Annotated in this window: 48 protein-coding genes (2 of these 48 cut by a window edge); 34 read left to right on the top strand and 14 right to left on the bottom strand. The window is 55.7% G+C overall.

Annotation, left to right across the window (positions count from 1 at the left end; genetic code table 11):
* Nucleotides 1-2,354 carry the 5' portion of a zinc-dependent metalloprotease gene (locus tag EDB95_RS01430; protein WP_133989842.1) on the bottom strand. The gene continues 193 nt to the left of window position 1, outside the view, so the window shows 2,354 of its 2,547 coding nt (coding positions 1-2,354); the start codon lies at nt 2,352-2,354; the stop codon falls past the left edge of the window.
* 357 nt (nt 2,355-2,711) lie between these two features.
* Here EDB95_RS01430 and EDB95_RS01425 point away from each other — a divergent pair, with 357 nt between their 5' ends.
* From EDB95_RS01425 to EDB95_RS01370, 12 genes are all read left to right on the top strand, one after another.
* Nucleotides 2,712-3,560, top strand: a complete 849-nt coding sequence (locus EDB95_RS01425) for a MotA/TolQ/ExbB proton channel family protein (RefSeq protein WP_133989840.1) — start codon at nt 2,712-2,714, stop codon at nt 3,558-3,560.
* 142 nt (nt 3,561-3,702) lie between these two features.
* On the top strand, nt 3,703-4,359 hold the full coding sequence (locus EDB95_RS01420; RefSeq protein WP_133989838.1) for an ExbD/TolR family protein: 657 nt from the start codon (nt 3,703-3,705) through the stop codon (nt 4,357-4,359).
* Nucleotides 4,360-4,390: 31 nt separating this feature from the next.
* On the top strand, nt 4,391-4,921 hold the full coding sequence (locus EDB95_RS01415; RefSeq protein WP_133989836.1) for an ExbD/TolR family protein: 531 nt from the start codon (nt 4,391-4,393) through the stop codon (nt 4,919-4,921).
* 14 nt (nt 4,922-4,935) lie between these two features.
* Complete coding sequence (locus tag EDB95_RS01410) at nt 4,936-5,760, top strand: energy transducer TonB (protein ID WP_133989834.1); 825 nt, start codon at nt 4,936-4,938, stop codon at nt 5,758-5,760.
* A gap of 670 nt (nt 5,761-6,430) precedes the next feature.
* Complete coding sequence (locus EDB95_RS01405; protein ID WP_133989832.1) at nt 6,431-6,895, top strand: ExbD/TolR family protein; 465 nt, start codon at nt 6,431-6,433, stop codon at nt 6,893-6,895.
* A gap of 177 nt (nt 6,896-7,072) precedes the next feature.
* Entirely contained in the window at nt 7,073-8,440 is a 1,368-nt protein-coding gene (gene mnmE / locus EDB95_RS01400; RefSeq protein WP_133989830.1) for a tRNA uridine-5-carboxymethylaminomethyl(34) synthesis GTPase MnmE, read from the top strand.
* 235 nt (nt 8,441-8,675) lie between these two features.
* On the top strand, nt 8,676-8,903 hold the full coding sequence (locus EDB95_RS01395; RefSeq protein WP_133989828.1) for a DUF433 domain-containing protein: 228 nt from the start codon (nt 8,676-8,678) through the stop codon (nt 8,901-8,903).
* Complete coding sequence (locus EDB95_RS01390) at nt 8,900-9,244, top strand: DUF5615 family PIN-like protein (RefSeq protein ID WP_133989826.1); 345 nt, start codon at nt 8,900-8,902, stop codon at nt 9,242-9,244. The genes EDB95_RS01395 and EDB95_RS01390 overlap by 4 nt, the downstream gene beginning before the upstream one ends.
* Before the next feature lie 29 nt (nt 9,245-9,273).
* The gene (locus tag EDB95_RS01385; RefSeq protein ID WP_133989824.1) at nt 9,274-12,180 is read left to right on the top strand and encodes a glycoside hydrolase family 9 protein; all 2,907 of its coding nucleotides are present in this window, start codon (nt 9,274-9,276) and stop codon (nt 12,178-12,180) included.
* A 16-nt stretch (nt 12,181-12,196) separates the two neighbouring features.
* Nucleotides 12,197-13,240 carry a hypothetical protein gene (locus EDB95_RS01380; protein ID WP_133989822.1) on the top strand — a complete coding sequence of 348 codons (1,044 nt, stop codon included), beginning with the start codon at nt 12,197-12,199 and terminating at the stop codon, nt 13,238-13,240.
* Nucleotides 13,241-13,272: 32 nt separating this feature from the next.
* The gene (locus EDB95_RS01375) at nt 13,273-13,791 is read left to right on the top strand and encodes an STM3941 family protein (protein WP_317128949.1); all 519 of its coding nucleotides are present in this window, start codon (nt 13,273-13,275) and stop codon (nt 13,789-13,791) included.
* A 6-nt stretch (nt 13,792-13,797) separates the two neighbouring features.
* Nucleotides 13,798-14,298: a hypothetical protein gene (locus EDB95_RS01370; protein ID WP_133989819.1), complete on the top strand. Its 501-nt coding sequence runs from the start codon at nt 13,798-13,800 to the stop codon at nt 14,296-14,298.
* Here EDB95_RS01370 and EDB95_RS01365 read toward each other — a convergent pair.
* Genes EDB95_RS01365 through EDB95_RS01355 form a run of 3 tightly spaced genes read right to left on the bottom strand, consistent with a single transcriptional unit; the run spans nt 14,250 to nt 17,130 of the window.
* Complete coding sequence (locus EDB95_RS01365) at nt 14,250-14,993, bottom strand: tetratricopeptide repeat protein (protein WP_133989816.1); 744 nt, start codon at nt 14,991-14,993, stop codon at nt 14,250-14,252. The two genes, EDB95_RS01370 and EDB95_RS01365, sit on opposite strands and share 49 nt — an antisense overlap.
* Before the next feature lie 23 nt (nt 14,994-15,016).
* Nucleotides 15,017-15,850, bottom strand: coding sequence for a DUF6159 family protein (locus tag EDB95_RS01360; protein WP_133989814.1), 834 nt, complete (start codon nt 15,848-15,850; stop codon nt 15,017-15,019).
* Nucleotides 15,851-15,855: 5 nt separating this feature from the next.
* Nucleotides 15,856-17,130: a glycosyltransferase family 25 protein gene (locus EDB95_RS01355; protein ID WP_133989812.1), complete on the bottom strand. Its 1,275-nt coding sequence runs from the start codon at nt 17,128-17,130 to the stop codon at nt 15,856-15,858.
* Between the two features lie 384 nt (nt 17,131-17,514).
* Here EDB95_RS01355 and EDB95_RS01350 point away from each other — a divergent pair, with 384 nt between their 5' ends.
* The 3 genes from EDB95_RS01350 to EDB95_RS01340 all read left to right on the top strand — a co-directional run bounded on the left by EDB95_RS01350 (nt 17,515) and on the right by EDB95_RS01340 (nt 20,095).
* Entirely contained in the window at nt 17,515-18,585 is a 1,071-nt protein-coding gene (locus tag EDB95_RS01350; RefSeq protein WP_133989810.1) for an SGNH/GDSL hydrolase family protein, read from the top strand.
* Nucleotides 18,586-18,661: 76 nt separating this feature from the next.
* Nucleotides 18,662-19,648, top strand: coding sequence for a hypothetical protein (locus EDB95_RS01345; protein ID WP_133989808.1), 987 nt, complete (start codon nt 18,662-18,664; stop codon nt 19,646-19,648).
* A gap of 33 nt (nt 19,649-19,681) precedes the next feature.
* Entirely contained in the window at nt 19,682-20,095 is a 414-nt protein-coding gene (locus EDB95_RS01340) for a hypothetical protein (protein WP_211352036.1), read from the top strand.
* A gap of 4 nt (nt 20,096-20,099) precedes the next feature.
* On the opposite strand, the gene EDB95_RS01335 is transcribed toward EDB95_RS01340, so the two are convergent.
* The gene (locus EDB95_RS01335; RefSeq protein WP_133989806.1) at nt 20,100-20,657 is read right to left on the bottom strand and encodes a hypothetical protein; all 558 of its coding nucleotides are present in this window, start codon (nt 20,655-20,657) and stop codon (nt 20,100-20,102) included.
* Nucleotides 20,658-20,687: 30 nt separating this feature from the next.
* Here EDB95_RS01335 and EDB95_RS01330 point away from each other — a divergent pair, with 30 nt between their 5' ends.
* From EDB95_RS01330 to EDB95_RS01290, 10 genes are all read left to right on the top strand, one after another.
* On the top strand, nt 20,688-21,431 hold the full coding sequence (locus EDB95_RS01330) for a GDSL-type esterase/lipase family protein (protein WP_133989804.1): 744 nt from the start codon (nt 20,688-20,690) through the stop codon (nt 21,429-21,431).
* 34 nt (nt 21,432-21,465) lie between these two features.
* Nucleotides 21,466-22,233: a carboxylesterase family protein gene (locus EDB95_RS01325; RefSeq protein ID WP_162852448.1), complete on the top strand. Its 768-nt coding sequence runs from the start codon at nt 21,466-21,468 to the stop codon at nt 22,231-22,233.
* Between the two features lie 348 nt (nt 22,234-22,581).
* Complete coding sequence (locus EDB95_RS01320) at nt 22,582-29,085, top strand: type I polyketide synthase (RefSeq protein ID WP_133989800.1); 6,504 nt, start codon at nt 22,582-22,584, stop codon at nt 29,083-29,085.
* 16 nt (nt 29,086-29,101) lie between these two features.
* A complete protein-coding gene (locus EDB95_RS01315; RefSeq protein WP_133989798.1) occupies nt 29,102-33,361 on the top strand; it encodes a type I polyketide synthase in 4,260 nt (1,419 codons plus the stop codon).
* Nucleotides 33,349-33,651, top strand: a complete 303-nt coding sequence (locus tag EDB95_RS01310; protein WP_133989796.1) for an acyl carrier protein — start codon at nt 33,349-33,351, stop codon at nt 33,649-33,651. Before EDB95_RS01315 ends, EDB95_RS01310 begins: the two co-directional genes overlap by 13 nt.
* Nucleotides 33,639-34,427: an alpha/beta fold hydrolase gene (locus tag EDB95_RS01305; RefSeq protein ID WP_133989794.1), complete on the top strand. Its 789-nt coding sequence runs from the start codon at nt 33,639-33,641 to the stop codon at nt 34,425-34,427. Before EDB95_RS01310 ends, EDB95_RS01305 begins: the two co-directional genes overlap by 13 nt.
* A 27-nt stretch (nt 34,428-34,454) precedes the next feature.
* Nucleotides 34,455-35,618 carry a glycosyltransferase gene (locus EDB95_RS27490; protein ID WP_211352035.1) on the top strand — a complete coding sequence of 388 codons (1,164 nt, stop codon included), beginning with the start codon at nt 34,455-34,457 and terminating at the stop codon, nt 35,616-35,618.
* A gap of 9 nt (nt 35,619-35,627) precedes the next feature.
* Nucleotides 35,628-36,821, top strand: a complete 1,194-nt coding sequence (locus EDB95_RS27485; protein WP_211352034.1) for a glycosyltransferase — start codon at nt 35,628-35,630, stop codon at nt 36,819-36,821.
* Nucleotides 36,818-38,071 carry a hypothetical protein gene (locus EDB95_RS01295; protein ID WP_133989792.1) on the top strand — a complete coding sequence of 418 codons (1,254 nt, stop codon included), beginning with the start codon at nt 36,818-36,820 and terminating at the stop codon, nt 38,069-38,071. The genes EDB95_RS27485 and EDB95_RS01295 overlap by 4 nt, the downstream gene beginning before the upstream one ends.
* Nucleotides 38,068-39,351: a condensation domain-containing protein gene (locus tag EDB95_RS01290; RefSeq protein WP_133989790.1), complete on the top strand. Its 1,284-nt coding sequence runs from the start codon at nt 38,068-38,070 to the stop codon at nt 39,349-39,351. The genes EDB95_RS01295 and EDB95_RS01290 overlap by 4 nt, the downstream gene beginning before the upstream one ends.
* Here the strand turns inward: EDB95_RS01290 and EDB95_RS01285 are convergent.
* Nucleotides 39,326-40,117: a carbon-nitrogen hydrolase family protein gene (locus tag EDB95_RS01285; RefSeq protein ID WP_133989788.1), complete on the bottom strand. Its 792-nt coding sequence runs from the start codon at nt 40,115-40,117 to the stop codon at nt 39,326-39,328. The genes EDB95_RS01290 and EDB95_RS01285 overlap by 26 nt on opposite strands.
* Nucleotides 40,114-40,611: a DoxX family protein gene (locus tag EDB95_RS01280; RefSeq protein WP_133989786.1), complete on the bottom strand. Its 498-nt coding sequence runs from the start codon at nt 40,609-40,611 to the stop codon at nt 40,114-40,116. The genes EDB95_RS01285 and EDB95_RS01280 overlap by 4 nt, the downstream gene beginning before the upstream one ends.
* A gap of 127 nt (nt 40,612-40,738) precedes the next feature.
* Between EDB95_RS01280 and EDB95_RS01275 the strand changes: the two genes are divergently transcribed.
* A complete protein-coding gene (locus tag EDB95_RS01275; protein WP_133989784.1) occupies nt 40,739-41,731 on the top strand; it encodes a sensor histidine kinase in 993 nt (330 codons plus the stop codon).
* On the top strand, nt 41,728-42,426 hold the full coding sequence (locus tag EDB95_RS01270) for a LytR/AlgR family response regulator transcription factor (protein WP_133989782.1): 699 nt from the start codon (nt 41,728-41,730) through the stop codon (nt 42,424-42,426). The genes EDB95_RS01275 and EDB95_RS01270 overlap by 4 nt, the downstream gene beginning before the upstream one ends.
* Here EDB95_RS01270 and EDB95_RS01265 read toward each other — a convergent pair.
* The 4 genes from EDB95_RS01265 to EDB95_RS27200 form a co-directional block, all read right to left on the bottom strand.
* Nucleotides 42,423-43,580 (bottom strand): glycosyltransferase, encoded by a 1,158-nt coding sequence (locus EDB95_RS01265; RefSeq protein WP_162852447.1) that lies wholly within the window; start codon nt 43,578-43,580, stop codon nt 42,423-42,425. The two genes, EDB95_RS01270 and EDB95_RS01265, sit on opposite strands and share 4 nt — an antisense overlap.
* Nucleotides 43,577-44,143, bottom strand: coding sequence for a DedA family protein (locus EDB95_RS01260; protein WP_133989778.1), 567 nt, complete (start codon nt 44,141-44,143; stop codon nt 43,577-43,579). Before EDB95_RS01260 ends, EDB95_RS01265 begins: the two co-directional genes overlap by 4 nt.
* A gap of 3 nt (nt 44,144-44,146) precedes the next feature.
* Nucleotides 44,147-45,316 (bottom strand): BamA/TamA family outer membrane protein, encoded by a 1,170-nt coding sequence (locus EDB95_RS01255; protein WP_133989776.1) that lies wholly within the window; start codon nt 45,314-45,316, stop codon nt 44,147-44,149.
* A 61-nt stretch (nt 45,317-45,377) separates the two neighbouring features.
* Nucleotides 45,378-45,656 carry a hypothetical protein gene (locus EDB95_RS27200; protein ID WP_162852446.1) on the bottom strand — a complete coding sequence of 93 codons (279 nt, stop codon included), beginning with the start codon at nt 45,654-45,656 and terminating at the stop codon, nt 45,378-45,380.
* Nucleotides 45,657-45,710: 54 nt separating this feature from the next.
* Here EDB95_RS27200 and EDB95_RS01250 point away from each other — a divergent pair, with 54 nt between their 5' ends.
* The 3 genes from EDB95_RS01250 to EDB95_RS01240 all read left to right on the top strand — a co-directional run bounded on the left by EDB95_RS01250 (nt 45,711) and on the right by EDB95_RS01240 (nt 49,067).
* Nucleotides 45,711-46,244: a carboxymuconolactone decarboxylase family protein gene (locus tag EDB95_RS01250; RefSeq protein WP_162852445.1), complete on the top strand. Its 534-nt coding sequence runs from the start codon at nt 45,711-45,713 to the stop codon at nt 46,242-46,244.
* A gap of 42 nt (nt 46,245-46,286) precedes the next feature.
* The gene (locus EDB95_RS01245) at nt 46,287-48,581 is read left to right on the top strand and encodes a S9 family peptidase (protein WP_211352033.1); all 2,295 of its coding nucleotides are present in this window, start codon (nt 46,287-46,289) and stop codon (nt 48,579-48,581) included.
* Nucleotides 48,582-48,689: 108 nt separating this feature from the next.
* A complete protein-coding gene (locus tag EDB95_RS01240) occupies nt 48,690-49,067 on the top strand; it encodes a hypothetical protein (RefSeq protein WP_133989772.1) in 378 nt (125 codons plus the stop codon).
* On the opposite strand, the gene EDB95_RS01235 is transcribed toward EDB95_RS01240, so the two are convergent.
* Nucleotides 49,009-50,157: an alpha-hydroxy acid oxidase gene (locus tag EDB95_RS01235; protein ID WP_133989770.1), complete on the bottom strand. Its 1,149-nt coding sequence runs from the start codon at nt 50,155-50,157 to the stop codon at nt 49,009-49,011. The genes EDB95_RS01240 and EDB95_RS01235 overlap by 59 nt on opposite strands.
* A gap of 81 nt (nt 50,158-50,238) precedes the next feature.
* Here EDB95_RS01235 and EDB95_RS01230 point away from each other — a divergent pair, with 81 nt between their 5' ends.
* Nucleotides 50,239-50,496 (top strand): DUF4884 domain-containing protein, encoded by a 258-nt coding sequence (locus EDB95_RS01230; protein ID WP_133989768.1) that lies wholly within the window; start codon nt 50,239-50,241, stop codon nt 50,494-50,496.
* On the opposite strand, the gene EDB95_RS01225 is transcribed toward EDB95_RS01230, so the two are convergent.
* On the bottom strand, nt 50,497-52,419 hold the full coding sequence (locus EDB95_RS01225; RefSeq protein ID WP_211352032.1) for a gamma-glutamyltransferase family protein: 1,923 nt from the start codon (nt 52,417-52,419) through the stop codon (nt 50,497-50,499).
* A 78-nt stretch (nt 52,420-52,497) separates the two neighbouring features.
* Nucleotides 52,498-54,648, bottom strand: a complete 2,151-nt coding sequence (locus EDB95_RS01220) for a hypothetical protein (protein WP_133989766.1) — start codon at nt 54,646-54,648, stop codon at nt 52,498-52,500.
* A gap of 189 nt (nt 54,649-54,837) precedes the next feature.
* Between EDB95_RS01220 and EDB95_RS01215 the strand changes: the two genes are divergently transcribed.
* From EDB95_RS01215 to EDB95_RS01205, 3 genes are all read left to right on the top strand, one after another.
* Complete coding sequence (locus EDB95_RS01215) at nt 54,838-56,277, top strand: inorganic phosphate transporter (protein ID WP_133989765.1); 1,440 nt, start codon at nt 54,838-54,840, stop codon at nt 56,275-56,277.
* Between the two features lie 10 nt (nt 56,278-56,287).
* Nucleotides 56,288-57,157 (top strand): universal stress protein, encoded by an 870-nt coding sequence (locus tag EDB95_RS01210; RefSeq protein ID WP_133989763.1) that lies wholly within the window; start codon nt 56,288-56,290, stop codon nt 57,155-57,157.
* Nucleotides 57,158-57,450: 293 nt separating this feature from the next.
* Nucleotides 57,451-57,671: the 5' end (the start) of a SusC/RagA family TonB-linked outer membrane protein gene (locus EDB95_RS01205; protein ID WP_133989762.1), read on the top strand. The gene runs 2,878 nt beyond the window's last position; 221 of the gene's 3,099 nt are visible here — the first part of the coding sequence; the start codon lies at nt 57,451-57,453; the stop codon falls past the right edge of the window.

Raw genomic sequence — 57,671 nt, 5'->3', positions numbered from 1 at the left:
TTGAACGAGATGCTCATGCCGGGTTTGGCGTCCAGCAGGGCGATCAGGCGCTCGGTGTAGCTTTTTTGCAGGTTGCGGCGGTAGCTGTCGATGGCTTTGCCGGTGCTGAGCTCGCTCCATATACCCTTATTGAGGTCGGAAATGAGATCCTCGATGCTGTAGGGGTCGGCGGTCCGGTTACCGGCGATCTCCATCCTTTGCAGCCGGGCTGCGGAGAGGATGGAGCCCAGCGCGGCGTCCTGGATGTCGCTGATGGACTCCGTGATGGGTTGGGAGAACTTGTTGAGGATGTTTTTGTCCAGCAACCAGGTAGGCGTGGTGAACAATTGCTCGTTGAGGAATGCAACGGCTTCCTGCTGACGGGCCTTGGGGGTCACTTCGTATACGTCCCCGCTTTGCTCGATGCTCTTCGGGGTTTCGTAAATGCCGCCGATGTTTTTGATCACGTGGAACATGTAGCGCTGATACTGGATAAAGAGCTGCTGGTACATTTGCTGCAGGTTATTATAGGTATCCGCTTCCTCCTTGGTCCAATCGGGCAGCTTTACGATGATCCGCTTCAGGTTCTTGATGCCGTAGGCGCTTGCCTTCATGCTGTTGTCGCCCAGATCCTCGGTTTGCTCCCGGGGATCGAACGGATTGCTTTCGGTACCAAAAAACAGGCGGGGGTTGTGACCGACGCTGTCAATGATGAGCTTGGATAGGATTTTTTTGTCTTCCTCTTCGTCCTTTGTGCCGGGGATCACGTGATAGCCCCATTGGATGGCCCAGCGGTCGTAGTCGCCGATGCGGGGGAAAAGACCGGCCTCGGTGATGTTGTCCTCGGGCTGGGCTACGTAGTTGAAACGGGCGTAGTCCATGATGGAGGGCGTGTGGCCGTTGGCTTCTACAAAGGCTTTGTCGCGCAGCTTTTCTACGGGGACAGTGCTGCTGGAACCCATGTTGTGTCTCAGGCCGAGGGTGTGGCCGATTTCATGTGAAGACACAAAACGGATCAGGTTGCCCATGAGCTCATCGTCGAATTTCATTGACCTGGCCCTGGGATCGACGGCGGCGGTCTGGATAAAGTACCAGTCGTGCAGGAGCTTCATGACGTTGTGGTACCAGCCGACGTGGCTTTCCAGGATCTCCCCGCTACGCGGGTCGTGGATGTTCGGACCATAAGCGTTTTCGATGTCGGAGGCGAAATACCGGATGACGGAGAAGCGGGCATCTTCCAGGCTCATGGTGGTGTCGCCTTCGGGCCAATCCTTGGCGATGATGGCGTTTTTGAAACCCGCCTGTTCAAAGGCCTTGTTCCAGTCGTTCACGCCGGCAATGAGGTAGGGACGCCATTTTTTGGGTGTCGCGGGATCGATGTAGTAAACAATCTGCTTTTTGGGTTCGACCAGTTCACCCCGGTTAAACCTGTCCAGGTCTTCGTCCTTTGGTTCCAGGCGCCAGCGGGTGATAAAAGTCGATTCGTCCACCTTTTGCTGGTCGTCGGTGTAGACGGTATAGTCGTCCGCGAAGAAGCCGACCCGGGGGTCAAACAGGCGTTTCTTCATGGGAACCTTTGGCAACAGGAGCATGGAGGTGTTGATCTCAAAGGTCACGGCCCCGGCATCCGAAGCGGCCGGGAACGCACGTCCTGCACCGGGCATAGGCGGGAAGCTCGCAGGTGCGGGGCTGGAGGTCCAGGTCTTGATGGTCCGGATCTCGGTGTTGATGGGATAGGTGGTGATCCTTTCGATGTAAGACCGGTCAGGGCTCAGACCTCCCAGGCTAAACCGCCTTTTGTCATTGGGGTCAAGAGAGACCACCTGATTGTCTCCTTTAAAGAAGTCGGTGACGTCGATGACGGTGCTTGTCGAATCGGGTCCGAATGCCTTAATATCAAAAGCGGCGGCAATGGGATCGAGATAGGAGTTGCGGACGGCACGGTAAATGGGTTCGGTGCTGTCCTTGGCAATGCTGATCAGGGTAACGGTCCGCAGGAAAAGTTTGTTGTCCGGTCCTTTTTCCCAGCGCATCGTTTGCTGGTTGGCGACTTCCCCTCCGTAGATACCGGCCCCGCCGGGGGTTTCGGAATAACGGGTAATGGCCATGAATTCCCGGCCCAGGATGGAGTCGGGGATCTCGAAATACCATTTATCGTCCACATGGTGGACGGTGAAAAGCCCTGATTTTGAGATGGCTTTGGCGGTAATGACGTCCTTATAAGGTTTGACGGAAGACTTGGGTGCTTCTGCGCCCTTTGGTGCCGCACCGCCCGGGTGGGCCGTGGTATCCCCGGGGGTTCTCCGGTTTTGTGCTTCCGTATGAAACCCGGCCAGGCACAGCAACACGGTCAAAGGCAATAGCAATTTTTTCATGCGCTAACTGATGGTTTTGGATGTTTTCCGGGACGCAGCAACCAGCGAATACATTGATACTGACGGCCGGAAGATTAGAAAATGATGTTTAAGCGTTGAAATTATGTAATGGGGGACTCATTGGGTTTTACTTTGTACAAAAGGGCACAGGAGCAGATGACTGGCTGCTTTCCCGCGATTTATATTTCGGAAAAAACTAATCTGTACCCCTTGTGTGTACGCTTTTATTTATTAACTTTCGAGGCTACTCATAAAAATATTTGTTTTTGGAATTTGTTCATTAGAGACATTTTTTCCTTAGAATTGCTGTACTAAAACCATTTTTACAATTTCATCAACATTGAAAATTCAAAGATCATGGCTGAAACTAAATCAACTGTAACTGCTGCGGGTGCAACTGCTGCAAAAGCCGGAACCTCTGTGCAAGCAAAAAAATCCAGCAATGCGGTCTCCTGGATCGCACCGGTGATTTGCTTAATCGCAGGTGTCTCCTTTTACGTATTTGTACTCGGTAACAGCGGCAACTTTGTGAATGGAAAGGGATCGAACTGGATGGGTAAAATGCACGAAGGCGGCCCAATCGTGCCGTTGTTGATTACGCTTTTCCTGATCGTAATTGTATTTGTCATCGAGCGCTTGCTGACGATCACAAAGGCTCTTGGTAAAGGCAACATCGCCGATTTTGTACGCAAAGTACAATACCATCTCGCTAATAGAAACGTAGACGCTGCTCTTCAGGAGTGCGACAAGCAACAGGGTTCCGTAGCCAACGTCATGAAGGCCGGTCTGCGCAAGTACAAAGAAATGATCGGCAACAGCGAACTGGACACTGAACAAAAGGTCCTCACCATTCAAAAGGAAGTGGAAGAAGCCACCGCCCTCGAACTGCCCATGCTGGAAAAGAACCTGGTATTCCTCTCCACGATCGCTTCCGTGGCTACCCTGATCGGTCTGCTCGGTACGGTTATCGGGATGATCCGCGCTTTCAGCTCCCTGGGTGAAGGTGGTAGCGGTGGTTCCAGCGCAGCAAACGACCTCGCAAAAGGTATCTCCGAGGCCCTGTACAATACCGCCCTGGGTATCGGTACTTCTGCCGTATCCATTATTATGTACAACGTATTCACGACCCGTATCGACAGCATCACCTACGGGATCGATGAGTCTGGTTTTACGCTGACCCAGAGCTTCGCCTCTAACTATAAATAAGTCCTTGGTTGTCAGCCATTTGATGTTTATCCAAGGGTTGGCAAAAAAAAAGTTGGACTTTTTTTATGGAAAAATGAGGTAATGAGCGTCTCTATATAGAGCAGCTCATTTATTTAGTATCTAAATCAGCAAAAAAACAGACATGCCAAGAGTCAAAATACCAAGAAAGAGTACGACGGTGGACATGACCGCGATGTGCGACGTGGCGTTCCTGCTGTTGACTTTCTTCATGTTGGCGACCAAATTCAAACCCGATGACGTGGTGAAGGTGGCTCCGCCCAGCTCGGTGTCTTCTGACGATGTGCCCGACAAAAACGCTTTCCAGGTCATGTTCGACAAGGATGGAAAAGTATTCTTTTCCTACAATGACGACGAAAACCTGGGGCCGTTGATCGACGTCGTCAGCACCCAGCAAAATCTGGGGCTTTCCCCTGCCGAAAAGAAGAACCTGGCGCACATCCTGGCTGCAGGTGGTGGTTTGGGAATGCCTTTCGCCGAATTGAAGCAAGTGCTGGATCTTGATCCCGATTCCTACAAGGCGTTCAAACAGCCGGGGATACCCGCCATCGACTCCGCTCACAATGAGCTGAGGACGTGGGTGACTTGTCTTTTGCAGGCCAATGGGGGCAGGACGCCCGATAACGTCCTTATTAAAGGGGACAACGGGGCCAAATATCCTGCCTTTAAGGAAGTGATCCGTGCCTTTACGGACAACAAGGTGTTCCACTTCAAGCTCGTGACCGCTATGGCCGACGCCCCTCCCGGCACCGCCCTGTGGGACGAACGCCACAAGAAGTAATTTTATTTAACGTATTTAAACTGATACGATTATGGCAGAGATGGAAGTGAAATCGGGGGGAGGGAAAAAAGGCCCAGGTGTCAAAAAAGGCAAGAAACAGTCCACGCGGGTCGACCTGACCCCGATGGTGGACCTCGGCTTCCTGCTGATCACCTTCTTTATGTTCACCACCACCCTGAGTTCTCCGACTGCGATGAAGCTGAACATGCCGGATGAAACCGCCAAACCGGAAGAGCAGAACGAAGCTGCGAAGTCCGGGGCGTTCACCGTCATTCTCGGCAAAGCCGACCAGGTTTATTATTATGAAGGAGACGATCCCAAGACCATGCAGGTGACGAACCTCAAGGGTATCCGGGACAAGATCCTTGATAAGAAGAGCCGCACCCCCGCTGACAAGCTGGTGGTGATCATCAAGCCCGACCAGGATGCAACCTATAAGGATGCGGTAGACCTTCTGGATGAAATGACCATCAACGAAATTGGAAAATACGCGATGGTTACGGTTCGCCCGGATGAATACTCCCTTGTTCAGCAGACTGAGGTGGCGAACGGTATAAAGTAATAAAAAAGAAACTCATGGAAGCTAATAAAATTTTATCAGCCGACATCCTCGATATCATATTCGAGAAGATGAACAAGGACTACGGCGCCTATAAGCTTCGGAAGGAGTATAAAAAGCGCCTGACGCTGGCCTTGATCATAACGGCGATCGTGGCGTTTCTTTGTATCGGCGGGATGGTTTTCTCCAGCTGGTACAGCAAGTACCTGGGGAAAAAACAGGTGACCATCGCCGATGTGACCCTGGCGAATGTGGACAACAAGCCTCCGCCTCCTCCCCCGGTACCGCCGCCCCCTCCCCCGAAGGTGGAACCCCCCAAGATCGAGATCAAGAGCTTTACGCCTCCCAAGATCGTAGATCAACCCGATCAAAAGAAAGAAGTCAAACAACAAGACGAGCTGGACAATACGACCATCGGTCACATCGACCAGGCCGGTATCAAAGCCCCTGACGTGGTCAACCCGCCGAAGGTGGACCAGGGCAGTAAAGTTGTTGCAGCCCCCGCGGACGACGACAACAAGGTCTTTACGAAAGTGGAGATCGAGGCTGGTTTCCCCGGTGGTGACGGTGCATGGAACAACTACGTTCGTACAGCCATCACGTTACACATGGACGAGCTGACGGACGAAGGCAAGAGCGGTACCTGCGAAGTGCAGTTCATCGTGGACAAGGACGGCGCCGTGAGCGACGTACAAGCCCTGACGATGCAAGGCACCAAACTCGCCGAAATCGCCGTTAACGCCATCCGCCGCGGTCCCCACTGGACCCCCGCCCAGCAAAACGGCCGTAAGGTAAAAGCCTTCCGTCGTCAGAAAATCACCTTCCAGATGCCGGATGAGTGATCCTGATACTTTTACAGTAAGTACCTTTTTAATAAACATGGCCCCGCTTTTCTAAGCGGGGCCTTTTCTTTTCCTCCTCCTCCTCCTACTACTACTACTCTGACCGGTCCGTGTGCCTACCTCGTCGGCCCGACCGCGTTGCCCGCGAAGTGGGGTGTCCATTTTACTTCTTTTCCTCAGGGAACCGAAACGACTTGACATCGTTCGAATCACCTGAGGAAAAGAAGTAAAATGGACACCCCACTTCGCTGAGACACGCACCGGTCCGATGATCTAGGGATGGCGAGACGGTATGGAGTCCTATGTCCGTGGGGTAAAGCGTATTTTGAAGAGGCCATACCAATTGAAAAGGCCGCGCCAGCTCCGTACAAAAACGGAATTTTTAAAAATAATTGCCGGTTTCGTGTGGAAAAATGAGGGGGTCGTTATCTCTATATAGACGACTATTCGATTGAATTTTCATTTGCATAAAAAAGGCGAACCGAGCGGGGCCGGTGTCTACCGGTCCCTTACTTAGACGATTGGCCGAAAGGCTTTTGATAAAGAGGCGTTTTGCTTGACTTATTGGCGACGATCAGGGACGGCAGGAGTAGAGGTAGATAGGATCGTTGCACATCGGGCTGGTGTCTACCAGCCCCTTCATTTCGATTAGTACTAAAAACACAAGTATATGGCAGAAATGAACCTTACCGCATCGTCCTCGGGGCGGGTCCTCAAGGTGGACCTGACGCCCATGGTGGATCTTGGATTTATCCTGATCTCCTTTTTTCTGTTTACCACGACCTTGTCGACGCCAAAGGCCTTTAAGATGGTGATGCCCGACCAGTCGACAGAACCTGTTATCGACGCGCCTTCGGTGGCAACGCTAACGCTGTATGCGGATGCTAAGTCGGTGCGTTATGCGGAGGGAAAGCCCGGGGAGCATCCCGAGCAGGAAGCCTTTCTCCGCCAAATGCCTTCGCTGAGAGCGGAGATACAAGACTTGCAGGAACGGCTGGATCACAGCGGGCGATTTACAAGAAGCGACCTCACGGTGTTGATTCACCCGGGAGCGGACCTTTCTTACAACGACCTGATCGGTGTGTTGGACGAGATGCGGATTTGTAAAGTGGGAAAATATATGATCATAAGATAAGGGTTAAGTTTGCGCATATGACCATCATCGGGGCTGGTGTCTACCAGCCCCTTGTGCTATTCGACCTTGGCGACCCGAAGGGCCCATCATTAGCGGTGGTTCCGCAAAGGCCTAATTTTCCCCTAAAGGCCTTTGCGGAACCACAATTTTAGTTTCTTTGTGGAATGAAATCCGCGTATGGCAAATAACCTGGAGGGGTGGGACGATACGATCGTAGCCCTGGCCACGCCCCCGGGCATCGGCGCCATAGGCGTCATCCGTTTGAGCGGCTCCAGGTCCTGGACGATTGCTTCGGCCCTGTTCCCGTCCAAGGATCTGCTTCGCCAGGCAACCCATACACTACACGTCGGTTTACTAAAGGACGGCGACGTGGTCCTCGACGAGGCCGTCGTTTCCCTGTACAGGGGCCCCCGTTCTTATACCGGGGAGGACGTGGTGGAACTCTCCTGTCACGGCTCTCCTTTTGTCCAGCAACAAGTCATCCAAGCCTGTATCCGCCAGGGCGCCCGGCTCGCCCGCCCCGGTGAGTTTACCCAGCGCGCCTTTCTCCATGGCAAAATGGACCTGACCCAGGCAGAGGCCGTGGCTGACCTCATTGCAAGCAATACCGAGGCCTCCCGTCAGGCCGCCCTAAAGGACATGAGGGGAGGTTTTTCGCACGTGCTCAAGGGGCTCCGGGAGCAGCTGATCCGTTTTTCCGGCCTGATCGAGCTGGAACTGGACTTTTCCCAGGAAGACGTAGAATTTGCCGACCGTACGGCCTTTTACCGGCTTATCGACGAGGCCGCCCGCACGACACGCGGCTTGCTGGAGTCTTTTGGTTGGGGGAATGTCATCAAAAACGGGGTCCGCGTCGCGATCGTCGGCAGGCCCAATGCGGGGAAATCGACGTTGCTGAATACACTCCTCAATGAAAACCGCGCTATCGTCAGTGACATCGCCGGGACGACGCGGGATACCATCGAAGAAGTCCTGCAGATCGACGGGATCCTTTTCCGGCTGGTCGATACGGCGGGGATACGGGAGCATACCACCGATGTCATCGAAAGTATTGGGATCGAGCGGTCGCGGGCGGCGATGGAGGCGGCGGATGTGATTGTGTATCTCGTGGATCTTTCTTCTTCAGAGGTTGCTTCCGAAATTTTTGATGTCCGGGGGGCGCTTGCCCAGATGGGGAAGCCGTTTTTGGTGGTGGGGAATAAGGCGGATCTTTTTGCAACTGGGTCGCTTTCGGTTGATCTGGCGATGAGCGCACGGGAGGCTGGCAGCGTGGGTCTTTTGAAGGCCCGCTTGGTGTCGTTGGTTTCTTCCGGCGCCGTTGCTAAAGAAGACGTGGTTGTCACCAATGCCCGGCATTATGCGGCCTTGCAGGAGGTGGAGAAGTCGCTTTTGGATATTCGGGCTGGGCTTGATTCTGGGGTGCCGGGGGATTTGTTGGCGCTTGATATCAGGCGGTGTCTTTATTACCTTGGGGAGATTACGGGGGAGGTGAGTAACGAGGAGGTGTTGGGGTTTATTTTTGAGAGGTTTTGTATTGGGAAGTGAGCTACGAATACGGGTATCAACCAGCATCGTTTGGCACATTGCATTTCTTGGGGCTCAGGATTAAGCGTTATTTGCGTAATTTTTTTGCCTACCCAATTTAAAGACACTTGATTTTGGCGTAAATAATTGAATATCAATTAATTTTAATTATTGCATGATTTGTTTTCATCTTAGATAGGTAGCGATAAAGAGACGAGAATTGGCTAAATTTATCTAAACACATTCTTTGAATATTATGATATACACTGATTTCATAGAATCGAACGCAGATGTTATGCTGGGAAAGCCGGTTATCAAGGGAACCCGGATAACTGTGGCTTTGATCTTGAAGAAGCTATCAGAGGGCGCCACCATGCAGCAAATGATTGCGGGTTATCCCAGCCTTTCTGAGGCGGCCATAAACGCGGCGTTAGCTTATGCGTCTGACGTCATTTCCAACGAAACGGTAATCGCAGTTGCATGATCCTTGCTGATGAGAACATTCCTTTTGAGATTATTAAATCGCTTCGGGAGGTAGAATTTGAGGTGACCTCGATTTATGAATTGAAAAGAGGGATTAAAGATGAGCAAGTAATTGAAATGGCCATGAAATATGACTACCTGCTTCTCACGGAAGATAAAGATTTTGGTGAGTGGGTATTTGCTCATCATGTGAAAGGGCTAAGTGTTATATTTTTGAGGTATTCATTTAGCGAATTGCAGGAGATTATCCAGACGCTCATTTATCTGTTGAAAAATAAAACCCTGCAGCGGCCGGTTTTTGTAACCATTACGCCCCAAAAGATAAGGATTCGACAGTTGTGATTTTTGAGCCTGCGTCAAAACCTTTGGCGATGCAAAAACGGACTGCGTTGAGACTTTTCCTTCTAGTATTTCTCCTTCCCCTTTTGAACGTGAAGGCCCTCTGCCAGCGCACCGGCGGGGACCCCATTGCCATCGATATCCAAGCCTCCGCCGAGCACCGCTGGCTGAATAAACCCGTCCTGGAAAGCCGCTCCCTGGATCAGATGGAAGACCTCAAAAACTGGAGCTCTTTTACGACCAGCGGAGGCGCCATTGTCGACGCGCGTAAGGTGATGAAGATCGTAGATTCCAACGTCAGTGTGGCCACGATTGGGCTCAGCAAGGAACAGGTTCACCAGGGTGACTGGTCGTTGCTGATGTCTACTCCTACGCGTCTGCCGGGACCTGGTCCGGCGACCGGCCGGGGATGGGGGCGCTCGGGCATCCGGCGACATTTTGATGGAGAGGATTGGACGGGGTACAACCGTATTTCGTTTTGGATATATCCCGATTTGCCGGGGTTTTTCACCACGGCCCTTGACCTGCAGCTCTACAATGAAGGGCAGGAAAAGCTGCCGGCACTCTTTGGCCAGGAAGGGGAGACCTCGTTGATCTTGCGGAATCATGAGTGGAACCATGTGGTGTGGGAGATTGGCAATGTCGCGCGGGATAAGATTACGGGTTTTGAGGCTTCCTATGGGCTTTCGGGGAGCGCACCAGGGGAGGCGGACAGCATACGGTTCTTTTTTGACGACCTCACCTTGCAACGGGTGGTGCCGGACAAGATAGAGGGTTGGGATGTTTGGAGCAACCGGATCGCTTACAGCCAGGATGGCTACCAGACAGGCGCGCCGAAAAGCGCCATTGCGAATGGACTTGCTGCGAAGACCTTTCAGGTGATCGACGCGCAGGATGGACGTGTGGTGTTGACCAAAGCCCTTAGCAAGGCCACAAGCGCTATTGGGGACTTTAATGTTATGGATTTTTCCGAGTTGCGGACACCGGGACGTTATGTATTGTCAGCGGGAGACGTGAAGACGCAACCCTTTTCGGTGGACGCCAACGTTTGGGAGGAGAGCATCCGTAAGGTGCTGAACTTTTTTTATATGGAACGGTGCGGTATGGAGGTGCCGGGGGTGCATGGGGTCTGTCATGGGGACTGGACTTGCGTGCATGGAGAAAAAAGGATCGTCATCAACGGGGGCTGGCATGATGCCGGGGACCTGTCTCAACAAGCGGAGGCTACGGATGAGATCACTTATGCGCTTTTTACTTTGGCGGAAAATCTGCATGCGCGGGCGGGCAATCAGGAGCTATATGACCGGGTGCTCGCAGAGGCCAGGTGGGGGCTGGACTGGGTGTTGAAAACGAGTTTTGGGGACGGATACCGGGATGTGGGATCGATTAACAGCCGTCGGACGGATGGTGTCATGGGTAACGATGATGATATAACGGTCACCGCGCGGAATAACCCCATGACCAACTTCGAAGCGGCGGCGGTGGAGGCGATTGCTTACCGGGTTTTAAAGGACGTTGATGCCAGGTTGGCTGCATATGCCCTGCAGATGGCAAGGATGGACTGGCGGTTTGCTATAGAGGGCCTGCCCGGCATCGTTAAGACGTCCAATCTTTTCCGTGGGAATTTCGACTCGGACAATGTGGAGGATGAACTGCCGTCGGTGGTCATTCAGGCTGCTATAGATCTTTGGAGGGCTACGGGCGACCGGCAATTTGAGGGCAAGGCGGTGGCAATGGCGAAGTACATCACCGGCGCCCAGCAACGCGTGCGGCCCGATTGGGATGTCCCGCTGACGGGCTTCTTTTATACCAGCACGGCTAAAGACCGGTTGCTTCATTATTGCCATCGGGGGCGCGACCAGGCACCTATGCTGGCGCTGACAGCGCTGTGCCGGGCTTTTCCCGGGCACGCAGACTGGATGACGTGGTATAGTGCGGCGGCCCTTTATAGTGAATACCTGAAGACGACTGCTGCCTATACAGGTCCCTATGGCCTTTTGCCGGCTACTATTTATGCGGATACCGAATACCTTCATGTGCCTGAGAGCAGAATGGAATCTTACCGCAAACAGGTATTGAACGGCATCCCGCTCGGCCAGGGACACTATCTCAGGCTGTTCCCCGTGTGGATGGACTACAGAGGGCATTTCGGTACCATTTTGCCCCAGGCCCAGGCCCTGGCGGCCGCCGGTTTTCTACGCAACGACCAGGCGTCGGTGGACCTCGCTGTACACCAATTGGAGTGGATCCTTGGGAAGAACCCTTTTGCGGAGAGTACCATGTATGGGGAGGGACACGACTTCGTTCCTCTTTATTCGCCGTCTTCGGGCCAGATGGCGGGGGGGCTGCCGGTAGGGATAGAGACTAAGGGGGAAGAAGACGTACCGTATTGGCCGGTGCAAAGCATGTGGACCTATAAGGAGATTTGGGGACATCCGGCGACGAATTGGCTATGGCTGTTGTCGGCCGTCGGGGGGCCGGCCTTTGTCGAAGGCCAGGCCGATTCGGTGGTATATTTTATCTCGTCGTCGGATACGGTCGTTGTACAGCGACAAAAACATTTTGCGATAAAACTGCCGGAGGGGAGGTATCGTGTGCGGAGCGCCGGGTTGGAAGAGGAGCGGGTGTTTTTGCCTGGTGGGGCGTATGCGCTTGATATGCGGGTGGACAGCCTCCTTGACATGAAGGTGGTTTCAAGTGCGGCATCGGGAGGGGCCGTGACCATCCGGGTTGCGGTGCGGGGCAAAGGGACGCACCGGGTGACGGTCCGTGCGGATGGGATCATCTTTCCTAATGTCACAAGAGAAGTATACTTGAAAGACGGCGTGGAAACAACGGTAGAATTCCGGGGTAAGCCTGTTTCAGCTAAAGAGCCTTGGGTCGTCCTGGTGGTGCCGGATGGGCATTGGGAGGCGGGCAAGGAGGTTCGTGGGGAGTAACAAAAATCCAGGCCCGATGCAACGCTCCGCACGTTTTTGCCATCATTCGGGTATGAAACCCCTCCACTACGCCTGTCTCCTCCTCCTGTTGGCATCCTGCCGCAAACATTCGCATACCCCGACAAACACCATTAACCCGGGAAATCTCCCGGTCATTTACGTCACGGGCAGCAACGGCACCAACCCCGTACTTTGGAAAGATGATTCCGCCGAAGTCCTCTCCACATCCGCGGGTTACGGAGAGCAGGTCCTTGTGGCCGGCACCGATGTGTATGTTGCCGGTGTTTGCAACGTAAGCAGCGAGAGTACGCCCGCAGGCCCCTTCGGACAATACCTCTATTGGAAGAACGGCACACCGCACAATTTCGATGGGTCGATGGAGCTCCTGTACGCCAGTTCCATCGCCGTCAACGGAAACGGGGTTTATTTTGCAAGCCATGCCCTTTGGGAAAACGGCAATGTGCTGTCTTTGCCGGGCTGGGGGACCGCCTCCCGCATCCGGGCGATGCAGGCGGTGGGGGGAGACCTCTATGTGGCCGGATCGGATAGCGTGGGGGACGCCGTTTATTGGTTGGACGGGGTGCTGCACGTCGTATCCCAGGGGTACTATCCGCGTTTTTCGTCCGGGGGGGACCCGGAGGTGGGTGCTTTTTATGTGTCCGGGAGCGACGTCTACATGACCGGCTTTGATATGAACCGTGTCCCGGTGTATTGGAAAAATGGCATCCCCGATACCTTGAAGACGGCTGAGGAGTATATTACCCAATTGAACTCGATTTTTGTGTCGGGCTCAGATGTCTATGTGGCGGGGAGCGTTTTGGGGAGCAAGGGCTGGAACCTCCCTGTCTACTGGAAAAACGGGGTCGAAACGGTCTTACCTTTTCAGGGCACGATGTATGGGGGGAGTGCCAACGCGATTGTCTATTACAGTGGGAACGGCGGCACGCATTTGTTCGTCGCCGGTGATGACGGGAACGGGGCTGCCCTTTGGGAGGACGGGATAGAGACGATGCTTTCTGCCAAAGGGGTGGCCAATGGCATTTATGTAGCAGCAAATTGAGTATATTGGGGCTCCTTTGTGAAGAACACCTTATGGAAACGCCCCTGAATATTTACATTAATAAGAAAAATACCGTTAAGAAGATTTTTCTGTACACATTAGGATTTCTCTTCTTTGTTGCATGCTTTTTGTTGGGAATATACTTCTTTCCGGATGACTGGAAGGTGGTCATTATGCCGGTATGTGCCATTACCATGGCTGTATCGGTCGTCGCCTATATAAGGGAATATAACCGGAAGACGCCTGTTGTCGCCGTGGATCATGGGGGGATAGAGGTTTTTGAAAAGATGTTTGACGGATTTGGGCGGGTGTTGTGGGCGGACATTACGGGCTTTCGGGAGTTGGCTTTAAATGGGAAAGACAGACGGCTGATCTTGTTTGTCAGGAACCCGGAGCGTTATATTGGAAACCTGGACGGCGCAAAAAAGCGGAACCGGTTTCTCAAGGCCAGCGGGCAGAACAGCAATGGGTTGCTGTGGATCGACATGAGCCGGATAGCGTATGACCATGGAGCATTTAAAAAGATGCTCGGAGACCACATAAAGAAGTAAACATCTATGGAATTCAAGTATTTCAAGCACAGCGACGAGGGCTACAAGCTCGTCAAATCCACCGTTTTGTTGTATGTTGTTATGATTTTGTTCGGCCTTATGGCGGCGATTGGCCTTTGGCTTGTCGTCTCTACGGGTAAGATGGAGGGATTATGGTGGGCCTTGTTCTGTTTCGCCCTGATGGGCGTCGCCTATTACCGGCAACGGTTTATTAACGTTTTTATACAGCCGGAATCGGGTATGATCATCGTTAAGCGGGGAAGTAAGGTGCACCGGGAATATCCGGTCGACAAGTTTATGAATTTCCAGAAGACCCGGGTCAGGACGAATGGTATTGCCAGCCAGTGGCATGTCTCCATGTACGTGGACGACAATGGGAAGAACAAAAATATTTTGCTGGGAGTCGTCTTCCGTCAGAAGGCGGCGGACCGGATGATCGCGGAGACGGAGCGCTTACTTCAGAAAGACCTTAATTCCCGACCCGCTTTACGGGCCCAGGGGGCGTAGAGGCGGCGGACGTAGCGGGGCTGGAGTTCCATATCTTCGCGGATGGCTTTAAACTGCTCCCGGGCTTCCTGGGCGCGGCCTTCCTGTTTGAGCAGTTGTCCATACCAGTAGCGCGCTTCCAGCGAATGGTGGCGGCGGATCACTTTCTGATACATTTCTTCGGCAACCTGTTTGTTCCCGGTCCCTTCCATGGCCCGGGTGTACATGACTTCATCTTCCATGCGGTTCATGCCGCTGTTCTCCGGGTGAAGCGCACGGGAGAATAGGGCTACGCTGTCGGTGTACCGGCCGGCTTGGAAATAGAGCCGCGCGAGCCGGAGCATGAGGTCCTGGTCGGAAGCGTACATATCGGTCATACAGGATTGGACCAGCGATATGGCGTCCTCAAAACGGCCTTGTTCCGCGTAGGCATCGGCGAGGGCCAGCCGGTTGGTCACGGAATCGGACAGCTTTACCCGTTTTTCCCGGTCACGGATACGCGCTTTTGGAAAAAAGGTCAGCTGGAAACCCGAGGCAAAAGTGCCCCTGCGGATATCGGGGAGGAGCTCCACGATAAAATAGGCAAGGGCACTGATGCCGGGGAAAATAATGAGTATGAAGATCCATTCCCGCCTTCCGGTCCGGATGGCGTGGACAAGACAGAAAAGCCAAACGATCAGAAATAAGAAATAATAGTTGCTCCAGAAAAAGAACATGGTTTTCAGGGGTTAGGCCAGGACTATCGTTTCGACACAAAGAGGCTGTCGACCAGTTGTTGATCGATATGGCTTTGGATGTCACCGGTAACATTGTGGTAAATGGCGCTGACAAATATGGTGCGGGCAGCGCTGATGATCGCCGAGAACAACAGGAAGGCCAGGACCGCGAGGATGACACCCACCACGGGATGTATAAAGAAGCCGATGGCGAAGATGGCCAGGATACAGACGATCCCCAGGAGGTACACCAGCCCGAAGCTGAACCCGGCGCCGAGACCCTCGCCCCATTTCTGGTGGACGATTTCCTTGGAGCGGGCGATGGCCTGAAATGGACCGACGTTTTCGTAGGCGATCACCGGAACGACAAAAAAAGTAAGAATGCTCCAGGCCATGCCGAGGAGGCCGACGACGATTTTGCCGATGGAGCCGAGGTTGTCCTGGAGAACCTTTAGCACCGTGCCTACTGTGGCGGCCACGGCAGCCCAGCTGAAAATGGCGCCTAACCGGCTGACACTGAATTGAATGCCTTCCTGGATACTGACCTCGCCGCCTTCCAGGTAGCGCTTGGTGCAGTGTATCAGGGCCATGTTAAAGAAAATGACGATGAAATAGTTGACCAGGTAAAACAAGAACAGACAGGCAATGGCGGGCGCCTGGCCATACCGGTCAAAAGACTGTTCCAGCAAATCGGTACCCCCGCTCAGGAAAAGAACCAGAACAAAGGAGCCCAGGATAAGGGTCATGGAAACACCGGAAAGGATGGGTAGTACGATGAGTTGTTTGTTTTTCTTGAGAAGGTCGAGACTGCTCATGGCAATGGTCCAGCCATTGCTGAGACGGGAGGAAAGGGACATAGGAGTTACGTTTTAGAAGGTTTCAGGTTTTCAATATAAGGATATTTTCCCAAAGACAGGAAGGCTTCCTGTAATTCTTTCAGACGCTTGTAGGGAACGTCAAAGTCTTTATGGGCGCTGATGTAGGGGAAAAGTACCATCTTGTTGCTGGTCATTTCAGAAAGTACGTCGTCAACGAGGGTGGTCTCGCTGAAGGGCTCCTCCAGGATCAGGTGAAAGACCTTTTTGTACAGCACGGTAAAGGGGGCGCGCCAGAAGGCGTCTACCCAGAAGCGATTTTCCGTGACGGGCATCGCGTGGCTGAACCTTGTCACACCCCCCAGAAGGATACCCGCACCCTGGCTATGTGCTTCTATGATATTCTTTATTAAGTAGACCGTGGCATAGTCTTTCGAAAAGACCTGGTCGTCTTCGCATAAGATGACCACATCGTCATCTGCCTCTATTGCCTTTTGAACGGCGCTGCATATTCCCCGCCATCGCCTGAGTTCTTCGGAGGCAAGCTTTGGCGTTTCTTCGATGAAGACCTGAAATTCCTTTTTGCCCAGGAATTGCTTCTGAACAGGCCGCTGGTCTTCGCGTGACAGAAGGACATAGACCGGGAGTGTGATATTGCTGTAATCATCGTCGGATATGTCGGGGGCACTCCTATAAAATGAGCTTACCTGCTTCAGTTTTCCCAGCAGGTTACTGCTCCCGCTAAAAAAATTTTCTACAACCCCCCGGTGACTATTGATCGGGGTAGCGTCGGAGTAGCCGTAGTCCTTTTGAATGGAGCAAAAAGGGTAGGTGACGAATTTGTGTTGCGTGTGCTCCGATATCCAGGCATCCGCGGCATCTTTTGGACCAAAGTCTGTGTTGAGTAAGGTGTCGAAGCATTTTCTAAAAAGGATGGTGAACTGCAGACCGGAGAATTTCCGTACCCCAAAAAGGTTTTCCGAGGCCAGAAAGCAGTCGTCAAACCAGCTTACGCCTCCGGAAAGGACGTCTGCGTCTCTTTCCGCTGCGGCGTGAATGGACTTCCTCAGGTATTCTTCCGTATAATGTTCAGTGAATTGGTGGTCGTCTTCACACAGAAGAATAAATTCATCCCCGGGCGCCACCTTGTTTTGCAAAATGTCTTTAATGGTCAGCCAAAGCCCGGTGGCACCCCTTTGATGTTCGATGGCCTCCACTATGTCCACTTTGAATTCCTCACGGCCCGCAAATTCCCTCAGGATGTTTTCCTTCCGGTCCGTTCGTCGTTTCAGGTTGATCACGTAAGTGGGGATAGGAACCATGCTTAATAAAATGAAAGGCCACAAAGAATTGCGGCCTTTTGAATCATCTAAATGAGTTTTGACTATCTAGCCCAAAATGGAATACTCTTGCGAGCATGTCGCAGTTTGACCGGCTCCACAAATGGAACCCGACTTTGCCGCGCACGCTGCTTCAGTACCACCAAGGCACTGATAGAAATCGCCATCCGGACAGGAACACAGCCAGTAGGGGCCGATGCCACCGATGACGCTTTTCAGTTGTTCTCTGGTAAGGGCTTCATGGGCTCCCAGGCCTGGGGCCTTCAGATTAAGTTTTTTCATTGCGAATGAAAGGTTAAGTGGTGATAAATGATTAGCTATACTGAAATATAAAGATTATTCCTGATAAATAAATAATTTTATAAAATGCGTATTGCTTTTTTATTCCTGTTTAACTTATTGCTGGGACAATGTACCGCCCAGATAATTATCAATAACAAGGACACACATATCCACTATATGGGGCGCGTGGATATAAAGGATTCGGCTTCGGTGATCGCATGGCCGGGTACTTCGTTAAGTATACGGTTTACGGGTAGTGAGGTGAAGGCCTTGCTGGACGATGAGCGTGGGGATAACTTTTTCAATATTGTCGTAGACGGTAAAGTTATCGGGAAGCTGCATCCGGATGCAGGGAAAAATGAGTATGTACTGGTATCCGGTTTGGGAAGGGGTATACACACCCTTACTTTGTTTAAACGAACCGAGTGGGAAAACGGGAAGACGTGGTTTTACCATTTTACCTTTGATAAAGGCGCCAAGGTGTTGGCGGCGCCGCCAACAGGCAAACACAAACTGGAGTTCTTTGGCGATTCCATCACCAGCGGCTACGCGGTGGAAGACTCGACGGGCCAGGACCGGGGAAGCAGTCCCTATAAAGACAACTACGTGAGCTATGCGGCCATAACGGCCCGGCATTTTGGCGCCGAATACCATTGTACGTCAAAAAGCGGTATCGGCATATTGGTCAGCTGGTTCCCGCTGGTGATGCCGGAAATGTACGACAGGCTGGATGCCACCAACCCGGACAGCAAATGGGATTTTAGCAGGTATACCCCGGATATCGTCGTGGTCAACTTGTTTCAAAATGATTCCTGGTTGACAAAAATGCCCGCAAACGATCAGTTTAAAGCGAAATTTGATACAACGCCGCCCACCGGTGATCAGATTATTTTGGCCTATGCCCGTTTTATCAGGCAGGTCAGGAGTAAATACCCCGATGCGCATATCATTTGTGCCCTCGGTAGTATGGATGCCACCCGGGAAGGGGCGCCCTGGCCGGGATACATCACAAAAGCAGTGGCTTCTTTACAGGATAAGAATATATATACGTGCTTTTTCCCCTATAAAAATACACCGGGTCACCCGAATGTGCGGGAGCAGCAGGATATGGCGGAGCGGTTGATTGGGTTTATTCACGGAACGTTTGGATGGTAGCGTTGACGACAACGGGTAAATTCATTTGGTGGTGTCTTTGTAGTCTACTAATTTAGTAGGGTAATAATTGATCACCATGCGCGTCGCTTCTTTGACAAAGACCTTGATCCTTCTGATAACCCTCTCGGTTGCCGCCGGACGTGCATGGGCGGGAGCCCCGGGAGACTCATTGCTGCCTCTTCCGCCGATATTGCGCTGGGAGGGGACGGCTACCTCGGAACTTTCGGAAATAGAATCCGGGTACCGGCTCACCGGTAACCACCGGCAGGCCTTTGCCCGGTTGCTGTCCATGCTCGGTTCGGGTTCCCTCGGGTGGACGGGGAGGGTGCGCTTCCGTTTGTTTAGCGACCTGGCCAGGGTTTCGGCGAGGATGCGGCTTTATCCCGTGGCCATGAAGTGTTACTACAATACGGGCCAGGAGGAGGACCTTCCCAGTGACAGTGCCTTTTACCGGGAACTGCCGGTAAGGGAATCCGTACCGGTCCCTATCGATTCGCTGCGGGCCGCATTTGAGGATGGAAAGGAAGCCGGCGCCTATGCCTTGCTGGTGCATGTCCAACAGCCTTCGCCCGGGAAACGAAAAATATTCGTACACATGGGCCGTGTGGGACATACCTTTATCACGCTGATCAAGTATAATAAAGACAACAGCATCGTCTGCCGGACGTTCGGTTTTTACCCGCATAAAATGGGTTTTTTGTCGGCGACGCCGGTGCGTCCCACCGCTCCGTCGGTGGTCAAGGATGATTCCCGGCACGATTGGGACGAGACCGCCGGTAAATTCATCTCCTCCCGGCAATTCAAAAAGGTCATCGATGCCTTGCAGCGCTATGGCTGTCATTTGTATAATTTAAACCGGGACAATTGCACCGATTTCGGGTTGTCGATTGCGCGGATCGGGGGAATCGACATCCTGAATACGCGGGGTTATTGGCCGCTGGGGGCGGGGAATAACCCGGGGTTTGCGGGGCAAAGTATCCTTGAGGGGAAGGTGTATAATAGGGATGCGGGGGCGTTGTTTGTGGCGACAAATCACGTTCCTGACTTGAATTACGGGTATTGAAGCAAATGGTCTATATTTAAATAAACCAAGGCCATGGCATTTAAAATAACATTTTGCGACCCCTTTAAAAAGGACATTGTCGACTTGGGCGAAAGCGCCGGCGATGATGTCGTTCAGCGGTTTGAAGGTACCGACTGGGCCGGTTATTTGTCCAGGATGAGTAACGCAAGTGAAAGCGACATTTTCTATTCCCCCTCTTTTGGTGTTGAAAATATGGAAAGCCGTCATGGCCTGTCGATTTCGGCGGTTGGAGAACCTGGTAGCTACGAGTTTTACATTTTCTACAAGCGCCCTAAGAAGGTAAAAAAACTATTTGGGCTGATGGAGAAGTTGGATGACAATTATCTTTCAGATAGGACAGGACAGACCAAAGAAGATGCCATCGAATGTTTGCGGGCTTTGCTGGCAAATAATGCTGATCTGCTGGCGGTGAAGATTGGTGAATAGAATATTATCGCTCTTCGTGAAAAAAATAACTATCGATGTCCTGTAGATAGTCCCCGCTGTGGACGCTATTATAAGAAGTGTAGATAGACTTGCCCTTCGCCGAAAGAATGATGCCGTAGCTTACGGTATCGCGATCTACGAGGAGGGGGCCGCCGGCGCAGTCCTTTATAAGAATGTAGCGATCCATGGAGACGAGTCCCTGGATGTTTTTGTATTTGGGGTTTGCTTTCAGTGAGTCGAAGGTATTGCTGATGCCGACGCCGAAGTCGCTGTCGGCTTCGTTTATACCGTTGTCTTCCTTTTCAGAGGCGGAGTCATAAAAGTTGAAACGGGCTTCATTGGGCCGGAGGAAAAGGATAAAAGAGCCCCCGGCGAAGGTGGTGTCAGTCAGGTGGGGGCCAAGGGGAAGGGGCCGGTCGGCTGTCGCCGGGACAGTGTCATGGGGGCTCACGGTGTCGCGGGCGACCAGTGTAGTGTCGTTGGCCTTGGGAGAGTCGGTCTTGGCGAAATGGCAGGCGCAGAGGAGGATCAGAGGGAAGATGGGAGCTGGGGAGATTTTCATAATATTGAATATAGAAATATTTTACAGACGATGAAACGATTGCATATCTATCTATTGCTCCTGGTTTTGGCAGGGGCGGGGTTTGGGTCGCCGCGGCGACCGCTGGTCATTGTTTTTCTGGGGGATAGCATTACCCATGGATCCCGGCTGGATAGCCCGGGGACGCAGGCGCCTCCGGTTTGGGCGGCAAAGTACCTGGAGCGGAAGGGACGGGACGTGGCTTTTTCAAATCAGGGGGTGAGCGGGCATACGACGGTGGATTTCCTGCCGGCGACGGGGAGGGATTTTCCGAACGTGGTGGCGGCGGCAAATGACATGGCCAGGCGGGATGCGACGCTGGTGTTTTCGATCATGTTGGGTACGAACGATAGTGCGGAGCAGGGGCCGAATGGGTCGCCGGTATCGCCGGCGGGGTATAGGGCAAATCTGAAGACGATCATCGACAGCTTATTAAACAGGTTCCCGGAGGCGGTCATTGTTTTGAACAGACCGATCTGGTATAGCCCGACGACGTATAATGGGGCGCGGTATTTACAGGCGGGGCTGGACAGGTTGCAGACGTATTTCCCGGAGATCGATACGCTGGTGGCGGCGTATGGGGGGCGTGTGTTTGCAGGGGATAAGGAGGCGTTCGGATATTTTGAAAAGAATTACCGGACGGACCTGGGGGAAGAACAGGGGCATGCGGGGGCGTTTTACCTGCATCCCAATGCACAAGGGGCAAAGGCGTTGGGGTTGTATTGGGGGAGGGCGATCGAGCGGGTGGTGCGTTGATTATTTCAGTACCTTCAGGAATAAAGCGAGCCTTATGCGATTGTTTGTTTGCCTTCTCCTTTTTTTCTCCTACCTGGAGGCGTTGCCTGCCTCGGCTCAGGTGTCGCGGTTTAGCGCCAATAATTTTGTGGATGAAAACGGGGATACCCTGAGGTACCGGTTGTTGTTTCCGGATGCAAATCGTTTTAGAAAATATCCGTTGGTCATTTTTCTGCACGGGTCGGGGGAGCGCGGGAGTGATAACGAGGCGCAATTGCAGTGGGGGGTGATGAATTTTGCGACGGATCAAAACATGCTGGCGCACCCGGCGATCGTGGTGGCGCCGCAGTGCCCGGCGCGTCAGTCCTGGGCGAATGTGTCGCAGGATAAGGCGAGCGGGACCCTGACGCTGAACCCGGAGCCGGCGAAACCGATGGCGTTGGTGATCAAGCTGATTGCGCAGTTGGTGCAGACCCTGCCGGTGGATACGGACCGCATTTATATTACGGGTTTGTCGATGGGGGGATATGGCACTTATGATGCGATCGAGCGTTATCCGCATCTTTTTGCGGCGGCTGTTCCGGTGTGTGGGGGTGGGGATGTTACACGAGCGGCTAGCATTGCGCATATACCTATGTGGATCTTTCATGGAGCGGAGGACCCGGCCGTTAATCCTCTTTATAGCCTGCAGATGTTGGATGCGCTGACAAAAGCGGGTGCGCATCCGGGTTTCACGATGTACCCCGAGGTGGGTCATTTCTCCTGGCTGGGAGCATATAGCGATCAGCTATTAATGGAGTGGTTGTTCAGACAGCACAAGTGAATTAGGCTGAACAGATTGAATCGTTGCGTTGTATTGATAATAATTATTTTTCCAAAAATCATTGTTGGTTTTTGTGTTTTAATATTATCTTGGCAGTACTAACGATTGAGTCTTCATACGCGCTGATAAACCTTATAGTGATATCCTTTGAATAACTGTATAGCGCATGTCTCTAACCGGTTCCTATATATACCGGGCCTTTCCTATGTCTTTCAAACGATTGTGTATGTGTTTGTAGTGGCGGCGGCTTTGCCGTGAGATGGCCTCTGTCTACAAATGGTTGACCTGTTTTCCCGGTCGGGGAGGTGGGTCATTGGGAAATATTTTTGCCTATAAAAAACACTCTTCATGAGAAAGACAAACCTAATTGGAATAACACCTTTTGAAAAGCCTGATGTGGGGCTTGCAATCGCCCTGTCGAAGACCGGGGCCTTCCCGGTACTGCACCTCGGCCGTAACCGCGACAAAGCGGTGGAAGCGCTGGACGCGATGGTCGGGGGTACGCGCGAGCCCTTTGGGGTCTGCATGGTTTCCGATACGCTTTCCGGCATCTCTTTACCTTCTCAGGTTGAATTGGTCATTGCGCCCTTTCGCGTGAAGGCCATGTGGTTTTGCCAGGTACATACCGTTGCGGAGGCACAAAAGGCAAAGGCGGAAGGGGCTTCGGCGATCATTGTCAAAGGGAATGAAGGTGCAGGACGGGTGGGAGAGGAGTCGACCTTTATATTGTTTCAGCGGATCATTCGCGAGGTTCGTGGTATAGATATTTGGGTACAGGGAGGCGCGGGGATCCATACGTCGGCGGCGTTGGTCGCCATGGGTGCGAGCGGTGTCGTGCTGGACAGCCAACTAGTGTTGTTCCCGGAGTGCGGCGCGTCAAAAGAATTCAAGGACGTGTGCTCAAAACTGACGGGGAGTGAGACAAGGGTGATCGATGGGGTCAGGGTGTTGGACCGTCCGAACCTGGAAGAGGTTCCCATAGGGCAGGATATAGCGATCGCGGGCAGCCTGGTTGCACGGTATGGGAAGCTGGACCGGATGGTAACCGGGCTTCATGAGGCGATGCGCGGGCACCTGCGCCAGGCGAAGGCGGGGAAGGTGTTGGGACCCGGGAATACGTTGAGCACAGCTTTGGGTACAACTTATCCTATAGCCCAGGGACCGATGACGAGAGTGAGCGATGTGCCTGCATTTGCGGGTGCGGTTGCGGAAGCCGGCGGTCTTCCGTTTGTGGCTTTATCCCTGTTGAAAGGAGATCAGGCAAAACAACTGATCCGGCAAACGCGGCAAACGGCAGGGGAAAATGCCTGGGGCGTGGGCATTCTGGGTTTTGCGCCACAGACATTGCGGGATGAGCAACTGGAGTACATCCGGGAGGAAAAACCGCCGTTTGTGTTGATCGCGGGCGGACGTCCATCCCAGGCGAAATCGCTGGAGGACATCGGGATCAACACTTTTTTGCATACACCTTCTCCCATCTTGCTGGACCTTTTCCTGAAGGAAGGCGCGCGAAAGTTTGTTTTCGAAGGACGGGAATGCGGAGGACACGTTGGGCCGCTGTCGAGCCTGGTTCTTTGGGAAAAACAAATCGAACGCCTGCTGCAGGAAGATCATGCGGATGCGCTACAGGTGTTTTTTGCCGGTGGTATCCATGACGCCTTTTCGGCGGCCTTTGTCGCGGTGATGGCGGCGCCATTGGCGATGCGGGGCGCCGGGGTGGGCGTGTTGATGGGTACGGCGTACCTCTATACAAAAGAAGCGGTTGATACAGGGGCGGTCCTCCCGCAGTTCCAGGAAGAAGCGATCCGGCAAACGGATACGATATTGCTGGAGACGGCACCGGGGCATGAAACACGTTGTCTGGACTCGCCTTTTGCGGTGTTTTTCCGGGAGGAAAAGGAACGGTTGCGGGAGATCGGGATGGACCGGAAGGCGATGTGGGACCACCTTGAGCAATTGAACGTGGGCCGTCTGAGGATCGCCACCAAGGGCATGGAAAGAAAAGGCGAAAAGGTGCTGCCGGTATCCGCGGAAGAACAGGCGGAGAAGGGTATGTATATGATCGGCCAGGTGGTGGCACTGAGGGATAAGGTGGTTACGGTGGAGGCGTTGCACAAAGACGTATCCGAAGGAAGCGTGACCTTGCTGGACGCCGTACCGGCCATGGCCGCGCGCCGTTTGGAAGGGCGGGACGTGGCCATCGTCGGCATGGCGTGTATTTTCCCGGGGGCTGGAAACCTCGATGCATACTGGAGCAACATCCTCGGTGGCAGGGATTGCATCACCGAAGTGCCGGAGGACCGTTGGAATAAATCGTTGTATTATGACCCGGCTTCGACAAGCGGGGACCGGTCGCATTCCAAATGGGGCGGCTTTATCCCCGACACGGACTTCGATCCGGTGGTATTTGGCATACCGCCCCAGGCCCTGGCGGCCATCGACCCAACGCAGTTGTTGAGCCTGCTGGTGGCCAAACGCGCCCTGGACGATGCCGGTTATGGAGGGAAGGATGTGGACGGAGGGAACGTATCGGTCATCATCGGGGCGGAAGGGGGGCATGACCTGGCCAACCTGTATTCCTTCCGGGCGATGTACCGCCAGTTGTTGGGGGAACTGCCGCCCGAGCTGGACGCCGCCCTGCCGACACTGACGGAAGATTCTTTCCCGGGGATACTGGCGAATGTGATATCCGGTAGGATTACGAACCGGCTGAACCTGGGGGGACGGAACTATACGGTGGACGCGGCTTGCGCGTCTTCGCTGGCCGCGGTGGACCTGGCTTGCCAGGAGCTGGCAACGGGCCGGTCGGATATGGTGCTGGCCGGTGCGGCCGACCTGCACAACGGGATTACCGATTACTTGTTGTTTTCCAGCACGCATGCGCTGTCCAGGAAAGGGCGGTGCAGCACATTTGACGCAGGCGCGGATGGGATCGCTTTGGGTGAAGGGGTGGCGATGCTGGTGCTTAAGCGTTATACGGATGCCGTTCATGATGGAGACCGGATTTACGCGGTGATAAAAGGGGTCGGCGGGTCCAGCGACGGTAAAAGCCTTGGACTGACCGCCCCCCGCAGGTCCGGCCAGGTAAAGGCCCTGGAAAGGGCGTACGAACAGGCGGGGGTATCGCCTTCCCTGGTGGGTATGGTAGAAGCGCACGGGACGGGGACCGTGGTGGGAGACAAAACGGAGCTGAGTGCCCTGTCCGATCTTTTTAGCCGTGAAGGGGCGCTGCCCGGGCAGGCGAACCTTGGGTCCGTCAAGACCCAGATCGGGCACACCAAGTGTGCCGCGGGTCTGGCGGGGCTGATCAAGGCCGCCCTGTCGGTGTATCACGGTGTAAAACCACCCACGCTTCACCTGTCGACGCCCAATGCTTACTATACACCGGCCTTTAGCCCGTTTCAGTTTTCCCTGCAGGCGGGTATCTGGACGGAAGACAGGCGCCTGGCCGGTGTCAGCGCTTTTGGATTCGGAGGAACCAATTTCCATGCGGTGATCGAAAATCACCTGGAAAATACACCGCCCACAGCGGCGTGGCCGGCGGAATTGTTGGTGTTCAGGGGCGACAACCCGGAGGAAGCCCTTGCGCTGTTGGACACGGTCCGCGCTATGGTACGGGACACGGACGAAATATCCCTGAAAGACCTGGCATATAGCCTGGCGCTGTCTTCCGAAAAACCGGTACAACTGTGTATGGTGGCGGAAGGGCGGGAGGATTTATTGAATAAAGATGTTTTGTACACAAAAAAAGTAGAGGGCAAGATCGCGTTTCTTTTCCCCGGTCAGGGAAGCCAGCGGGTGAACATGGCGAGGGAGTTGATGGTGCATATCCCTTCGCTGCGCCGGTGGGTCAAGGGGCGGCCGGAGTACGAACAGGTACTTTTCCCCCCGGCCGTTTTTGACGAGGACGCCCGGCGCCGGCAAAATGAACGGGTCAAGGATACCCGGCTGGCACAACCGCTGCTGGGTATGGTGGACATGGCCATTGCTTCCTTGTTGCGGGACCTGGGGATCGAACCGGATATGCTCGCGGGGCACAGCTACGGCGAACTGCCCGCGCTTTGTTTTGCCGGGGTTTTTGAAGAAGACCAACTGGTATCCCTGAGCGAAAAAAGGGCGGCAGCGGTTTTGGAAGCCGTGGGCGACGACAAGGGGGTGATGGTTGCGGTCAGTTGCCCGCAGGGATCGCTTGGGGATATTGTTGGTGAAGGTGTGTACGCGGTGAACCACAACGCTCCCCAGCAATGGGTGCTGGCGGGGGATACGCCCTCCATGGAGCGGCTGAAACAAAAATTATCGGACCTGAAAATAGACTACAGGCCGCTGGAGGTGGCGTGTGCTTTTCATAGTCCCTTGCTGGCGGGATCCCGGGAATTGTACCGGTCGGCCCTGAAGGGTGTGCCTTTCCGGAGGCCAACGCTCCCGGTGTGGTCCAATACCACGGCCGGTGTGTATCCCGTATCGCCGGAGGCGATCAAGAACAGGCTGGCGGACCACCTGGTGCAACCGGTCCGGTTTTGCGAGGAAGTACAAAAGATGTACGAAGACGGCGCGCGGATATTCCTGGAAGTCGGACCCGGGAAAGTATTGACGGGGCTGACCCGGACGATCCTTGGCAAAGAAGTGTTGCTGTTGCATACCGAAGAGAAAGGGCAGTCGGGTCTTTCGCGGTTTTTGTCGGCGCTGGCGGGTGTTGTCGCCAGCGGGCGGGAGATCCGGTGGGAAAAGTTGTTCGAAGGGCGGGGGGCGCGACAGGTGGACCTCGATCCTTCCGCTTTTCGCCGGAGCGCGTCCACCTGGGTCGTCAACGGACAGTGGGCGAGACCGTTGTCCGGGGACCTGCCGGTCCGTGCACCGGTGGTTACGCCCCTGGAAATCATGGGAAACAAAACATCTTCTTATATGTCAAACGGAGGAGCGGAACACATTGTTCAGGAATACCTGCTTAGCGTCCGGCAGTTGATACAGGCACAAAGGGATGTGATGCTGGGGTATTTGGGGCAGGCCGTGCCGGGGGCGTCCCTGGGGGACGCGGTGCTGGTGCGGCCGGCCGCTGTGACCGGCCCGGGCGTGGCCGGGCCGGGCTTGGAGGCGCCGGCCGCGGCATTGAGGCCCGCCGCCGCGCCGGTACCCGCTACCGCAGCCGCGGCGCCCGCTGCGCGCACCGAACCGGAGCTCCGTAAACTGCTGCTGCAGGTTGTCAGTGAAAAGACGGGTTACCCCTCGGACATGCTGGGGATGGACATGGACCTGGAGGGCGACCTTAGCATAGACTCCATCAAACGGATGGAGATCACCGGGGCGCTTCGGATACAGCTCGGGGGGCTGACCGCACCGGGTAAAAGCGAGGACGCCGTCGTGGAACAGCTGGCGGCGCTCAAAACACTCAACGGTCTTTTGCAATGGATTGTGCAACATACGGGAGAGGCAGTGCCACCGGCACCGAAATTGTCCAGGCTTCGCTTTGAATTGACGCCCACGCTGTTTAGCGCGACAAGCCGCCAGGACCTGAAGGGACAACGGTTTGCGATCACCGACGACGGGGGCGCGATTGCCCCGGCGATCAAGGAGCGGTTGGAAAAATACGGCGCGACAGCGACGGTGGTATCCTCCGGGGATGCGCTGGAGACGTATGACGGGTTGATCTTATTGGATGTTTTTGCCGCGGTAAAAAAGCTGACCATAGACGAATCCTTCGGAATGGTGAAGAAGCTGGATTTGAACCGGGTGAAATGGATCTACGCGATCTCGGACTTGGGTGGGTATATGACGCTCCCCGGGGAGGCCAGGTTCCTCCGGCATTTTCAAGGATTCCCGGGTTTTCTGAAAAGCCTGGATAAGGAATGGGAAAAAACAAAGTGCCGGATGATCAACCTCCAGAACAAATTGTCACCCGATGCCATCGCCGGGATTGCCCTTGACGAGATCCTAAACCCCGACCATCCGTCGGAAGTATTTTATGACCATACCGTCCGGCATACGCATGAGCTGGTCCCCAGCCGGCTGGCCGAAGGGAACGTATCCGATATCAACCTCGATAAAGAGGCCGTGGTGCTGGTGTTGGGTGGCGCGCAGGGGATCACGGCGGAGTTGATGACGCGGTTTTCCAAGGACTACCCATGCCGTTACGTGCTGGTGGGCCGCTCTTTGGATCCCCGCCTGGAAGGGCGGGACCAATACCGCTTCCTGAAAACACGGGAAGAGATCCGGCAGTACCTGCTGGCCCGGGGAACGGGGGGAACGCCCGCGGAAATTGAGAAAAGAACAGAGGAGATCTTCAAGTGGAACCAGATCCTGAATACCCTTTCGGCCATGGAGGCCAATGGGGCGACGGTGATCTATCATTCCCTGGACCTGAGGGATGAGGAGGGTTTGCGTCAATTTATGGCGGGGGTATATGCCACCCACGGCCGCGTGGACGGAGTCGTGCATGGCGCCGGGTTGCTGGAAGACAAACTGTTTCACCAGAAGACCCTGGAATCCTTCGAAAGGGTTTTTTCCACTAAGGTCACCCCGCTGCGGGTGCTGGCGGAAGAGCTGAGGAGCGACGTGCAGTTTGTCATCCTCTTTTCCAGCGTTGCGTCGGTGTATGGCAATCGTGGACAGACGGACTATGCGGCAGCAAACAGCGTGATCGACCGGTATGCGCGGGAATTGAAAAAGTTGATCCAGGGGAAAGTGCTGGCGATCAACTGGGGACCCTGGAAGGGCGCGGGTATGGTCACCCCGGGTCTTGAAAGAGAATATGAGCGTAAAGGTATCGGCCTGATCCCGCTGGAAACGGGGAAGGAGTCGTTCCTGAATGAATTGAAATACGGACGCGAAAGCCAGGTATTGATCATGGCGGAATAAGTTCAACCCCTAACTTATGCAGAAACCCTTGGAAATTGCGATCGTCGGTATGTCGGGGATTTTCCCGGGGGCAGGTGACGTCCATACCTTCTGGAGAAATATCCTGGACAAAAGGGACGCCATTCAAACGGCGCCCGAACACCGGCTGGACCATAGTTTTTTTGACGACGCAGGGCCGGCGGCGGACCGCTTTTATTGCCGGAAGGGTGGCTTTATCGACTCCTTTGCCACCTTCGATCCTTTGGCGTTTGGGCTTTTGCCGCTGGCGGTCGAGGGCACCGAGCCGGAGCAATTGCTGGCGCTCCGCCTGGCGCAACAGGCGCTGGCAGACGCGTCTGTTTTCGATAAGCGGCTCCCGTTGGACAAGACGGCCGTCATTTTGGGCAAGGGCAATTATATGAGCCCCGGCGCCACCCGCGTCGCCGATATCGTGCGCACGGGCGAACAAATCGTTCACCTGCTCCGGCAATTGTTACCGGAAGCCAGGGAACAAGAGATCCAGGAGATCAAAAGAGACTTTCAGTCGAAGAAGGGACGTTTCGGACCCGACGTGGCGATGGGGCTTGTGCCCAACCTGGCGGCCTCGCTGGTGGCCAACCGGCTGGACCTGGGCGGGTCGGCCTATACCGTGGACGCCGCCTGCGCCAGCTCGCTGGTGGCGGTTGACCATGCCGTCCGGGAATTGAGCGCCGGCCGGTCCGACATGGTGATTGCCGGTGGGATCCATGCCGGGCAGAACGCACCCTTCTGGAGCATATTTACCCAACTGGGCGCGTTGTCCAGGCGGCAGCAGATCCGGCCCTTCGATCAGCGGGCCGACGGCTTGCTGATTGGGGAGGGGTGTGGGTTTGTGGTGTTGAAGCGTCTGGAGGACGCCCTGGCGGGAGGACACAGGATCTACGCCGTGATCCGCGGGGTCGGTGTTTCCAGCGACGGCGCCGGCACGAGCGTCATGAGTCCCTCGGTCAAGGGCCAGTCGAAGGCGATGGAACAGGCCTGGCAGCAGGCGCAGATGGCGGTGCGGGACATCGGCTATATCGAAGCCCATGGTACCGGTACGCCTTTAGGCGATAAAACGGAACTGGAAACCCTTGCCCGGGTGTTTGGTAACGACAATGCGTTGCCCCGGGCCGGGATCGGGAGCGTGAAGTCGATGATCGGACACGCCATGCCGGCCGCCGGTATCGCGGGCCTGATCAAGACAGCGCTTGCCCTTTATCATGAGAAGATACCGCCCACGCTGCATTGTGAGGAACCCTTGGAACAGTTGCGGCAGACGCGTTTCGAACCCGTCCGGGAAACCCTTGACTGGCGCCAGACGGACCTGCCCCTGGTGGCGGGGGTGAATGCGTTTGGGTTTGGGGGGATTAATGCGCACGTGGTGTTGCAGGGGGCGCCGGGGGCGTCGACCGGTCGTCGACGTCCGCGCGTCACCAATTCAGGTATGGATTCCGTACGGCTACTGGCCCGCGCGACCGGGGATGCCCTGATCGAGGCCCTCGAAAATGGGGAGACCGATCCGGGAGAAGGGCCCTGCCGGCTTGCCCTGTTTGACCCCACGGAAGAAAGAATCCGCAAAGCGATCAACATCATACGCCGGGGGACACCCTGGCGGAACAAGCAGGATATATGGTTTACGACGACGCCACTAGTCTCCTCCGGGGGCAAAGTCGCTTTTCTTTTCCCTGGTCTTGACGGGCTCGGTGCGGGGGAGACGGAGAGCGTGGCTTCGTATTTCGGTATCGAGCCCGCACGGTACGGGGTATCCTCGGAAACGGAATTGTTCCAGGTGGCCTTTCAGGCCATCGAGAGAAGCGAGACCCTGGATACGGCGTTGAAAAGACTGGGTATATCGCCAGACCTGAACGCAGGCCACAGCCTTGGTGAATTCCTGGCGGCCCGTTCTTCATCGCTCGCATCACCGGAGGCCGTCGCGCGTATGCTGGGGGGATTGAACCCTGCCCTTTTCGATATTGAAGACGCAGGTTTTCTGGTGGCGGGTTGCGGGTATCCTGTAGTGGCACCGCTGCTTTTGGCGGTGGAGGAGGTGTACCTGTCCATAGACAATTGTCCGCAACAGGTGATCCTTTGTGGTAGGAAAGCCGCTTTGGAAAGAGTGGAAGACCAGTTAAAAGCACAACAGGTTTTTGTCCAGCGGCTGCCTTTTCAATCGGGGTTTCACTCGCCGTTTATCGAAGACCGGCTGGAGGGGTTGATGCAGGTTCTGAGCCAGGTTCCCTTTCAAAAGGCGGCCATCCCCCTGTGGTCCGCCACGACAGTCGCCCCTTACCCGGACGATGCCGAGGGCGTGCGGCAACTGACCGTTGCACACCTTCTTCAACCCGTGCGTTTCCGGGAATTGATCGATCGTCTTTACGAGGAAGGAACGCGGGTTTTTATACAGGTGGGTTCGGGAGGGCTCACGGGATTTGTCGACGATACACTCAAACAGCGTTCTTACAGCGCCGTAGCGGCCAATGTTCCGCACCGTTCGGGGCTTTGCCAGTTGCAAAGGGTGTTGGCGGCTTTATTCGTGGAAGGCCGTGCGGTGGACTATGCCTTTATGGGGGTGCCTGTCCGCCCGGCGGGCGTGTCTTTGCAGTTGGGGTCGCCCGCCGTGAAGGAGATCGCGGGGTTGGAAAAGTGGAGGCGCGCCGCGGGGGCAGCTTCCGTGGCATCGGGGCCCGTGGGGCCCTCGGGGCCTGCTGCGATGGCGACTGCCGGAGCGGCCGCCGGGCCGACAGGCTACGCGTCGTCGTCGCCGCTGATGCAGTCTTTCCTCGAAAATTGCCAGGAGTTGACAGAGGCACAGACGCACATTCTTGATTTGCTGGCGCCGCGGCGCCCGAATTTCACCCACGCGCTCGATATATCCCTGGAGAATACACCCTACCTGATCGATCATTCGCTGATCCGGCAAAGACCGGGCTGGCCCCATCCCGATGACAGGGAGCCGGTGATACCGATGACCATGGCCCTGGAGTTGTTTTGGGACATCGCGGCGGAAAAGGGGGCGCCGGGGAAGGTGCGCCGTCTGCAACAGGTTGCCGTTTTTCAGTGGATGAATGTGGCGGCGCCATTCCGGGAAAGGGTGACGGGTTCCTGGAAGGGGCGGGACGTGTTGGAGATGACACTGGAAAATTACGCGCGTGCGGAAGTGGTGCTGGCGGCAACCTATCCACAGACGCCGGATGTACACTTCGATATTGGCGAGGTACTGGACATCCGGATCACGCCCGCGGAGATCTATAGCCGTATGATGTTTCACGGGCCGGCCTACCAGGGGATCCGGGAGGTCGTGTCCGTAGGGAAGGACGGCATCCGGGGCTGGATACAAGGGGGCGCGGGAAAGGGATCGCTGCTCGATAACGCCGGGCAATTGTTCGGGCTTTGGTTGCAGCTCACCCTGCCAAAAGACAACGTTGCGTTCCCCGTCAAAATAAACGAGGTGGAATTTTTTGGCGACCCGGGCGACCAGGACGGGCTTTTTGAATGCACGTGCCGGTTGATCCAGTTGCAGGACGAATTTGCCACCGGGGATATCCTGCTGAAAAGAAACGGGAAGACCTGGTGCGTCCTGAGGGGTTGGCAAAACCGGCGGTTGGACGTGGACGAACGGTTGTGGCGGGTGTGTATGGACCCTCTACATCATGCCCTGTCTGTGGAAGTGGCCCCGGGGGTTTGGTGGTTTCACCACACCTATCAACGCATCGCCACCTGGAACTTTATCCTGAAACGCTACCTGTCGGGTAAAGAACGCAGTTACCGGGAAACCCTGTCGCTTCCCCGGCAAAAGGAGTGGGCCATCGGCCGTATCGCCGTCAAGGATGCCCTGCGGGGGCTGCTGACCCAAACCGGGAAGGACAAGTATTACCCCATCGAACTGGAAGTGGGGACCGATCCGTTGGGGAAACCCTTGTTTAGGGACGGCATCGGGGTGTCCCTGGCGCACAAGGGTTCTTTTTCGGTGGGCGTCGCCCGTGCCGGGAGCCCCGTGGGGATCGACCTGGAAGTCATACAGGAGCGGGGGCCGGGGTTCGAGGCGGAAGCTTTTACACCGGAGGAGCTGGCCTTGGTTCCTTCCGGCGGGCGGCCGGAATGGATCACCCGCGCATGGGTGGCCAAGGAGGCGTATGGGAAATACCTCGGGAAGGGATTGCAGGGCAACCCCAAACGATACGTCATCGAGGCCATAGACGATCACGTCTTCCGCATCGGAGACGTCCGCATACAAACAATCGAGCACCAAAACCATATCATCGGATGGACACTGTAACAATCCCTGAGAAGTACAACGGCGAGCAGATTTTTGCCGTGCTGAAAAACATCATCGCCGACATCGTCGGTGAGGAATTCGCTTTGGAAATGGACATACAAGCGGACAGTTCTTTTGCCCGGGATCTCGAAATGGACAGCATCGAGATCGTCACCTTGTCGGAAAAGATAAAGGACCATTTTGGAAAGGACATCGATTTTACCGGATGGCTGTCCGGGATGGACATCGATGAACTCATCGCGCTAAAAGTCAATGACGTCATTGAATATATCAGACTATGCCAATCATAACCATCAACCACCACCGGGTTCATTACCAGGAAATGAATCCCTGCGGCCGGGAAACGGTCGTGATGATCCACGGGATGCTGAGCAACCTGTCGGTCTATTATTTTCATATCGCGCCCCTGATCGCCGAGCATTATCGCGTCGTCCTGTATGACCTGAGGGGGCACGGGCGCAGCGAACGGGCCAGTACGGGGTATGGGTTGCAGTCGATGAGCGAGGACCTGCTGGCGCTCGCGGACGTCCTCAGTCTGGATACGGTCCACCTGGTGGGCTACAGCTTTGGCGGGCTGGTTGCGTTGAAAACGGCGCTCCTTGCGCCCGACAGGATAGGCAAGCTGGCCGTCATCGAAGCGCCCGATCCGGCCGACCGGGACATCGTGGAGGTTTTTGCAGGGTTCTCCCGGGAAGTCCTGATCGATGGCATCCGTTACCAGGCCGGTCAGGCGGGTCGTTGGATGGGCAAGCGGCAGTTGGAACGGAACTATGATGTCTACCGGTTCCTGTTGCACGAGACGTCCTTCCGTTCGGATACGGCCGCGGACACGGACTTTCTGTCGGAACCCGGTCTCCGGCATATCCGGAAAGACGCTTTGCTCATCTATGGCAAGAATTCGGCTTGTGTGTCCACCGGAAACCGGTTGTGGCTGAAAATCCCGAGGTCGAGGCTGGTCTTTCTTGAAGGGGATCACAATGTCCCCGTACAGGAGCCTGCGGGGACAGCGAACGCGCTGGGCCGGTTCCTGGGGGTGCGGCAGCACTCGGAGATGGTGGCGTTTTAACGGCGCCGCCGCACAAAATTTGATCGCATGGCAAGATTCGTATTTATTGTTCCGCCCCTGTCGGGACACGTCAACCCCACGCTTAGCGTAGGCTCCGAATTGATCCAACGGGGGCATACGGTGGGCTGGATCAGCCTGGAAGAGTCGTTGGGCAGCCGTTTGCCCAAGGGCGGGACGCTTTTGCTGGCCGGGACCCCGGAGGAGGATCAGGCGGAGTACCTGACAGGTATTTCCCAAAGAGACGTCTCGGGGATCGAAAGCATCAAATTCTTGTATGAGGAGGTGCTGATCCCGTTGAACCGTTATATGTTCCCGCGCATCGCCGGCCAGTTGGAGGCGTTTCGCCCCGACGTCGTGATCAACGACCACCAGCTGTTTGCGGGGGCCATGGCGGCACACCGGCAACGGATCCCGTTCGCCACCACCGTGACCGCGCCCGCGGCTATCCGGGAAGATGGTGGAAAAGCCAGTGAGTGGGGGGTACGGAAGATCGCCGATCTGCAAATGGAGCTTGGCCTGGCTGCGGACAAGCCGTTGGTTTGTTCGGACAGCATGGCTTTGGTGTTTACCTCCAAGGCCTTTTTCGGACCGTCTTCCCTGCCCGGTCATTTTCACTTCGTGGGGCCCGTCCTCCAGTACCGGCCAAAGATGACGTCTTTCGACTGGGAACGGTTTCATCGGATGAAAGACAAACCCCGGATCCTCGTGTCGATCGGGACAACCTTTGATCACGCGCATAAAATTGATTTTTTCCGGAAGGTGATCACTGCGTTTCAAAACGCACCGGTGAACGTGCTCGTTGTTTCGGAGCCGCACCTGCTGGGGGATTGGCCGGACAATTTCCTTGTCCAGTCAAAGGTTCCCCAACTGGAGGTATTGCCTTACCTGAAGGCGGTGGTTTGTCATGGAGGACACAATACCGTGTCGGAGGCGCTGACCCATGGTCTGCCGCTGGTCGTCCTCCCCATTGCGTATGACCAGGCGCACGTGGCCGCGCAGGTGTCTGCCGCCGGGGCGGGGATCCGGCTTCATTTCAAAAGGTTCAAGCCGGAGCATTTGGGCGCGGCGGTGCGGGAGGTGTTGGCGGACGCCAGTTATAGAGAAGCCGCCGGGCGGATCAGGGCTTCGTTCGAGGAGGCCGGCGGGACGGCGAGGGCTGCGGGTTTGTTGGAAAATATGGTGCCACTCTAAATAGCATTTATGTCAAAATTCCTTTTCGTCGTCCCCCCCTTCTTCGGACACATCAGCCCGACGCTGAGCGTAGGCGGCAGCCTGATCGAGCGGGGGCACGAGGTGGTCTGGGTGGGTCTGACCCCTATTCCGGACATGCACATCCCCGAAGGGGGCAGGTTTATCGTTCCCCCCGAGCTGGAGGAACACCGGGAGGCCATCGGGCGCATCCTGAAAAGACAGGATGACGGTCCCTATATATCGGGGGCGGAGGCCTATAAGCTGGGGATGGAAGAAACCTATATTCCGTTCTCCCGGTTTATCAGGGAAGGACTGGACCGGGTCGTCGACGCCTATCAACCGGACGTTCTTGTCAACGATTGCCTGATGTTTGCGGGCACCCTTTGCGCACACAGGAGAGGCATCCTCAACGCCACGACGACCCCGGTGCCCCCTGACCTGGGCGTGGACTTTGTAAAGGCGCCCAAAATATTTGCCTGGCAAAGGGACCTTATATTGGGTTTGCAACAGGAGTTTGGCATCCATACGGATGCATTTCACATCCACTCCGACCGGATCAACCTGGTCTTTACGTCCCGCGTATTTGCGGGAAGGGACGACCTCCCGGCACACCTTAAATTCGTAGGCCCGGTACAAGGGAGACCGCAACCGGCGTCCTTTGATTGGGCGCGGCTGGCGGAGACACCGCGCCCCCGGATTTTTGTTTCTCTGGGCACCTTGCTGGTGGACATCCGGAGGGCCTTTTTCGAGAAATTGAGGGCAGCTTTTGCCGATGAGCCTTTGACGGTCGTCGCGGCCACCGATCCCGGTATTTTCGACGCCTGGCCGGACAATTTCATCGTACAGGGTTTTGTTCCCCAATCCAGGCTGCTCCAGGAAATGGATGCGGTGATCTGTCATGGGGGCTTTAATACGGTCAACGACACCTTTCTGCATGGGTTGCCCATGGTGATTACCCCTATTGCCTACGACCACTTTCACACGGCCTCCCTGATCGAAAAGGCGGGTTGCGGTATAAAGATCCGGTACAAGCGGTTGACGGCGGAAGGGCTGAGGGAGGCCACCTGGGAAGTCCTGAAAGAAGACCGGTACCGGGCGAACGCGCGCCGGATCCGGGAAACCTTTATCGGGTCCGGTGGGAATGCGGCGGCGGTGGAACACCTGGAGGCATTTGCATGGTCAGGTAAAGTATTGGCGGAATGAGACGGCCCTTGTCTGTTCCCGAACGGTTTATGTGGGGGGACGGGGTCAGTCCCTTCAACGGCGTACTGACGGCACGCATCAAGGGCGAATTGACCCTGGAACGCCTGAGCAAGGCGGTTTACCGGCTACAAGAGATACATCCCCTGTTGTGTTCCGTAATCGTGGAAGACGACAAAGGGGTTCCCTTTTTCGAACGATCCGACGCACCGGCGTCCATACCCGTCCGGGTAAAAGAAAGGCAGACCGACGACGACTGGATCGGGACGTCCATGGAATCATGGACCACGGTCTTCGACGGCCGGAAACAACCGATGATGGACCTGGTATGGCTTCGCGGGGCGGGTGTGTCGGAGTTGCTGATGACCTTTCACCATTGTTTCTGCGATGGCCGCGGCGCGTTGCGGTTGATGAACGACCTGCTGACTTTTCTCGACAAACCGGAGGAGACGGTGTGCGCACCCACAACGCTGGTCGCCCTGGACGACCTCATTCCTGCGCACATACGAAAAAGCAACGGACGACGGATCCGCGCTTACCTGGTGGCACAGTTGATCCGGGGCTTCGTCGGTGCATCCGGGCGGCGGGCGGCGCCGATTCCCAGGGACAAGGACTATTTTATTCACTGGCGGTGGGAACTGGAATCGTCGGTCCGCTTGTTTGAGACCTGCCAGCGGACCGGTGTGACGGTCAACACCGCCTTGTGTGCTGCATTTTTAACCGCCTTCAGGACGGTTAGGGGCCGGAAGGCGCACAACCGGCTCACCTGTCCGGTCGACATCCGCAAGTTCCTGCCCGGGATCGAGGATACGCTTTTCCCGATCGGTCTTTCGATGACCCTTTCCCTGAGCCCGGGAGCTTCCTTCTGGGACCAGGCCAGGGACCTGCAACAAGTGGTGTCCAGGAAGGTGAACCGATTGGATCCATACGGGTTCCTGATGACCATGGAAAACCTTCACGGCTCCGTCCGCAGGATCCGGGAATCACTCGTCCATGGAAAACCCAGACAGGACTGTATGTTGTCCAACCTGGGCCGGTTGAACATTCCGTGGCGGTGGTCCACCTTCGAGCTGGAGACCCTGTACAGCTTTACGGTCATGGGTCCATTAGGGGATCCGACCACGGTCGTCACGTCCACCTACCGGGAGCGGTTGGATTTTGCGCTGGTCTCCAACGAAATATTCCTCCCCCGGGCCGAGGCCCTTGCCATAAAAGGGGAGGCCATGGATATACTCCAAAAAGCAATGGTATGAAACGGAAACTGATCTTCGGTGAAAGGATCATGTATGTAGATGCACAAACGCCGCTCAACGCTGTTTTCACGGTCACGTTGAGGGGTGCCGTCTCCCCGTATCATCTTCGCGCCGCCTTGTTCAAGATGCAACAAAAACACCCCTTGCTGAGGGCACGGATTGAAGAAGACGCCAGGGGGACCCCTTTTTTTGTCACCAGCGACGTCGTGGGTGAAATCCCTGTTCAGGTGCTGGAACGCCGGTCCGGGGAAGACTGGGAAACCGTTTCCCGTTTGGAATGGGAAAAGCCCTTTGACAAAAAGTATGGCCCGCTGGCGAGGGTGGTTTGGCTGCGGTCGGGAGAAATGTCCGACCTCCTGTTGGTCTGTGCCCATTGTATTTGCGACGGGACATCGTTTGTCACCCTTATGCGGGAACTGCTGTTCTTGTTGGACCGGCCGGAAGAAAACATGACAGGTTATTTGTCCTTCGGATCCGTCCGCGAACTGCTCGCAGGCAACACGCCGGCCGAGGGCCGGATCCGGTGGAAGGGAATTTTTTGGGCCGCCGTCGCGCGGCTATTCCTGGGGCTCAGGACGGCCCGTCCGGCCGCCGGTCCTGCCAGCCCGTACCTGTTGCACTGGAAGATAGACGCCGACCATTCCAGTGCCTTTACCAACCGGTGCAAGGCGATGAACACCACCGTTCACGCCGCCCTTGCCGTCGCCTTCCTGGAAGCCTTTGGCCATGTGTTGGGCGAGCGCGCCAAGGGAAAGCTCCTTTGTCCCGCGGACATCCGCCGATTTCTTCCGGAGGTCAGGAAGGACATGCTTTTTGCTTTTGCCCCCATCATCGATCTATACCTCGATAAGGAACCGGGTCTTGATTTCTGGACACGGGCTGTGCGGCTCAAAGAGACCTTGTCCTCAAAAATGGCGGCGCTGAACGTGGACGACATGCTGCTCACCAGCGAGTACCTCCATGGATCCATGAAGGCGATGATCCGGTTTCTTAGAACGACACGGGGGACCCACGACTTTACGTTTTCCAATATGGGCCGCCTGGACATACCGCCGGACTACCGTTTCTTTTCAGTAGACGCCATCCACAGTCCCTCCGTTGCTTTCCCCTGGCGGAATGCCAATACCCTTGTCGTCAGCTCGTTTAATGGCCGGATGGATTTTATGTTGCTGTCTGACGAGCGTTGTCTGCCTTTTGTGGACGCCTGCCGGATCAAGGAGAAGGCGATGGAACGGCTGACGGCGTATGCCGATGCTAATAGGGATAGTTATCGGGCTTAAACCGGTTGGCCAATAGCCCAGTGGCCTGCAGGGGATCGATGTCGGCGACGATGACCCCCGGCCGCCCGTAGGTGCTGTGAATGAGACAAGTGCCGTCGGGCGCGATGACGGCGCTGGCGGATTCCGGATACGCGGTCCCGTAATTGCTGCTGGCAAAGAAGATCGTATTTTCCAACGCCCGCATCATGATCGCCTTTTCATAATATGGGCTGTCCATGCTGCCCCACTCCTTTGGGCACACACCGGTTGTTTCGCTTCCGTTGGCGTGCGGATGAAAAACAACTCCGGCGCCGCGGCGCGCCGCCCAGCGGACGGACTCGGGGTAGCGGAAGCCTTCGTGGCAAATCGTGATACCAAAGCGGAGGCCGTCGATTTCGAACAGCCTGCGCTCCGTACCGGCCTGCCAGATCGTGTCCTCGGAGGGGTCCAGTTGGTTCTTTGTCTGGTAGCCGAGGACTTCCCCGCTGTTGTTGATCACAAAAGCGACATTCAGGAATTGTGCGCCTTCATACCAGTCCATAGGCACGATTAGGGCGATGCGGTGGGCCTTTGCGATGGCGCCTGCTTTTTCGAGCGCGGCCTTTAGCTGTTCCGGTGTGCGTTCATCGGTAGTGTGTTGCCCAAAGGGGTACCCCGGGATAAACGTTTCGGGGAAGCAGACGAGCTCCGCTCCTGCCGCCGAAGCCTCCCCGGCCTGTTTGTCCAGCCAGGAAAGGGCTTCGGCTATGGAAGAGGGAAACGGAGGCGAGGCGAGGGCTATTCTCATGATGAAGCAAAGGTAAGTTTCTCACGGGTGTCGGCGAGGAAATCGAGGGACCTTCGGCCGGCTCCTTCCAGCAACAGGAAAAGACAGACCATGATCTGGGCGTAGTCGGCCCGGATCTCGTGCAGGACCGCCCAAATGCCCGTTTTCGGGGGAGCGGGTGGGAGCGGCAGGGGGCTGGTGCCTAAGTAGAGGCTTATTTTGGTGGTCAGGACGGCCACGATCATTTGCACGATGAAATAAAGCGCAACGATCCTGGTGAACAGCCCCGCGATCAGGAGAAGCCCCCCCACGATTTCTCCCACGGCGATCCAGTGCGCGGTCGCTTCAGGGAAGGGGAAACCCAGTTTGGTAAAACGCCCGACACCCTGGTTGGGGTAAACGAACTTCAATATCCCTTCCCAGAAAAATACGCCACCGGCCATCAGCCGGAGGATGACGATGCTGGACGGGCCCGTTACGGGCGGGTGGAGCAACCAATGGATGATCTTTTTCATTTTTTTTCTATAAATATCCGGCACGGGCATTCCCCGGGCGGCTGTTTTACACGATCCACGGGTTTTTCTCCACGAACCATAGCCGGTGGATCCGGAGGGCTTGCTACCTTTGAAAAAAATAGGGGCGTTGACAAAAAAGGCCTTTATATATCACCTGCTGTTTTGGCTGGGGATGTACGGTTTCTGGTTGATTTTTTTCCGGAACTATACGTTCACCCTGACCAGGAACCTGTCCGTTCAGTTTTGCTACCTGGTTTTTATTACCGCGGATTACTACCTGTTGTATACGCTGGTCATACCCCGTTTTCTTCTGAAACGGAAGTACTTCCTGTTCCTGGTGCTTTCGCTGGGGATCCTGATCCTTTCGGCGGTTCTCCGGTCCCTGGTGGCCTGGAGCCTGTACCCGATGCCCGCCGGCCGGTTGCTGACCGGTTCTATGGTGAATATTTCCATCTGGGTTTTTTTGCTGACCGGTGGGCGGATGCTCCTCGACCGGATCCGTCATGAACAGCAGTTGGAGCGCGTGGAAAAGGAAAAGGTGCGGAGCGAGCTGGAATTCCTAAAAGCCCAGGTCAACCCGCACGCACTTTTCAATTCCCTCAATACAGTGTACGGGCAAATCGACAAAAGCAATACGATCGCCCGGGACACCCTGTTGCAGTTCTCGGAGTTGTTGCGCTACCAGTTGTATGATTGCGGAACGGACAAAGTGAACCTGGGTAAAGAGATCGCGTACATCCGGAATTATATAGACTTTCAGCGGCTCCGTAAAAACGACCGGTTGAGGGTGGACGCAGATATCCAGGAGCCCCGTCCCGAATTGTCGATCGCCCCGTTGTTGCTGATCGTCCTGGTGGAAAACGCATTCAAATTCGTCAGCAATTTCCCCGACAGGGAGAACCGGATCTCCATCCGGATCTGTACAAAGGGAAAAGTGTTATACTGTTCCGTCGGCAATACCAAAGAACGGTTACAGGCCATCCCCACCCGTAACTCCAACGGCATCGGGATCGCCAACCTCAAACGAAGACTGGACCTTTTATACGAGGGGAAATACACCTATGCAACGGAGACGGAAGACCATCTGTACATTACAAAACTGAAGATCGACTTGTCATGAACTTAACGTGTGTGGTGATCGACGATGAACCGGTGGCCCGCAAGGTGCTCAAAGAATTTATCGCGGACGTGGCCTTCCTGGAGCTCGTGGGCGAAGCCGAAGACCCCTTGCAGGCCCTGCCCCTGGCGGGCCAGGTCGATGTATTGTTTCTGGATATCAATATGCCGAAGATCAACGGCATGGATTTTATCCGGGGGCTGTCCCCTGGTCCAAGCCTCATCATGACGACGGCTTACCCGGCGCACGCAGCGGAAGCTTATGGTCTGAATGTCCTGGACTACCTCGTCAAACCGATCGCCTTCGAACGCTTCCTAAAGGCGTGCAACAAGGCGCTGGAATGGAAAACCCTTCATGCCGGGAGTGGGCCGCAGGACCATTTTTTCGTCAAATGCAACAGCCAGATCGAAAAAGTCCTCTACGATGACCTGGTCTACGCCGAAGCGATGATGAACTACGTGATGTTGTACACGACCGCCCGGAAAATGCTGGTGTATGTGACCATGAAAGCGCTGGAAGAACAGCTCCCGGCGGAGCGCTTTATAAAAGTTCATAAGTCGTTTATCGTCAATAGAGATAAAATAAAGAGCATCGATGGGCATGTCCTGGATATGGGGAGTGCCAGGATCGCCATCAGTCAAAGCCTTCGGGAGAAGGTGATCCAGGAAATTGTCAGGGACAGGATGCTCCGGCGTTAACGCGCATACTGCGCATACAACTGCTCGAAGGCATCCACGGTCTTGTGGATGTCATGGACGCGGGCCAGCTCGATGCTCCGGCGGCCCATGCGTTCCGGAAGACCAGGGGTATTGAAAAGGGTGTTGATATGGTCTGCCAAAGCAGGAACATCCCCCGAGGCATAAAGAAAACCATTGTCCCCGTCGCGCACGATCTCGGACAGGGCGCCGGCGTTGACGGCGATGACCGGCAAACCGGAGGCCATAGCCTGGAGCGTCGCCAGGCTCAGGAGTTCGGCGATGCTGGCGATGGCAAAACAGTGGCTGGCCTTGTACAAAAGCGGAAGGTCCTCGTCGGGTACGAAACCGGTGAAGATAATGCGGTCCGTAAGCCCTTCCGACCTGACCTGGGCTTCCAGGGCGGCCTTTTTGAGGCCCTTGCCGACGATGACAAAACAGAGGTCGGTTTTTTGGGAGGCGAGGGCCACGGCCTGGATGATTTCGTCGATGTGTTTTTCGGGATCGATGCGGCCCACGAAGATGAGCAGGGGCTTTTCCGGGATGCCGTATTTGGCTTTGATGTCGCTGCTGGCGCCGAAGTGGTTGAATTGGTCGAAGTCGATGCCGCTGCTCAGCGCCGATACGGCGGTACGGAGCCTTGGCCGGATCAGGGCGGCGCCGGTTTCGGTGGGGGTGGTGACCTGGGCCACCTGGTTGAAAACCCTCGAAAAGCCCGTCCACAGGAATCGTTCCATAAGGATGCGCATGCCCCTGGAACGAACGAGGGCGGTGAGGTTTTCGGGCATGAAGTGGTTGGTCCCCACAATGGGGATGCCGATGTGGCGGTTGACCCGGACAACGGCTTTGCCCAGGGCGAAGTGGTCCTGGATATGGATCACATCGGGTTGTATGGTTTGTAGCAGGCGACGGACCCTTTGTTTAAGGCGATAGGGGTTGGGGACGCGGAATTGGGGATAGAACAGCGTGGAGAGAGAAGGGACGCCATGGACCTCCAGGTTGTCGATGGTGGCCAGCGTGGGCTTGTTGGTGGGGGAAGGGGCGATGACCGTCACCTCGTGTCCCTTTGCCTGTAACAGCGGGCCTATGCGGCAGACAAAGTAGTACACCCCGTTCAGGTGTGGATAATACGTGTCCGATACGAAAAGGATCTTCATGCTTTGCGCAATTTTCTTCTGATCAACAATAATACGACAATCGCCAGGGCTACGACGATGATCAGGGAGGCGGCGTCGTTGAGGTAACGGTTGATTTCCCTGTAGGCCCCGCCGAAAACAAATCCGATCGTCAGGTACACGAGGTATTGCAAGGCGGAGGTTGCCAGGCATATCCGGATGAATTTGGGATAGGGAACCTTTGTGTTTCCCGCCAGGTAGATACCGGCCACGCCTATGCCCAGCGTGATCTTTGACAAGGCGATGGTCTTTATGGGGTGGGTATCGAAAAAGGTCCGGACCCGATCGACGTTCTCTTTTTTAACGCCCAACAGGAGGGCGAGCCTTCGGATGGGTTTGGGGACGCCCCAACGGCCAAGGGTATAACAAAGGGAGTCGCCTATGACGTCTCCGCAAACGATGATGGGAAAGACAAACAACGGATTGAGCACGCCCGTCGTACAAAGAAAGCCGGCGATAACGGCCAGGATGGGTCCTTCCACTATGGCCAGGGGAAAAAGAAGAAGATATTTGTAGTGACTTAGTAAATAGACGATGTGTTCCATATATCAGAAAACCTCTCCTAAGTTGCCGGCGAATCCGCGGGATCCCTTAGTGCCTATGCCGTAATCTATACAGGCGTTGGTGTTTGAAAATTTATTGAGCTTTATGCGAAGACCGATCCCGAACCCGGGAGAGATCACCTCGAATCTATTGCTTGCAAGTTCGGAAAGGGATTCGGCGTTGCAAAAAACAACGCCCCCGACCAGGCCGTTCCGGGTGATGCCAAAACGATACTCCGCTTCCAGGTCAACCATCTTTTTGCCGATGAACCGCCCTTGCTCATAACCCCTGCCGGTATTGTTATACGTGTCGTTCCCGGTACCCGGGAGGTCGAGGTAGGGCGGATTCCCGTTCAACGTCAGCACGCTGTAAAACCAAAAGGCGAGGAGGGTATGGTGTGGCAGGCCCAGGTATCTCCTGACGTCGATCAGGACGGAGTTGTAGGCATGATCCGCCCCCAAAAAAGTAAGGTCTGTCAGGAACTGGATGTTGGCGTACATATCCCCCCCCTCGGGATAGATCGCGGACTCCCGGGTATCGTATAAGATGTCCAGCGCGATACCCGAAGAGGTGGAATGGTCGCTGAATCCGTATTTCCGGTAATCGGTGACGACCCCCGGCGGTACATCCAGCTCGGTGATCCGCCAGTGGTGATCCAGTTGATAGCCGCCGCCTACGTAGAAGGATTTGGCCACGCTCCGGAGCGCATATTCGTAAAAACGGATATACCGGTAGTTGACGGTATACTTGTCGTTTAGGGTTGTATAACCGCCAAAACCGTAAGTGTCCTGGGGATAGTTGAGAAACCGCCAGTCGCCTAAGAAGTTATACTTATTCCCGGCCGACCAGACGGAGGACTGTATGGGAATAATCGTTTGTTGCCGGGTGGTATACTTGAAGCCGCCGAGGAAGGACGACGTATTGGTTTTCCGCCGGGCGCTGGTCTTAAAGGCAACACTGGTCGCAACCCCCGGCGAAAAACCGGTGGCAATCGTGTATTCGACGATCGGTGCGACCACGAAATAGACATTGGTATTGGTGATCCCCGTGCTGTCCACGCGGGTATCCGGGTCCTTCCCCACCAGCTTGTAGGTCAGGTCTATCAGGTCCCGCTGGTGCTGATAATAGTTCGCTCCCTTCGGATAAGTGGTATCCAGGACTTTACTGGTGAGCAAAATCACGATTGTTTTTCCTACGCCCCATAAGTACATGCGGTGTACAATATAGGCATATTCTTTATATCGCCAACCAGGTTACCCCCAGCAAAAAACTGAGGAAGGCGACGATCGAGACGTTAAACAACACCGTGGCGTTGCGGATCATCCTGATGTCACGGCGGTCCGTGGCGTATTGCCGGGCGCTTTTCAAAATACTCGTGCCAAGGCTCCAATTGGAATGAAGCAGGCCTTTGTGGAAAAGGCGTACCTGGACATAACCAACATAAACATTACAACCGATGACGATGGCCCAGATGGACAAAATAGCGAGCCAGACAGTGGAGGGCTGGAGGTACATGGGATACGGATTTATATGCTAAATATAGGTATTTTCCAGGAAAAAATGAACAATATGTTCAAAGTTCCGTCCTACGAGGAGGTCACACCGGAAGCCCAGGCGACTTTCGACCAACTGAAACGCGCGGCAGGGAAGGTCCCGAACCTGTATGCCACCATCGGGTATTCCGCTAATGCCCTTGGCTCTTACATGGCCTTCGTACAGGCGCAGGCCAAAGGGTCTTTTCACGGCAAGGACCGTGAAGGGGTGTACCTGATCGTCTCCGAGATCAACGGGTGCGAATACTGTCTGGCCTCGCACACACTCAGCGCGATCCGGAATCACTGGACGGAAGAGGAAACGTTGCAGCTTCGGGCGGGTACGCTGCCGGACCCCCGGTGGAAGGCCATCTATGCCATCGTCCGGTCGGTCATCGAGCACCGGGGGGAGGTGGCGGAGGCAACGCTCCGGACCTTTTTCGATACGGGTTTTTCGGAAGCGAACCTGATGGACCTGATGGTGCTGATCAACGTGATGAGCTTTACCAACTATGTGTACCGGATGACCAGGATTCCCCTGGATTTTCCACCCGCTAAACCGCTCGTGTAAAGAAGCGCTCCGGGCCTCCCGGTTTATAGTATATTACCGCCCATGAGAAAGATCTACGCGATACTCTTGCTATGCGGGTACTTTACTTCTGTCCACGCCCAGCTGACGGCAACCGACTACGCACACGCGGAAAGCATGATGAGCTACAACACGGAGCCCCTGGTGGACCACGGGAGCGTGCGTCCGAACTGGCTTCCGGACGGGCGGTTTTGGTTCAGGGACGGGGGTGCCTTCGTCCTGGTGGACCCGGTGAAAAAGACACAATCCCCGGCGTTTGATCAGCAAAAGCTGGCCGCGGCACTTTCTACGGCGAGCGGTTCGACCTACGAGGCCGGGCGGTTGCCCTTTCAGAGCTTCGCCTACACCCCTGACGGCGGATCCATCCGGTTCCGCGCGGACGGGAAGCGCTGGAAGTGCGACCTGAAGACGTATCAATGTACGGAGGATACCGGGGCGGGTGACGAACCCGCGGGCGGTGAATTCCGCCGCCGGGGAGCCGCGGACGTCGTGGCGTCACCGGACGGGAAAAAAGAGGCGTTTATAAAAGACTATAACCTGTGGGTGCGGGACATTGCCACCAAACAGGAAACCCAACTGACCACCGACGGCGTAAAAGATTTCGGTTACGCCACGGACAACGCGGGCTGGAGACACGGGGACGGTCCCGTCCTTCGCTGGTCTCCGGATTCCCGGAAAATCGCGACGTTCCAACAGGACCAGCGGGGCGTCAATGAGATGTACCTGGTGACGACCAATGTCGGCGCGCCCACGCTGAAAGCATGGAAGTATGCTTTCCCCGGGGATAAAACGATCATTACCATCCAGCGGGTGGTCATCAACGTGGATACGCCGCAGGTGATCCGTCTCCAGGTCGAACCCGATCCACACCGGGCGACCTTAAGCGACGACATCGCGAGCAGCGGTACGTTTGACGATGTGGATTGGAGCCCGGATGCCCGGGAGCTGGCTTTTGTGTCCACGTCGCGGGACCATAAGAATGAAAAGGTCCGTATCGCCGACGCCGCCACGGGGGCCGTCCGGGAAGTGTTTGAGGAAACCGTGCCCACCCAGTACGAATCGGGCCAGGGGACCATCAACTGGCGTTACCTCCCGGCTTCGGGTGAATTCATCTGGTACTCGGAAAGAGACAACTGGGGGCACCTATACCTGTACGATGCAAAGACAGGCCAGGTAAAAAACCAGATCACCAAAGGCGACTGGGTCGTGACAAAGTTGCTGAAGGTGGACGAAAAGAAACGCCAGTTGTATTTTATCGCCGATGGCCGGCAACCGGAGAATCCATATTTCAGCCAATTGTACCGCGTCAATTTCGACGGCAAAAACCTCACCCTGCTCACCCCGGAACCAGGGAACCACGCGGTGACGCTGTCCCCCGACGGGAATTATTTTATCGACAGCTATTCAAAACCCGACGTACCGGGTGTGACCGTGCTGCGTGGCATAGACGGTAAGCTGATCGCCACGCTGGCCAAAACGGACATCAGCCGGCTCGTCGCGGCGGGTTGGAAACCGGTGACGCCTTTTACGGTAAAGGCGCACGACGGCACGACCGATTTGTATGGATTGATGTTTACCCCTACGCACCTGGACCCCGCCAGGAAATATCCCATCATCGACTATATCTATCCCGGGCCACAGGGGGGTAGCGTCGGGAGCTGGTCTTTTGCTGCCTCCCGCGGGGACAACCAGGCCCTGGCGGAGCTCGGCTTTATCGTGATCGCACTCGAAGGCTCCAGCAACCCGCTCCGGTCAAAGAGTTTTCACGACATGAGCTACGGGAACATGGCGGAGAACACGCTGCCCGACCAGGTGGCCGGCATCCGGCAACTGGCGGCGCGGTATGCCTATATCGATACGAACCGCGTAGGGATCTGGGGACACTCCGGCGGCGGGTTTGCCACGGCGGACGCCATGTTCCGCTACCCCGACTTTTTCAAGGTGGGGATTGCAGAATCCGGCAACCACGACAACCGCAACTACGAAGACGACTGGGGCGAGCGGTATGACGGCCTGGCCGGCGCATCGGACTACGCCGCCCAGGCCAACGAAAACTACGCCAAGAACCTAAAGGGAAAGCTGATGCTGGCCCACGGGTTGATGGACGACAACGTTCCCCCGGAAAATACACTCCTGGTCGTGGAGGCGCTGGAAAAAGCGAACAAGGACTACGACCTTGTTGTTTTTCCCAACAGCCCGCACGGGTATGGTGCCTATTCGTTGTATATGACGCGGAAGCGGTGGGACTACTTCGTCAGGAACTTACTGGGGGTGGAGCCGCCGAAGGAGTATCAGCTTCGGAATAAAGGGGGACAGTAAGATGAAACCCGTTTCCGGGAACTTGAAAAGGATCGAGCAGGATGAGCTCGTCGCCATGGACTGGCCCTCGTCTTAGCCCCATCCCCGGGGATAGCCAAGCTGTTCGGGATGATCCTTTTTGCCGTGGGCCTGGTTCTCGCACTTTGGTTTGTCAAATCCTACTTTTTCAACGATACGCTCAACTACAGCATTCACATAGATGTGAACGGGATGACCATTGACGACATTTTATACAAGTGGAGCGAGGTAGATGAAACCGCCATCCTGGATCGTTCGGCTACACGCGGAAGGTCGATCCATACCGAGGAACACCTTGTGCTGACGTTCAAAAGCGGCGGTTACCAGAAGTTCGACCTGAGACACTTTGTCGTATTCTGGGGAATTACCGGGGAGCTCTCGCGGTATATCGAATTTTTCAAGGCGAAAGCTACCGCACTATGTGCCGCTGAAACTCCGACGTCCGCGCACAGCAGATCTGTTCCATGACCTGTTGGAGCTGGGTTTTCAGGATCGAGATGGTGTGGTGGCCACCTTGTTGACCGAGCGCGGCGACGCCGTACATAAACGACCGGCCCATAAAGGTAAAGGCGGCTCCGCTGGCCATGGCGCGGGCGACGTCGGGGCCGGAGCGGACACCGCTGTCCATCATGATCTTGATCCGGTTGCCGTATTTGGCGGCAATGGGGACGAGGGAATGGACGGCGGATTCTCCCGCGTCCAGTTGGCGTCCGCCGTGGTTGGAGACGATGATACCGTCCAGGCCGAGACGGATGGCTGTCTCGGCGTCTTCTTCGCTGGCGATTCCCTTGATGACCAGTTTCCCTTTCCACATGTCCCGGATGGGCGCGATCTTTTCTTCGTTGAGGCGGCCGGCAAAGGTTTTGTTCATCCAGAGCCCGAGCTGTTTCATGTCGAGTCCTTTGGGCATGTATGGCTTCATGGTGGCAAAGGCCGGCTGGCCGTGAATCAGGGTCCGGAGCGCCCATTCAGGCCGGCCCGCGATCTGGAGCATGTTCCGGAAGGTCATGCGGGGGGGCATGGCCAACCCGTTGCGGATATCCCGGGGGCGGTAGCCAAACGTGGGCACGTCGGAAAGAATGACCAGCACCGGGTAACCGGCATCCCCGGCCCTTTTGAGGATGTCGTCCCTGAGCGTGTTTTCCGCCGGGTGGTAGAGCTGGAACCAGGCACGGCTCTCGGTCAGCTCGGCAATCCGCTCGATGCTGGACGTGGTCACAGTGCTCAGGATAAAAGGAATATTGTGTTCAAACGCGGCCCGGGCAAGGATCTCGGGGGCGTTTGGCCACATCAGACCCTGGAGTCCCACGGGGGCGATGCCGAAGGGCGCGTCGTAGGTGTGTCCGAAAAGCTCCGTCCGCATATCCGATCCTGTATGCCTGGTGAGGTAGTAGGGCTTTAGCTCCACTTCCCTAAGCTCCGCGGTATTCTTGTAGAGGTTGACGTCTTCGTTGCAACCTCCGTCGAGGTATTCGAAGGCGAAGCGGGGGATCTTTCGTTGAGCTTTGTCACGCAGATCGTCGATGGATGGATAGCTGGTATTGTAGGACCACTTCATAGGTCCGCAATTTAAGGCATTCGTACAACTTTAACTTTTAGTTGGGGGCGCTCTCGTCTAGTTTAACTGAAAATCATTTTTATGAAAAAGTATTGGGCCGTTTTACCGGCACTTCCGCTTGCCCTTGCCGCCTGTTCCCCCAACATCCCGATCCAGACCGCGAAGGCCCAGAATAACCAGACGTATAAGGTGTCTTACCTCTTTGAGCAAGATGGATGCAAGGTGTACCGTTTTTTCGACAACGGCAACCCGGTTTATTTCACGAACTGCAACGGGGAGACAACCAAATTGGGGGACAGCACGCAGGCGCGGACGACCAGCATCACCCACGCGCAGTAGTCACCAGCCTATGCCGTAGTCCTCGCCGTTATTGCTGCTGCCACCCCAGAGGGTGCCGTGTCTGGCGTCGATAAAAATGGCATTGATCGGGCCGCTCGTCCTGTCTCCGGAAGTCAGGGTGTAGCCCATCTTTCGAAGCTCCTCCCGTACATAGGGTGGGGTAATGTTGCCTATGAGGACACGGCCGGGGCGGGGGCGCCGGTCTTCTATGTGTTCTCCGCCCAGCGACAGCCAGAGCTGGTCGGAATTGATATTGGGTGCTTCCGTGGCTTCCTGGACGGTCATCCCGAATTCAACCATGTCCAAAAAGAACTGCAGCAGGTTTTGGTCCTGGGTATCCCCTCCCTGTACGCTAAAACAAAGAAAGGGCTTGTTGTCCCTGAGTGCGAGGGAGGGGGTGAGGGTGACGCGCGGACGTTTGCGGGGCGCCACCACGTTGAAGGGGTCGAGGACGGAATCCAGGACAAAACTTTGCATGCGCTGGCTCATGCCCACGCCGGTATGTCCCGCGACGCAGGCAGGGGGCCAGCCGCCGCTGGGCGTTACGGAAATGACCCAGCCGTCCTTGTCGGCGGCCTCGATGCTCGTGGTACCCCGCCAAAGCCGGTCGTGGTAAAGGGATTCGTCCAACGCAAGGGCGTGGGAAAAATCGAGGTGGGCCCTTTGTTGCAGCAGGCTGTTGAAGGGGTTGGTCCTGCCCTCGTAGGGGTAGGGGTCGCCGGGCGCTGCCGAGGCGTTATTATGGTCTTTGTCTATGGTGGCCGCCCGGTCCTTTGCATAGGCCTTGCTCAAAAGACCCTGCATGGGTTGCCCGGTATTGGTGTAGGGGTCGCCGTAATAAAAGTCCCGGTCGGCAAAGGCAAGGTTCATCGCCTGGTAAATGGTGTGGATGTAGCGGGCGCTGTTGTAGCCCATATCCTTCAAGTTGAAATTTTCGAGGATATTCAGGGTTTGCAGCATGGTGGGACCCTGAGTCCACTGCTGGAGCTTGTAGACTTCCACACCGCGGTAGTTGGTGTGCAGGGGTTCTTCTTCAAGGGGTTTCCAGGCCGCCAGGTCTTCCATCGTGATCAGGCCGCCCTGCTCCTGGCAGCCGCGCACGAATTCCCGGGCGATGTCTCCCTTATAAAAGCGGTCGTAAGCCGCGTAAATGGCTTCTTTGCGGCTTTTGTGATGACGCAGGGCGTCCTGTTCCGCCTCCACCATTTTGGTCAGGGTGGCCAAAAGGTCTTTTTGGACGAAGACTTCTCCCGCTTCCGGGGCCTCTCTCCGCTCCCCGGGATGGGTAAGGAAAATGGCCTTGCTGTAGGGCCATTGTTTGAGCCTTGCTTTCTGGCGCTCAAAACTGTCGGCCGTTTCGGCCTCGATGGCATAGCCCCCGGCCATCTCCATCGCCGGGGCAAGGACCTGCTGAAGGCTTAGAGTACCGTATTCCGCGAGCATATAACAAAGCCCGCCGGGTGTTCCCGGGGTCACGGCCGCCAGGGGGCCGTATTCGGGGGGAAAATCATAGCCTTTGCTTTTAAAAAAGGCCGGTGTGGCGCCGGTAGGGGCAAAACCCAGGGCGTTGATGGCGATCACCTTGCCGGTTTTTGGATTGTAGATGAGGGCCTGGGTTTCCCCACCCCAGCTCAATACATCCCACATGGTGCATACGGCGGCCAGCATGGCACAGGCGGCGTCGATGGCGTTGCCACCTTGCTGGAAGATTTGGGCGCCCGCTTCGGCGGCTAGGGGTTTGCCGGTGACGGCCATCCAGTGGGTGCCGTGCAGGGGAGGTTTTTGGGTTTGCTGGGCTGCCGCGGGAGCGGCGAAGAGGAGCGCCGCGGCGAGTGGGAGCAGCGCGGCGGCGGGCAGGCGGCGATGGGCGGCCTGCGGCAGGTGGCGCGGCGCCCCGCGGTGTCGAAGGGTTAAATGAAGCATAAGGTTGGCTTGAGGTCTCTTAAGATAATAAAAAAAGGGCCCCGGAAAGGGCCCTTACAAGGTTGGATATGGGTTGGTTTAGCTGCCGATCAGCGCAAAGGCCGCGAGATAGCTTGCATAGTAGGGTTCACCATAGGTTTGCCAAAGCTCCGAGGTGCCGTCGGTCGCCAGGTGCGTGACGGTGAGGGATTCCGCGAAGGCTGCTGCCTGCGTGCAGGTTCCCATCAGGTAACCGACGGTAAGCCCGGACGACGTGAAGGTGCCCGAAGATTCGGTGAAAGTGTAGTGGCCGCCCGGGTCTGTGTAGTTTTCGAAGACGTACCCTCCGGCGGCGACGGGCTCGCCTGAACCGTTCCCCCTGACGACGCCAAAACCATACTTGGCGAAGTTGAAGGCTTCGGAGGCCTGGAAGCCGAGGATGGTTCCGTAACCGAGGCCGGTGGGGTTGTTGGGGAACGGGAGGTAGCCGCAGGTATTGGAAGTGACGGCGGGGCTGGATTCCAGCACGACATTATTGATCGTAGCCGTGACCGGGGAATTGTCCACGCGGACCAGGAAGGAGAGGCTTAGGGCATTGCCGGACCCGTCCAGGTTAAGGTAGGGCGACGGTGCGGGGACCGATCCACCGTAACCGGTGGAGGGATCGGTGTTTATGGAGACCTGGTAGGTGGAGGGCGGAACGGGGACGACTTCGAAAAGACCGCCGCTCATGTTCAGGAGTTCGAGCTCCAGGCGGATGATACAACCGCTGGGAATAGCCGTGCTGTCGAAATAGGAACTGACGAAATTGAAGGAGACCCATTCCGCCGTGGACGGAACGCCCGGATAGCTTGTCACGTTAAAGTTGGGAATGGAATAGGCGGTATTCCCGCCGGAATCGGTGGCTGTCAAATTGATGGATCCGGATTGCCAGCTTCCGTCCGGTTTTTGCCAGAGGTAGGGCCTGGCGATGGTAGGCATGATGTATTGGGTGGGTTCCCCGGACAGGGCTTTCAGTGTGGAATCATACGCCAAAGTATATTTCCAGCGGTAGTAGCTGGCCGGCGGCAGCATGGAACCAAAGGCCAGTCCGAGGTCGAGTGTCGCGCCAAACGGGTTGAGCTGATCGGCGTTGAACACGTTGGAGCACCCCAGCGTTTCGATCCCATAGGCATTGGTATAGGTGGGGTCTTGCTGGATCCCGGAAGCAATAGCCTGGCTGCCGATGGCGGTGAACCAGGCGGTTCCGTCGTTCACCGTGACGTCGCAATTGCAGGGGGGAATGTTGGGGTTGGACAGGTTGATGTCGATGTCCGTATTGCAGGCGTAGTCCCAATAGGTATGACAGGGGAAGGGAGGACGATATACCGTGGTCCATGTTCCCCCTATATTGGCTTCCACCCATACATAGATATTTTCAGCCGGCAAGGGCGCGAAGCTAAGGAGCAGCCCGTTGAAATGGCCGTTGCAATCCGTATACACCGTTTCCACTTCCGTGACCCGGTAAAACCAGAACCAGAAGATGGGCCATATACAGAAGTAAGGATAAAGGATCTCCGCATGGTTGAATACGACTTCGTGAATCGTATCGGTTGTGGCGGATTGGATGGCGTCCTGGATGGTGGTGGGGAGCGGTTTTAACGCATTGGATGTACGGGCGCTGAGGGAACGCAGGGGGAGGTTTACCTTGGCTGCCAGCGGACCCGGATCGGGTGCCGGTGGAATGGGTGACGTCGCCAGGGCGGCGAACTTGTCTTTCAGTTCATTCAATACGTTTTCCGGGACGACGGGTCTTAACCAGATCGGCCAGCGGAAAAACCAATCCACGGTGCAGATATGCACCCTGGCTTTGCAAAGGGGACCGCTCTGGGGCAGGCCATTTACCGTCAGCGTATTGGTGACGTTGCCGACGATGTCACAACTGTGCAGCGGCGGAATGATGAATGCCGGAAGATGCACAATGGCGATCTCGTTTGCAGCGGTAAAGTTGACACTGATCTGCTGGGCGCCCGAAGTGGCCAGGGAATAGGCGTTGATCCTGGAGGCGGGATATTCCTTTGGAAAAGGAGGCCCAACGAAAACCCTGGTGCCTTTTAAGGTGTCTTTTGACAGAGAGAGCCGGGCCTTGCCCTCGGAAAAGGGAGCGGTGTCGAGGAGGCTGCCGTCTTTTGCAACGACATACGCGGAGAGGTTTCCGCTGGTTCCGGGGGGCAGCGTCACGATGACGGGGTCTTTTTCTTTGCTTGACATAGATTAACTTGTTTAGGAATGCTAAGGTATACGGCCACCGGAGGAATTAGTTGAGTATATTTACTGATTTGGCTTGCACAGACTACGGATTAACAAAGAATAGATAATAATTAAATAACATACTATATTTTTGAAACCCGCCAGGAATGATGTTTTTTGCTGACCACTTCTCAGAAAAAACCCTTTTGCATGACGTCCTTCCTGATCAACATGATCAACCTGCCTTTTATTGGCGAGGTTGATCTACAAGGTTCTATTTTGCTCATATTTTTCCTTTGCCTTTTGTGTGTCATCGGTTTCGAATTTGTAAACGGATTTCACGATACCGCGAACGCCGTGGCGACGGTGATCTATACAAAAGCGTTGAAACCCATGGTGGCGGTGCCCTGGTCGGGCTTCTGCAATTTCATGGGTGTATTTACCGGCGGCGTAGCCGTGGCGATGGGTATCCTGAAACTGGTGCCGCTCAACGACCTGATGGCGTTGCCGGTTCAGGTGGGGGCCGTCATGGTGTTGTCGGTGTTGCTGGCCTCCATCATCTGGAACCTGGGGACCTGGTACCTGGGTATCCCGTGTTCGAGCTCGCATACCCTGATCGGGGCGATGATCGGCGCCGGTCTGGGGTTCACGTATTTTTATCATGGTGCCGGGGTCAACTGGGGCAAGGCCGGGGAGATCGGCCTGTCGCTGATCTTGTCGCCCCTGCTCGGGTTCGGGGTCGCTGTCCTGCTGATGTTGTTTTTGAAACACGTCGTCAAGGCCAACTCCCTGTTTCACATTCCCCAGGGAGAAAACGACCGGCCCCCGCTGCTGATCCGCCTCCTGCTCATCACGACGTGTACGCTGGTCAGTTTCTTCCACGGCAGTAACGATGGACAAAAAGGGGTAGGGCTGCTGATGCTGATCCTCATCGCCTTCCTGCCGGCCAAGTTTGCGCTGGACTCTTCGGTCCCCGCGGACAAGATCGCTTCGGCCCTGGCGCCGACCCAACAGGTGATCCAACGGGCGATCGCCGCCAACCCGGATGCAAAGCCCACGCTTGATTCGCTGAGCAACAGCATCGCGGACGCGGGTGCGGGGGTGTTTGGAGCAGCCGGGGGACATGGGGATCCCAGCCACAAGCTCATATACGAATACCGGAAAAAGATCCAGTCGGCCGCCAAAGCCCTGAGTGCGTTGGCAGCCAGCGGCAAAATCCAGATGCCTGCGTCCGACAAGGCTATCGTCAAAAAAGCGTCCGGCGACCTGGGGAAACTCACCGACTATGCACCCCTCTGGGTGATCGCAACGATCTCTATCTCATTGGGTATCGGTACCATGATCGGATGGAAAAGGATCGTGACGACCATCGGCGAAAAAATCGGGAAGGAGCACCTGAACTATGCTCAGGGGGCCACCGCGGAAATCACGGCGGCGAGCATGATCGGTCTGGCCACCGCTTCCGGTCTGCCCGTGAGCACCACCCACGTATTGTCCAGCGGGATTGCCGGGGCCATGGTCGCGTCCGGCGGAACGAAGAACCTCAACAGCGGCACGCTGAGGAATATCGCCATGGCCTGGGTCCTGACGCTGCCGGTGTCGATACTGCTGGCATTGGGTCTGTTTTTTGTTTTCCATTTATTTGTTTAACTTCTTTTATATGAAACCGATGAATATGCAATACGCTCCCACGGGGAACGAAGGCTCCGGCCAGCCGAAACAGATCCTGGTGGCCACCGACTTTTCCAGCAGTGCCGCCAACGCTTTTGAGTATGCCCTGGAACTGGCCAAGGTGCTTCGCCAGGATGTCTGTGTGCTCCACGCCGTAGGTTCCCTGGAAGGTGTCAATAACAATACGTACAACGCTTTATATATAGAAGACTACCAGAACAGCAAGCGGGAAGCGTTGAAGGCCTGGGTGGATAAATTCACAGAACGATTTGCCGGTGTCACCGTGACCACCCGGGTGGACGTGGGCTCCGTCAGCGGCTCGATCGTCAAGTATGCGGAAGAACAGCCTGTGGCCCTGATCGTGATGGGCGCCAGCGGGTCAACCGGCATTTCGGGTTTGTTCGGGAGCAATACGTCCTCTGTGGTCATCAAGACGACGACCCCGGTGTTGATCGTTCCGCCCGAAAGTACTTTTTCGGCCCAACCCGTGATCACCCTGGCCTCCGACTACGACTCCCGGTTGTCCGCCAGCGACGTCGAAGGGCTCAACGAACTGATCCAGGCCGTTGGCTCCGGGAAGCTCCAGGTCCTGAACGTCGTGGAAAAATCCGATCCCGCCGCCTTGTCGGCCGGAGAGGAAGCCTTGAAAAAAGTGATCACCGGCGCCGAGCTGGTGTTCAACTACCTGACCGATACGGACCCTACCTCTGGGATATTAAATTTCATCGAGTCCAGCCAAACGGACATTCTTTGCGTTGTAAAACATCACCACAACGTGATCTACCGCATTTTTACCCGCAGCACCGTGAACCGGGTGCTCAACCGGTCGATCAAGGCGGTGCTGGTGTTGCACGAGTAGGCGAACGATCGTTCTTTGATGCCCCGGTTTGGCACCGGGGCTTTTTTTATTTTTTTACTCTACTATTTTGGTGGACTAATAATTTTTGAGTTATTTTGCGGTATCGACTAAAATACAAGACTACTGTTATGACACAGAATTCCCCTCTCTTTTGCTGTTGTTGTTGACAGCGATTTCCCCCTACAAAGAAAAAACCGGTAGGAGTAAATCCTACCGGTAATGTGCGAACATCAGCCCAGTAACGCCAATCACTTACTGATGTTCTAATACTGGAACGATTAAAAATCATTCACATGCATCTTTTTCAAAGGTACCGAAAATATGCGGTACTACTGGTCGCGGCAGCCCTGTTTTGGGCGCGGGCCGTGGCCCAGAACAACAATGTTGTCCTCATCGGCCGGGTGATCGACGAGCGGACCAAGGATCCTCTGCCCGGGGCGGTGATCCATATTTTAGGGACGACCCACCAGGTGGTGGCCGATAACAACGGTGAATTTAACTTTATCACGGGGCA

Source organism: Dinghuibacter silviterrae, assembly GCF_004366355.1.
In the GTDB taxonomy this organism is placed as follows: Bacteria; Bacteroidota; Bacteroidia; order Chitinophagales; family Chitinophagaceae; genus Dinghuibacter; species Dinghuibacter silviterrae.
The sequence above is the reverse complement of the archived record's forward strand: the minus strand, read 5'-3'. Positions and strand labels throughout refer to the sequence as shown.

Coding starts and splice junctions, on each gene's coding strand:
- EDB95_RS01425 (WP_133989840.1), top strand. CDS start 2,712: ATGGCTGAAACTAAATCAACTGTAACTGCTGCGGGTGCAACTGCTGCA.
- EDB95_RS01420 (WP_133989838.1), top strand. CDS start 3,703: ATGCCAAGAGTCAAAATACCAAGAAAGAGTACGACGGTGGACATGACC.
- EDB95_RS01415 (WP_133989836.1), top strand. CDS start 4,391: ATGGCAGAGATGGAAGTGAAATCGGGGGGAGGGAAAAAAGGCCCAGGT.
- EDB95_RS01410 (WP_133989834.1), top strand. CDS start 4,936: ATGGAAGCTAATAAAATTTTATCAGCCGACATCCTCGATATCATATTC.
- EDB95_RS01405 (WP_133989832.1), top strand. CDS start 6,431: ATGGCAGAAATGAACCTTACCGCATCGTCCTCGGGGCGGGTCCTCAAG.
- mnmE (WP_133989830.1), top strand. CDS start 7,073: ATGGCAAATAACCTGGAGGGGTGGGACGATACGATCGTAGCCCTGGCC.
- EDB95_RS01395 (WP_133989828.1), top strand. CDS start 8,676: ATGATATACACTGATTTCATAGAATCGAACGCAGATGTTATGCTGGGA.
- EDB95_RS01390 (WP_133989826.1), top strand. CDS start 8,900: ATGATCCTTGCTGATGAGAACATTCCTTTTGAGATTATTAAATCGCTT.
- EDB95_RS01385 (WP_133989824.1), top strand. CDS start 9,274: ATGCAAAAACGGACTGCGTTGAGACTTTTCCTTCTAGTATTTCTCCTT.
- EDB95_RS01380 (WP_133989822.1), top strand. CDS start 12,197: ATGCAACGCTCCGCACGTTTTTGCCATCATTCGGGTATGAAACCCCTC.
- EDB95_RS01375 (WP_317128949.1), top strand. CDS start 13,273: ATGGAAACGCCCCTGAATATTTACATTAATAAGAAAAATACCGTTAAG.
- EDB95_RS01370 (WP_133989819.1), top strand. CDS start 13,798: ATGGAATTCAAGTATTTCAAGCACAGCGACGAGGGCTACAAGCTCGTC.
- EDB95_RS01365 (WP_133989816.1), bottom strand. CDS start 14,993: ATGTTCTTTTTCTGGAGCAACTATTATTTCTTATTTCTGATCGTTTGG.
- EDB95_RS01360 (WP_133989814.1), bottom strand. CDS start 15,850: ATGTCCCTTTCCTCCCGTCTCAGCAATGGCTGGACCATTGCCATGAGC.
- EDB95_RS01355 (WP_133989812.1), bottom strand. CDS start 17,130: ATGGTTCCTATCCCCACTTACGTGATCAACCTGAAACGACGAACGGAC.
- EDB95_RS01350 (WP_133989810.1), top strand. CDS start 17,515: ATGCGTATTGCTTTTTTATTCCTGTTTAACTTATTGCTGGGACAATGT.
- EDB95_RS01345 (WP_133989808.1), top strand. CDS start 18,662: ATGCGCGTCGCTTCTTTGACAAAGACCTTGATCCTTCTGATAACCCTC.
- EDB95_RS01340 (WP_211352036.1), top strand. CDS start 19,682: ATGGCATTTAAAATAACATTTTGCGACCCCTTTAAAAAGGACATTGTC.
- EDB95_RS01335 (WP_133989806.1), bottom strand. CDS start 20,657: ATGAAAATCTCCCCAGCTCCCATCTTCCCTCTGATCCTCCTCTGCGCC.
- EDB95_RS01330 (WP_133989804.1), top strand. CDS start 20,688: ATGAAACGATTGCATATCTATCTATTGCTCCTGGTTTTGGCAGGGGCG.
- EDB95_RS01325 (WP_162852448.1), top strand. CDS start 21,466: ATGCGATTGTTTGTTTGCCTTCTCCTTTTTTTCTCCTACCTGGAGGCG.
- EDB95_RS01320 (WP_133989800.1), top strand. CDS start 22,582: ATGAGAAAGACAAACCTAATTGGAATAACACCTTTTGAAAAGCCTGAT.
- EDB95_RS01315 (WP_133989798.1), top strand. CDS start 29,102: ATGCAGAAACCCTTGGAAATTGCGATCGTCGGTATGTCGGGGATTTTC.
- EDB95_RS01310 (WP_133989796.1), top strand. CDS start 33,349: ATGGACACTGTAACAATCCCTGAGAAGTACAACGGCGAGCAGATTTTT.
- EDB95_RS01305 (WP_133989794.1), top strand. CDS start 33,639: ATGCCAATCATAACCATCAACCACCACCGGGTTCATTACCAGGAAATG.
- EDB95_RS27490 (WP_211352035.1), top strand. CDS start 34,455: ATGGCAAGATTCGTATTTATTGTTCCGCCCCTGTCGGGACACGTCAAC.
- EDB95_RS27485 (WP_211352034.1), top strand. CDS start 35,628: ATGTCAAAATTCCTTTTCGTCGTCCCCCCCTTCTTCGGACACATCAGC.
- EDB95_RS01295 (WP_133989792.1), top strand. CDS start 36,818: ATGAGACGGCCCTTGTCTGTTCCCGAACGGTTTATGTGGGGGGACGGG.
- EDB95_RS01290 (WP_133989790.1), top strand. CDS start 38,068: ATGAAACGGAAACTGATCTTCGGTGAAAGGATCATGTATGTAGATGCA.
- EDB95_RS01285 (WP_133989788.1), bottom strand. CDS start 40,117: ATGAGAATAGCCCTCGCCTCGCCTCCGTTTCCCTCTTCCATAGCCGAA.
- EDB95_RS01280 (WP_133989786.1), bottom strand. CDS start 40,611: ATGAAAAAGATCATCCATTGGTTGCTCCACCCGCCCGTAACGGGCCCG.
- EDB95_RS01270 (WP_133989782.1), top strand. CDS start 41,728: ATGAACTTAACGTGTGTGGTGATCGACGATGAACCGGTGGCCCGCAAG.
- EDB95_RS01265 (WP_162852447.1), bottom strand. CDS start 43,580: ATGAAGATCCTTTTCGTATCGGACACGTATTATCCACACCTGAACGGG.
- EDB95_RS01260 (WP_133989778.1), bottom strand. CDS start 44,143: ATGGAACACATCGTCTATTTACTAAGTCACTACAAATATCTTCTTCTT.
- EDB95_RS27200 (WP_162852446.1), bottom strand. CDS start 45,656: ATGTACCTCCAGCCCTCCACTGTCTGGCTCGCTATTTTGTCCATCTGG.
- EDB95_RS01250 (WP_162852445.1), top strand. CDS start 45,711: ATGTTCAAAGTTCCGTCCTACGAGGAGGTCACACCGGAAGCCCAGGCG.
- EDB95_RS01245 (WP_211352033.1), top strand. CDS start 46,287: ATGAGAAAGATCTACGCGATACTCTTGCTATGCGGGTACTTTACTTCT.
- EDB95_RS01240 (WP_133989772.1), top strand. CDS start 48,690: ATGATCCTTTTTGCCGTGGGCCTGGTTCTCGCACTTTGGTTTGTCAAA.
- EDB95_RS01235 (WP_133989770.1), bottom strand. CDS start 50,157: ATGAAGTGGTCCTACAATACCAGCTATCCATCCATCGACGATCTGCGT.
- EDB95_RS01230 (WP_133989768.1), top strand. CDS start 50,239: ATGAAAAAGTATTGGGCCGTTTTACCGGCACTTCCGCTTGCCCTTGCC.
- EDB95_RS01225 (WP_211352032.1), bottom strand. CDS start 52,419: ATGCTTCATTTAACCCTTCGACACCGCGGGGCGCCGCGCCACCTGCCG.
- EDB95_RS01220 (WP_133989766.1), bottom strand. CDS start 54,648: ATGTCAAGCAAAGAAAAAGACCCCGTCATCGTGACGCTGCCCCCCGGA.
- EDB95_RS01215 (WP_133989765.1), top strand. CDS start 54,838: ATGACGTCCTTCCTGATCAACATGATCAACCTGCCTTTTATTGGCGAG.
- EDB95_RS01210 (WP_133989763.1), top strand. CDS start 56,288: ATGAAACCGATGAATATGCAATACGCTCCCACGGGGAACGAAGGCTCC.